The 55,950-nt window shown below is 68.3% G+C and carries 54 protein-coding genes and 1 pseudogene (1 of these 55 cut by a window edge); 22 read left to right on the forward strand and 33 right to left on the reverse strand.

The window, feature by feature from the left end:
• The 3 genes from larA to larC all read left to right on the forward strand — a co-directional run.
• Window positions 1-837, forward strand: partial view of a nickel-dependent lactate racemase gene (gene larA, locus ABGB08_RS02975; RefSeq protein ID WP_347585939.1) — the 3' portion only. Its footprint begins 420 nt before the window's first position; 837 of the gene's 1,257 nt are visible here — the last part of the coding sequence; its start codon lies off the left edge, out of view; it ends in the stop codon at window positions 835-837.
• Window positions 838-900: 63 nt separating this feature from the next.
• Complete coding sequence (larB, locus tag ABGB08_RS02980) at window positions 901-1,566, forward strand: nickel pincer cofactor biosynthesis protein LarB (protein ID WP_347585941.1); 666 nt, start codon at window positions 901-903, stop codon at window positions 1,564-1,566.
• Window positions 1,563-2,681 carry a nickel pincer cofactor biosynthesis protein LarC gene (larC, locus tag ABGB08_RS02985; protein ID WP_347585943.1) on the forward strand — a complete coding sequence of 373 codons (1,119 nt, stop codon included), beginning with the start codon at window positions 1,563-1,565 and terminating at the stop codon, window positions 2,679-2,681. Before larB ends, larC begins: the two co-directional genes overlap by 4 nt.
• An 89-nt stretch (window positions 2,682-2,770) precedes the next feature.
• Here the strand turns inward: larC and ABGB08_RS02990 are convergent, their stop codons facing one another.
• The 7 genes from ABGB08_RS02990 to ABGB08_RS03020 all read right to left on the reverse strand — a co-directional run bounded on the left by ABGB08_RS02990 (window position 2,771) and on the right by ABGB08_RS03020 (window position 14,015).
• Entirely contained in the window at window positions 2,771-3,007 is a 237-nt protein-coding gene (locus ABGB08_RS02990) for an ATP-binding protein (RefSeq protein ID WP_347586427.1), read from the reverse strand.
• Between the two features lie 75 nt (window positions 3,008-3,082).
• Window positions 3,083-3,262, reverse strand: a complete 180-nt coding sequence (locus tag ABGB08_RS02995; protein ID WP_347585945.1) for a hypothetical protein — start codon at window positions 3,260-3,262, stop codon at window positions 3,083-3,085.
• A 383-nt stretch (window positions 3,263-3,645) separates the two neighbouring features.
• Window positions 3,646-6,459, reverse strand: a complete 2,814-nt coding sequence (locus ABGB08_RS03000; protein ID WP_347585947.1) for a cellulose binding domain-containing protein — start codon at window positions 6,457-6,459, stop codon at window positions 3,646-3,648.
• 244 nt (window positions 6,460-6,703) lie between these two features.
• Entirely contained in the window at window positions 6,704-8,665 is a 1,962-nt protein-coding gene (locus ABGB08_RS03005) for a cellulase family glycosylhydrolase (RefSeq protein WP_347585949.1), read from the reverse strand.
• Between the two features lie 126 nt (window positions 8,666-8,791).
• Window positions 8,792-11,182 carry a glycoside hydrolase family 2 protein gene (locus ABGB08_RS03010; RefSeq protein ID WP_347585951.1) on the reverse strand — a complete coding sequence of 797 codons (2,391 nt, stop codon included), beginning with the start codon at window positions 11,180-11,182 and terminating at the stop codon, window positions 8,792-8,794.
• 340 nt (window positions 11,183-11,522) lie between these two features.
• Entirely contained in the window at window positions 11,523-12,545 is a 1,023-nt protein-coding gene (locus tag ABGB08_RS03015; protein ID WP_347585953.1) for a LacI family DNA-binding transcriptional regulator, read from the reverse strand.
• Window positions 12,546-13,238: 693 nt separating this feature from the next.
• Complete coding sequence (locus tag ABGB08_RS03020; RefSeq protein ID WP_347585955.1) at window positions 13,239-14,015, reverse strand: siderophore-interacting protein; 777 nt, start codon at window positions 14,013-14,015, stop codon at window positions 13,239-13,241.
• A gap of 155 nt (window positions 14,016-14,170) precedes the next feature.
• Between ABGB08_RS03020 and ABGB08_RS03025 the strand changes: the two genes are divergently transcribed.
• The 3 genes from ABGB08_RS03025 (at window position 14,171) to ABGB08_RS03035 (ending at window position 18,879) form a co-directional block, all read left to right on the forward strand.
• Window positions 14,171-14,956 (forward strand): helix-turn-helix transcriptional regulator, encoded by a 786-nt coding sequence (locus ABGB08_RS03025; RefSeq protein WP_347585957.1) that lies wholly within the window; start codon window positions 14,171-14,173, stop codon window positions 14,954-14,956.
• A 210-nt stretch (window positions 14,957-15,166) separates the two neighbouring features.
• Window positions 15,167-16,339, forward strand: coding sequence for a 4-hydroxybenzoate 3-monooxygenase (locus tag ABGB08_RS03030; RefSeq protein WP_347585959.1), 1,173 nt, complete (start codon window positions 15,167-15,169; stop codon window positions 16,337-16,339).
• A 545-nt stretch (window positions 16,340-16,884) separates the two neighbouring features.
• Entirely contained in the window at window positions 16,885-18,879 is a 1,995-nt protein-coding gene (locus ABGB08_RS03035; RefSeq protein WP_347585962.1) for an IS4 family transposase, read from the forward strand.
• On the opposite strand, the gene ABGB08_RS03040 is transcribed toward ABGB08_RS03035, so the two are convergent.
• Both ABGB08_RS03040 and ABGB08_RS03045 read right to left on the reverse strand, forming a co-directional pair.
• A complete protein-coding gene (locus ABGB08_RS03040; RefSeq protein WP_347585964.1) occupies window positions 18,856-19,479 on the reverse strand; it encodes a DUF4158 domain-containing protein in 624 nt (207 codons plus the stop codon). The genes ABGB08_RS03035 and ABGB08_RS03040 overlap by 24 nt on opposite strands.
• A 40-nt stretch (window positions 19,480-19,519) precedes the next feature.
• Complete coding sequence (locus ABGB08_RS03045) at window positions 19,520-20,554, reverse strand: LacI family DNA-binding transcriptional regulator (protein ID WP_347585966.1); 1,035 nt, start codon at window positions 20,552-20,554, stop codon at window positions 19,520-19,522.
• A 984-nt stretch (window positions 20,555-21,538) separates the two neighbouring features.
• Between ABGB08_RS03045 and ABGB08_RS03050 the strand changes: the two genes are divergently transcribed.
• Together ABGB08_RS03050 and ABGB08_RS03055 are read left to right on the forward strand one after the other, a co-directional pair.
• Window positions 21,539-21,838 carry a hypothetical protein gene (locus ABGB08_RS03050; RefSeq protein WP_347585968.1) on the forward strand — a complete coding sequence of 100 codons (300 nt, stop codon included), beginning with the start codon at window positions 21,539-21,541 and terminating at the stop codon, window positions 21,836-21,838.
• Between the two features lie 7 nt (window positions 21,839-21,845).
• Window positions 21,846-21,998 (forward strand): hypothetical protein, encoded by a 153-nt coding sequence (locus tag ABGB08_RS03055; RefSeq protein ID WP_347585970.1) that lies wholly within the window; start codon window positions 21,846-21,848, stop codon window positions 21,996-21,998.
• A gap of 255 nt (window positions 21,999-22,253) precedes the next feature.
• Here ABGB08_RS03055 and ABGB08_RS03060 read toward each other — a convergent pair whose 3' ends face one another.
• Window positions 22,254-22,949, reverse strand: a complete 696-nt coding sequence (locus ABGB08_RS03060; RefSeq protein WP_347586429.1) for a right-handed parallel beta-helix repeat-containing protein — start codon at window positions 22,947-22,949, stop codon at window positions 22,254-22,256.
• Here ABGB08_RS03060 and ABGB08_RS03065 point away from each other — a divergent pair.
• Window positions 22,948-23,307 carry a hypothetical protein gene (locus ABGB08_RS03065; protein WP_347586440.1) on the forward strand — a complete coding sequence of 120 codons (360 nt, stop codon included), beginning with the start codon at window positions 22,948-22,950 and terminating at the stop codon, window positions 23,305-23,307. The genes ABGB08_RS03060 and ABGB08_RS03065 overlap by 2 nt on opposite strands.
• Here ABGB08_RS03065 and ABGB08_RS03070 read toward each other — a convergent pair.
• Together ABGB08_RS03070 and ABGB08_RS03075 are read right to left on the reverse strand one after the other, a co-directional pair.
• A pseudogene (locus tag ABGB08_RS03070) lies at window positions 23,259-23,660 on the reverse strand (cellulose binding domain-containing protein); the annotation flags it as partial. The gene ABGB08_RS03065 and the pseudogene ABGB08_RS03070 overlap by 49 nt on opposite strands.
• Before the next feature lie 783 nt (window positions 23,661-24,443).
• Complete coding sequence (locus ABGB08_RS03075) at window positions 24,444-25,652, reverse strand: hypothetical protein (RefSeq protein WP_347585972.1); 1,209 nt, start codon at window positions 25,650-25,652, stop codon at window positions 24,444-24,446.
• Between the two features lie 198 nt (window positions 25,653-25,850).
• On the opposite strand from ABGB08_RS03075, the gene ABGB08_RS03080 reads away from it, so the two are divergent.
• Together ABGB08_RS03080 and ABGB08_RS03085 are read left to right on the forward strand one after the other, a co-directional pair.
• The gene (locus tag ABGB08_RS03080) at window positions 25,851-26,990 is read left to right on the forward strand and encodes an integrase (RefSeq protein ID WP_347585974.1); all 1,140 of its coding nucleotides are present in this window, start codon (window positions 25,851-25,853) and stop codon (window positions 26,988-26,990) included.
• Between the two features lie 286 nt (window positions 26,991-27,276).
• On the forward strand, window positions 27,277-28,401 hold the full coding sequence (locus ABGB08_RS03085) for a hypothetical protein (protein ID WP_347585976.1): 1,125 nt from the start codon (window positions 27,277-27,279) through the stop codon (window positions 28,399-28,401).
• A 135-nt stretch (window positions 28,402-28,536) separates the two neighbouring features.
• Here ABGB08_RS03085 and ABGB08_RS03090 read toward each other — a convergent pair whose 3' ends face one another.
• The 10 genes from ABGB08_RS03090 to ABGB08_RS03135 all read right to left on the reverse strand — a co-directional run bounded on the left by ABGB08_RS03090 (window position 28,537) and on the right by ABGB08_RS03135 (window position 37,626).
• Complete coding sequence (locus tag ABGB08_RS03090; protein ID WP_347585978.1) at window positions 28,537-29,031, reverse strand: PASTA domain-containing protein; 495 nt, start codon at window positions 29,029-29,031, stop codon at window positions 28,537-28,539.
• A gap of 1,168 nt (window positions 29,032-30,199) precedes the next feature.
• Window positions 30,200-30,451 carry a DUF4242 domain-containing protein gene (locus tag ABGB08_RS03095; protein WP_347585980.1) on the reverse strand — a complete coding sequence of 84 codons (252 nt, stop codon included), beginning with the start codon at window positions 30,449-30,451 and terminating at the stop codon, window positions 30,200-30,202.
• Between the two features lie 70 nt (window positions 30,452-30,521).
• A complete protein-coding gene (locus tag ABGB08_RS03100; protein WP_347585982.1) occupies window positions 30,522-31,949 on the reverse strand; it encodes a LuxR C-terminal-related transcriptional regulator in 1,428 nt (475 codons plus the stop codon).
• A gap of 558 nt (window positions 31,950-32,507) precedes the next feature.
• Complete coding sequence (locus ABGB08_RS03105) at window positions 32,508-32,894, reverse strand: VOC family protein (RefSeq protein ID WP_347585984.1); 387 nt, start codon at window positions 32,892-32,894, stop codon at window positions 32,508-32,510.
• Window positions 32,891-33,184, reverse strand: a complete 294-nt coding sequence (locus tag ABGB08_RS03110; RefSeq protein ID WP_347585986.1) for a metalloregulator ArsR/SmtB family transcription factor — start codon at window positions 33,182-33,184, stop codon at window positions 32,891-32,893. The genes ABGB08_RS03105 and ABGB08_RS03110 overlap by 4 nt, the downstream gene beginning before the upstream one ends.
• A gap of 186 nt (window positions 33,185-33,370) precedes the next feature.
• Entirely contained in the window at window positions 33,371-34,846 is a 1,476-nt protein-coding gene (locus ABGB08_RS03115; protein WP_347585988.1) for an MFS transporter, read from the reverse strand.
• 26 nt (window positions 34,847-34,872) lie between these two features.
• Entirely contained in the window at window positions 34,873-35,610 is a 738-nt protein-coding gene (locus tag ABGB08_RS03120; RefSeq protein WP_347585990.1) for an SRPBCC domain-containing protein, read from the reverse strand.
• A 12-nt stretch (window positions 35,611-35,622) separates the two neighbouring features.
• Window positions 35,623-36,225, reverse strand: coding sequence for a helix-turn-helix domain-containing protein (locus tag ABGB08_RS03125; RefSeq protein WP_347585992.1), 603 nt, complete (start codon window positions 36,223-36,225; stop codon window positions 35,623-35,625).
• Between the two features lie 94 nt (window positions 36,226-36,319).
• Window positions 36,320-36,892, reverse strand: a complete 573-nt coding sequence (locus ABGB08_RS03130; RefSeq protein WP_347585994.1) for a PadR family transcriptional regulator — start codon at window positions 36,890-36,892, stop codon at window positions 36,320-36,322.
• A gap of 11 nt (window positions 36,893-36,903) precedes the next feature.
• Entirely contained in the window at window positions 36,904-37,626 is a 723-nt protein-coding gene (locus tag ABGB08_RS03135) for a VOC family protein (RefSeq protein WP_347585996.1), read from the reverse strand.
• Between the two features lie 477 nt (window positions 37,627-38,103).
• Here ABGB08_RS03135 and ABGB08_RS03140 point away from each other — a divergent pair, with 477 nt between their 5' ends.
• Window positions 38,104-39,180 (forward strand): RNA polymerase subunit sigma-70, encoded by a 1,077-nt coding sequence (locus ABGB08_RS03140; RefSeq protein ID WP_347585998.1) that lies wholly within the window; start codon window positions 38,104-38,106, stop codon window positions 39,178-39,180.
• A gap of 278 nt (window positions 39,181-39,458) precedes the next feature.
• Here ABGB08_RS03140 and ABGB08_RS03145 read toward each other — a convergent pair whose 3' ends face one another.
• From ABGB08_RS03145 to ABGB08_RS03170, 6 genes are all read right to left on the reverse strand, one after another.
• Window positions 39,459-40,022: a dihydrofolate reductase family protein gene (locus ABGB08_RS03145; RefSeq protein ID WP_347586000.1), complete on the reverse strand. Its 564-nt coding sequence runs from the start codon at window positions 40,020-40,022 to the stop codon at window positions 39,459-39,461.
• A 351-nt stretch (window positions 40,023-40,373) separates the two neighbouring features.
• Window positions 40,374-40,793, reverse strand: a complete 420-nt coding sequence (locus ABGB08_RS03150) for a DUF4158 domain-containing protein (protein WP_347586002.1) — start codon at window positions 40,791-40,793, stop codon at window positions 40,374-40,376.
• A 46-nt stretch (window positions 40,794-40,839) separates the two neighbouring features.
• Window positions 40,840-41,580 (reverse strand): response regulator transcription factor, encoded by a 741-nt coding sequence (locus ABGB08_RS03155; protein WP_347586004.1) that lies wholly within the window; start codon window positions 41,578-41,580, stop codon window positions 40,840-40,842.
• The gene (locus tag ABGB08_RS03160; RefSeq protein WP_347586006.1) at window positions 41,501-42,754 is read right to left on the reverse strand and encodes a histidine kinase; all 1,254 of its coding nucleotides are present in this window, start codon (window positions 42,752-42,754) and stop codon (window positions 41,501-41,503) included. Before ABGB08_RS03160 ends, ABGB08_RS03155 begins: the two co-directional genes overlap by 80 nt.
• A 101-nt stretch (window positions 42,755-42,855) precedes the next feature.
• Entirely contained in the window at window positions 42,856-43,596 is a 741-nt protein-coding gene (locus ABGB08_RS03165) for an alpha/beta hydrolase (RefSeq protein WP_347586008.1), read from the reverse strand.
• Between the two features lie 282 nt (window positions 43,597-43,878).
• Window positions 43,879-45,060 (reverse strand): FAD-dependent monooxygenase, encoded by a 1,182-nt coding sequence (locus ABGB08_RS03170; RefSeq protein WP_347586010.1) that lies wholly within the window; start codon window positions 45,058-45,060, stop codon window positions 43,879-43,881.
• A 56-nt stretch (window positions 45,061-45,116) separates the two neighbouring features.
• On the opposite strand from ABGB08_RS03170, the gene ABGB08_RS03175 reads away from it, so the two are divergent.
• Complete coding sequence (locus ABGB08_RS03175; RefSeq protein WP_347586012.1) at window positions 45,117-45,698, forward strand: TetR/AcrR family transcriptional regulator; 582 nt, start codon at window positions 45,117-45,119, stop codon at window positions 45,696-45,698.
• Here ABGB08_RS03175 and ABGB08_RS03180 read toward each other — a convergent pair.
• A complete protein-coding gene (locus tag ABGB08_RS03180) occupies window positions 45,672-46,874 on the reverse strand; it encodes a benzoate/H(+) symporter BenE family transporter (protein ID WP_347586014.1) in 1,203 nt (400 codons plus the stop codon). The genes ABGB08_RS03175 and ABGB08_RS03180 overlap by 27 nt on opposite strands.
• An 86-nt stretch (window positions 46,875-46,960) precedes the next feature.
• Here ABGB08_RS03180 and ABGB08_RS03185 point away from each other — a divergent pair, with 86 nt between their 5' ends.
• Entirely contained in the window at window positions 46,961-47,512 is a 552-nt protein-coding gene (locus tag ABGB08_RS03185) for an XRE family transcriptional regulator (RefSeq protein WP_347586016.1), read from the forward strand.
• 52 nt (window positions 47,513-47,564) lie between these two features.
• Window positions 47,565-48,137, forward strand: a complete 573-nt coding sequence (locus ABGB08_RS03190; protein ID WP_347586018.1) for a DUF302 domain-containing protein — start codon at window positions 47,565-47,567, stop codon at window positions 48,135-48,137.
• On the opposite strand, the gene ABGB08_RS03195 is transcribed toward ABGB08_RS03190, so the two are convergent.
• Entirely contained in the window at window positions 48,089-49,315 is a 1,227-nt protein-coding gene (locus tag ABGB08_RS03195) for a hypothetical protein (RefSeq protein WP_347586020.1), read from the reverse strand. The genes ABGB08_RS03190 and ABGB08_RS03195 overlap by 49 nt on opposite strands.
• Complete coding sequence (locus tag ABGB08_RS03200; protein ID WP_347586022.1) at window positions 49,312-49,842, reverse strand: SigE family RNA polymerase sigma factor; 531 nt, start codon at window positions 49,840-49,842, stop codon at window positions 49,312-49,314. The genes ABGB08_RS03195 and ABGB08_RS03200 overlap by 4 nt, the downstream gene beginning before the upstream one ends.
• Window positions 49,843-50,049: 207 nt before the next feature.
• Here ABGB08_RS03200 and ABGB08_RS03205 point away from each other — a divergent pair, with 207 nt between their 5' ends.
• The 3 genes from ABGB08_RS03205 (at window position 50,050) to ABGB08_RS03215 (ending at window position 51,524) form a co-directional block, all read left to right on the forward strand.
• The gene (locus ABGB08_RS03205; RefSeq protein WP_347586024.1) at window positions 50,050-50,571 is read left to right on the forward strand and encodes a DUF5994 family protein; all 522 of its coding nucleotides are present in this window, start codon (window positions 50,050-50,052) and stop codon (window positions 50,569-50,571) included.
• A complete protein-coding gene (locus tag ABGB08_RS03210; RefSeq protein ID WP_155355887.1) occupies window positions 50,568-50,891 on the forward strand; it encodes an STAS domain-containing protein in 324 nt (107 codons plus the stop codon). The genes ABGB08_RS03205 and ABGB08_RS03210 overlap by 4 nt, the downstream gene beginning before the upstream one ends.
• Before the next feature lie 156 nt (window positions 50,892-51,047).
• Complete coding sequence (locus ABGB08_RS03215) at window positions 51,048-51,524, forward strand: hypothetical protein (RefSeq protein ID WP_347586027.1); 477 nt, start codon at window positions 51,048-51,050, stop codon at window positions 51,522-51,524.
• Between the two features lie 104 nt (window positions 51,525-51,628).
• Here the strand turns inward: ABGB08_RS03215 and ABGB08_RS03220 are convergent, their stop codons facing one another.
• Window positions 51,629-53,041 (reverse strand): amidase family protein, encoded by a 1,413-nt coding sequence (locus ABGB08_RS03220; RefSeq protein WP_347586030.1) that lies wholly within the window; start codon window positions 53,039-53,041, stop codon window positions 51,629-51,631.
• Window positions 53,042-53,303: 262 nt separating this feature from the next.
• On the opposite strand from ABGB08_RS03220, the gene ABGB08_RS03225 reads away from it, so the two are divergent.
• Window positions 53,304-54,014 (forward strand): class I SAM-dependent methyltransferase, encoded by a 711-nt coding sequence (locus tag ABGB08_RS03225; RefSeq protein ID WP_347586032.1) that lies wholly within the window; start codon window positions 53,304-53,306, stop codon window positions 54,012-54,014.
• Between the two features lie 32 nt (window positions 54,015-54,046).
• Window positions 54,047-54,613, forward strand: coding sequence for a hypothetical protein (locus tag ABGB08_RS03230; protein ID WP_347586034.1), 567 nt, complete (start codon window positions 54,047-54,049; stop codon window positions 54,611-54,613).
• A 31-nt stretch (window positions 54,614-54,644) separates the two neighbouring features.
• On the opposite strand, the gene ABGB08_RS03235 is transcribed toward ABGB08_RS03230, so the two are convergent.
• Entirely contained in the window at window positions 54,645-55,220 is a 576-nt protein-coding gene (locus tag ABGB08_RS03235; RefSeq protein ID WP_347586036.1) for a PadR family transcriptional regulator, read from the reverse strand.
• A gap of 82 nt (window positions 55,221-55,302) precedes the next feature.
• On the opposite strand from ABGB08_RS03235, the gene ABGB08_RS03240 reads away from it, so the two are divergent.
• Window positions 55,303-55,464, forward strand: a complete 162-nt coding sequence (locus ABGB08_RS03240) for a hypothetical protein (RefSeq protein ID WP_347586038.1) — start codon at window positions 55,303-55,305, stop codon at window positions 55,462-55,464.
• 47 nt (window positions 55,465-55,511) lie between these two features.
• Window positions 55,512-55,637: a hypothetical protein gene (locus tag ABGB08_RS03245; protein WP_347586040.1), complete on the forward strand. Its 126-nt coding sequence runs from the start codon at window positions 55,512-55,514 to the stop codon at window positions 55,635-55,637.
• Window positions 55,638-55,950 lie beyond the last annotated feature (313 nt).

Raw genomic sequence — 55,950 nt, forward strand, 5'->3', positions numbered from 1 at the left:
GGCCACCACGGTGACGGGGTCCCGGTATGGCTCAACCGGGAGTGGGTGCGGGCCGACGTGAAGATCACCACAGGTTTTGTGGAACCCCACTTCTTCGCGGGATTCTCCGGCGGTCCCAAGCTGGTCGCTCCAGGCCTGGCGGCGTTGGAGACCGTGTTGACTCTGCACGACGCCGCGCGCATCGGCAATCCGAAGGCCACCTGGGGAGTCACCGTCGGCAATCCCGTCCACGACGACGTCCGCGCCATCGCCCTCGGCACGGGCGTCACCTTCGCGCTCGACGTGGTGCTCAACCGCGAGCAAAAGATCGTCGAGGCGTTCGGCGGTGACTTGCCGCCCATGCACGCGGCAGCCACCCGCGCCGCCCGCCGCACGGCGATGCGGCCCGTCGAAGCTCCCTTCGACGTCGTGATCACCACGAACGCGGGCTTCCCGCTGGACCAGAACCTCTACCAGTCCGTGAAGGGCATGAGCGCGGCCGCCCAAGTGCTCAAGCCCGGCGGTGTCATCATCTGCGCCGCTGAATGCCGTGACGGCTTTCCCGACCACGGCTCCTACCGCGACGTGCTGACCTCTGCGGGCTCGCCTCAGGCGCTGTTGGAGGAGATCTCCGGGCGTGCCGTGACCGTGCCCGATCAGTGGCAGGTGCAGATCCAGGCCCGTATCCAGATCGCCGCCCGAGTGATCATGCGCACCTCCTTCCTGTCCGGGACTGAACTGGCCACAGCCCATCTGGAGCAGACCGGTGACATCTCCGCCACCGTCGCCTCGCTGCCCGGCCGAGTGTGCGTGCTTCCGGAGGGCCCGATGACCATCCCCTACCTCGCGAAGGACTGACGTGCGCCACCACACGCCCACCCATCGACCACCGCTGCCGGCCCTGCACAGCACCCTCCCGTGATGGACGAGACGCTCGACCTGGGCTTCGCTCGCGTGGACATCGGCAGACAATCCCGCCAAGGTCTGCCAGAGATCGTCTACGGACCTGGCAAGCAGGATGCCGAGATCACCGCCATCGTCACCGCGTTGATCGCCCGCAACAGCGGACCCATTCTGGTCACCCGTGTCGAGGCCACCACGGCAGCCGCGGTCCGCGCCGCGATCCCCGGCGGACATTACAACGCGCCAGCCCGCCTGCTCACCTGGCGGAAGATCGGAGACATCGGACATCACATCGCCGTGGTCACCGCAGGCACCTCCGACGGCCCGGTGGCCGCCGAAGCCTCGGCGGTGGCCACCGCCCTCGGAATGCGGGTCACCGAGATCAGGGACGTGGGCGTGGCCGGGATCCACCGGCTGCTGGCCGAGACCGACCGGCTGCGCGACGCCGACACCGTCATCGTCATCGCCGGCATGGAAGGCGCATTGGCCAGCGTCGTGGGCGGCCTGGTGGAGGTGCCGGTGATCGCCGTTCCCACATCCGTCGGATACGGCGCGGCGCTGGAGGGCGTCACCGCGCTCCTGGCCATGCTGACCTCGTGCGCCGCTGGGCTCACCGTGGTCAACATCGACTCCGGATTCGGCGCCGCTCTCGCGGCATATCGTCTGACCAGGGTGTCCTCATGATTCTCTACCTGAACCCCTTCACCGGTCTGGCCGGAGACATGTTGCTGGCTGCCCTGCTGGACGCGGGATCGCCCATCGAAGCCGTACGACAGGCAGTCACCGCGACCGGCCTGACCGGCTGGAGCCTCCGGGCGGAGAGAGTGCGCAGCGGACCGCTGATGGCCACCCGCGTCCGGATCGATGTCGACGACGACGCTACCGAGCGCCCCGCCTCGGTGCTGCGCGAAATTGCTGCCAGAGCTGGCCTGCCACTCGCGGACGCGGCGCTGGCAGCGATAGCAGAGGCGGAAGGCGCCGTGCACGGCATGCCCGCCGCCGATGTCCACCTTCATGAACTGGGCGGGCACGACACGCTGATCGACATCGTTGGCTGCGCCGCGGCCCTGCACGCCCTAGGCGTCACCGACGTACACTGTGCGCCTCTCCCGCTCGGAAGCGGCACGGTCACCACACGCCACGGGCGGCTGCCCGTGCCGGCCCCCGCGACGCTCGCCCTGCTCCACGGGGCCCGTGTGCGCGGCGATGCCATCGCAGGGGAGACGGTCACCCCCACCGGTGCGGCCCTGCTCAGAGCGGCAGGCGCCTCCTACGAGCCGCCGCCCCCGATGACGATCCGGGGCTCCGGCTACGGCACAGGCACCCGGACTCTGCCAGACCGGCCCAACGTGGTGGTCGCCATGCTCGGCGAGCCGCCAGGAGAGGCAACCCGGCAGGTCGTCCTGTCGACCAATGTCGACGACGTGACCGGCGAAGTCCTGGCCCATGTCATCGAACGAGCCCTGGCCGCGGGCGCCGCCGACGCCTGGTCGACGCCCGCGACGATGAAGAAGGGCCGCCCCGCCCACGTCCTCCACGTGCTCGTGGCCCAGGAATTGGCCGACAGCCTGCAGACCCTGATGCTCCGAGAAACCGGCAGCCTCGGCTTGCGCCGCAGCCACGTCGAGAAGCTCGCGCTGCCGCGCAGAACCACCACGGTGAACATCCGCGGCGGCAAGGTGCGGATCAAACACGGCCCGTGGGGTGCCAAAGCCGAATATGACGACCTGGTCAAGCTCGCCGACGTCACCGGCGAACCCCTGCGGCAGCTCGCACGAGAAGCCATCGACGGCCAATGACGCGGTGGTGATGAGGTCGGTGGTGGATTCTGCGCCGACTGCCGCGACGGGGGAGTAGACGCCAGCCGCCCCAGGTGAAGGCCGGGCCTTCATCGTGGCGCGCGGGTCGCGGGGGTCGTGACAGGCAAGGTCAGGACGGCGGCCAGTCCTCCCCGGTTCGAAACGCTCAGATCGAGGGTGCCGCCGTGCAGTCGCGCCTGTTGCTGGACCAGCGCGAGCCCGAGGCCGGATCCGTTGTTACGGGTTTGCGCGCCACGGGCGAAGCGCTCCTCCACGGTTTCCCGCTGGTGGTCCGGAATGCCCGGCCCGTCGTCGGCGACGACGATTTAGGCGTCGCGGGTGGCCATTGCCACCGGTGTGGTCACCGCCGTGGGCAACGTCATGGTCATGCTGACATGTACCTAGCCGGTGGGGTGGCCGTGCAGGGCAGCATTATCCAGCAGGTTGTCGATCGCCAGGCGGACTCCGGCAGGCCAGCCGTGGATGGCGGGGATCTCCTGCACCGGCAGCGACAGCCGGTAGGTTACGGCGGGGTGGCGTCGTCGCGTGTGCTCGACCGCCTGGGCGAGCAGATCGGCCAAGTCGATATCGTGGGGCGCGGGCGTCGCCGCGGACCAGCGTCTGCAGTCCTTCCAGCAGGATGGGGATCCGCTGATGCCCGGCGGCCATGGCGTCCAGGACCTGCTCCCGCTGGCTGGCGGGCAGACCGGAGCCGCGCCGCAGGATCTCCAGGTTCATGCCGAGGGTGGTCAGCGGGGTGCGGAGTTCGTGGCCCGCGTCGGCGGTGAAGCGGCGGGTGGCGTGCATGCTGGTCAACAGCTGGTCGAGCATGGGGTTGAGAGTCGCCGACAGGTCGGCGACTGCGCGCCGAGCTGGAGCACGATCACAGGGCGCCTCCCAGAAAGGGGAAACGCCCTGAGAAGGTGAAAGCTGAGGGCCGGAGCTCCGGCCCTCAGCTCGCTGATTATCCCTTCGTGCAGATGGCGTTGTTCAGCGTGAAGCTCGACGGGACACCGTTCGTACCCGCGATGGAGTAGGCGCTCATGCCGAAGTTGACGGTGCCGCCGGCCGGGATGACCGCGGTCCACGGCTCGTTGACGGCAGTGACCGCCTTACCGCTCTGGGTGGCCCTGGCATTCCACACGCTGTTGATCGTCTGGTTGCCAGGGAACGTCCACTTCAGTGTCCAGCCGTTGACCGCGGCCACGCCGTTGTTTTTGATGGTCACATCGGCGTTGAAGCTGCTTCCCCAATCCGAGATCTTGTACGTCACCGTGCAGGCGCCTCCGGGAGACGGGGACGGGGAGGGAGACGGACTCGGAGACGGGGAGGGAGACGGGGAAGGGCTCGGGGACGGCGACGGGCTCGGGTCCGGAGTGCCGCCGATCGCCGCGGCAGCGCTCTTCAGCACCGTGGCCGTGGTCGACGGGTAGGTGACCCGGAAGCCGTCATAGTCGGGGTAAAGGGAACCGTCCTCCTGGACGCCGGTCAGGATCCAGAAGTTCCAGCCGTCGCCGCCTCCAGTGCGCACCGCGTCAGTCCACGACTGGTAGACCCCGTCGCGCTGGCCCTGGTCCTGGTAGCCGAACTCCTCCAGGATGACGGGCTTGTTGTAGCCGGCGGCGGCGGTGTTGTGGTCCTTGATCCACTGCGTGCCCCAGTCGGCGCTCTTACCCCAGTGGTTGGGGTAGAGGTGGTAGGTGCCGAAGTCGACCTTGGACAGCGAGGTCAGCGCCTCGTGGTCGACGCCCTCACCGGCGTTATAGGCCCAGTCGCTCTGGTTGTTCCGCTTGAGGAAACCCTCGTCGCCGACCGCGACCATGTGGTTGGGGTCGAGGTTCTTGATGTACGTCGACATCTCGCTTGCCCAGTCAATGATCGTCTGGGTGTTGCAGGAGCTGGAGTATCCCAGGTTGCCGTTGGAGCAGCGGGGCTCATTGGCGAGCTCCCAGGCGAAGATGGTCGGATCGTCCTTGTACTTGGTTCCTGTCACGGTGTTCGTGCGGTTGATCAGGGTCGACGCCCAGTTCTTGTACCAGCCCCTGATGGTGGCGTCGGTGTAGAACTGGTCGTGGTACTGCCCGCCACGCCAGCGCACGTACTGGTCCATGCCGCCGAACTCTTTCCAGTTGTTCGTCAGCGTGAGGATCAACTTGACGCTGTGCTGCTTCGCCGAGGCGAGCATGTAGTCGAGCTGTCGCAGCCCCGTGGCCGAGTCGTTCACGACCGGCTTCCCTGTGGCCGGGTCCCAGTACTGCATGTAGTAGCCGTCCTTGTGCCCCACGCCGTCGACATTGGGCACCGACCCGTCCAGCGAGCCGCGGTCGATCATGGTCCACGCGCGGACGACCTTGAGGTTCGTGTCCCGGGCGTCGGCGAAGACGTCATCGACCATGGCGGGCGGCTTGTAGTGCAGGTAGTAGTTGTTCGTGCCGCCGAACTTGAAAGGCTGGCCGTTCAGGACGAAGGAGCCGTTCGCCGCCTTCACGAACGCGCTCGACGATGTGGGGGTGGGCGACGGGGACGGCGAGGGGGACGGGCTGGGGCTCGCCGACGGCGAGGGGGACGGCGAAGGGGAACCGCTCGGGGCAGGCCCGTTCTTGGCCGCCTGACGGTCGGAGTGGTCGCGGAACGCCGCCAACTCGGGAGCGCCTTCGGAGACGCCGAACTTCCCGTCGATGCTGCGGTTCTGGTACCACCAGAAGCCGGTGCCGTCGCCACCGGCCGCCTCGAACTCCTGGAAGATCGCGTTCCACCAGGTGGTGCGGTCGACGTTGTGCGTACTGAATTCGCCCATGTAGAAGGGCTTTCCGACGATGTTGTGGGAGTCGGAGATCCAGGCGCGGATCAGGGCCTTGGTCTCGTTGAGGTCCAGGTCGGCCCATGACTCGGTCGGGTAGGGATGGGCCGAGGTGAAGTCGATGTAGGGCGACTGGTGGATGTAGATGAAGGGGTTTCCCTCATCACCGCCGAACCCGTATCGAGTCTCGTGCCCTTCGAGGCCGGTGCCGAGCATGTGGTTGGGGTCGATACCCTTGACGAAGGCCCCCATCTCATCGACCCACTTGCGCAGCGTGGCCCCGCTGGTGTTCTCGGCCGCGCTGACGTCCTGGTAGCGGGGCTCATTCATCAGCTCCCACGCGAAGATCGTCGGCTCGTCCTTGTACTTCACTCCGCTGTAGTGGTTCGTGCGGTTGAGGACGTAACTGACGTAGTTCTTGTACGACGTGAAGCAGCCAGCGCACTTGGTCTTGTCGAAGAAGGCCGCGCGCTGCGGGTGACCGCCGGACAGCCCTTCCCATCGCAGCCGGGTGTCAATGCCTCCGTACGCCTCCCAGTAGTTCTCGAAGACGGGCAGCAACTTGACCCCATGGCTCTTGGCCGACTGGATGATGTAGTCGAATAGGGCGAACTGCTGCTCGTTGTAGACGCCTTTCTCTGTTTCGAAGCCATGCCAGCTCTCGTGGCTGAAGAGCCAGAGCCGCAGCACACTGACCTTGTCGGCCTTCAGCCGCGCGAATTGCGCGTCGATCAGGCCCTTGTCCATGTACTGCGTCTCGGTGTCGCCCCAGGCGCCGCCGTACGTGAACACGTCGTAGGTATTGGCGCCGCCAAAGAAATACTTGTTGCCGTCGAGGCAGAAATTGACTCCGCAGCGGTAGGCGAAGCCGGCAGGCGCGGCAGAGGCCGTCTGTGGCCGTAACAGGGTGATTCCGGCGGCTGCGAGGACGACCGCGAGGACGAGTGCCCAGACGGTGATGGGGCGCGGGCGCCTCATCGTGGGGGGATGGCCGTTCATGGTGTGCGTCTCCCTGACGAGTTGGGAAAGCCGGACGCGAGGTCCCGACACTCTCGAGTCAAGGGCTGAACCATTTTAGTTTCAATAGTTTTACGGCGGTTAACTGACGATTTCGAAAATTCTGTGGATCGTTCCATAATTGCTAATTCAAAAATGCTCCGAAGAGGGACTCGGTTGGAACCTCGTGCGGACGCCATTCCTCTGGCGTCCGCGCGAGGGGCTGTTATTCAGCTCGGATGTTGTCGATATAGAACGTGCCCGAGCTGGCCCAGACATAAATGCCGCGGATGTCGGTCAGATCCTGTGTGGTGCACGACAGCCCGGAGAGCAGGTCCGCCTCCACCGTGCCGGCGGTCTCCAGATTCTGGTAACCCCACGTCGACTGGCACCAGGTGAAGTCCGGCCCGGTCTGGAAGGCGACGTTGGTCGAGGTCCCGGTCGTCGTGCTGCGCAGATCGAACTTCACGCTGCCCTTGGCCGACAGGTCCAGCGGTTCGGGCAACGTGACGCCGAACCAGCCACCGCCGGTGGCGTCGATGCGCAAACTACCCAGGCCGTCGGTCGCGTGCTGGTCCGACGCCGCCACCGTCCCCGCGTCGGTCTGCCAGCTCGCGGGCGCCCACCCCTGGACACCGTCCTCGAACGAGGCGATGGCTACGGCGGCGCCGGGGTCGGGCTTCACGACGATCGACAGGGTGGCGGCGTTGGAGAGGCGGAGCAGCGTGTCGCGAACCGTGTAGTTCGTGTCGACCTTCCCACTGAACCCGGCGGCCGGACTGAAAGTGATCTTTCCTGACGCCGCCGCGAAGGTGCCCGACGCGGTGACCCGCGAGATCTGCCGCCCCGGCCGACTCGGATCGAGATCGATGCTGTCATCGCGGATCTTGGCCAGGTAGGCGATGTCGTTCGTTGTGACGCCGATGGTGACCGGCGTGTCGAAGGTGGCGACGCCAGTGTCGTTGTCCGCCACCGGCGGGAAGATCGGCAGCTTGCCGCGCATCATGGCGCCGGCGTTGGTGATGGTCTGGCACACCGGGCTGGGACAGTAGACGGTGAAGCCGTCGAAGTCCGGGTACAGAGTGCCGTCGTCCTGCGTCCCGGCCGTCATCCAGTAGTTGAAGCCGTCGCCGCCGCCGCGGATGAAGGCATCGAGCCAGGCGCGGTACGTCGGGTTGCGCGTGGCCTTGTCGAGGAGGCCGAACTCGCCCAGGACCACCGGCTTGCCCAGCCTGCGCGCATCCGATGTGTGTCGTGTGATCCACTTCGTGCCCCAGGCCATGTCCTTGGTCCAGTGGTCGGGGTACAGGTGGAGCGACATGAAGTCGATGCTGGGAAGCGAGGCGAAGGCGAGAGTGTCCACGCCTTCGGAGCAGTCGTCCGTGAAGTCGGTGCCTGAGGCGCTGCAGTAGAAGCCCTCATCGCCGACGCTCACCAGATGACGCCGATCAATCGATTTCACATGCTTGGACATCTCCGCCACCCATGTGTTGAGCTTGGTTGTGGAGCAGGTGGGCGAGGTGGGATAGTTGCCCGATCCCTTGCAACGCGGCTCGTTGGCGAGCTCCCAGGCCATGACGGTGGGGTCGTCCTTGTACTTGATTCCGGTGATGGTGTTGACCCGGTTCAGCAGGTGGTCGACCCAGTCGGCATACCACTCCTTGATGGTGGGATTGGTGTAGAAGTCGTCGTGGTACGTGCCCCGGGCCCACCGAACGTACTGGTCGATGCCGCCGAACGCGCTCCAGTTGTTGATGAAGGGGATGATCAGTTTGATTCCCGACTGCCGAGCCTTCCACAGGACGTAGTCCAGGTGCTCTAGGCCGTCGACTCCATCGTTGTAGGCGGGCTTGGCGCCGTCCCAATATTGGAAATAGACGCCGTCCTCCTTGTGGTGGATCGAGTCGCTTCCATCCTGGTTGCCGATGTCGAGCGAACCCCAGGTGCGGATCACCGAGAGTTTGGCGGCCTTCGCCTTGGCGAAGACATCGTCGACCATCGCCGGTGAGCGGTACATCAGGTAGTAGTTGTTGGTGCCCGCATAACGGAAAGGTTCACCGTTGAGCGTGAACTGCGATCCGTGGCGGGCGACGAAGTCCGACGGGGATGCGGCGGCCGGGGTGGTCGCCGTCACTGTCGAGCCCATGGCGACGACCATCGCGGCGATGAGCCACCTGGTCCATTTCATGAGGGTACTCCTTGGCGGTGCGGGGGGTGAGCAACCAGCGCTGGGCTGGAGGGGGCCAGGGCCGCGGCTCCCAGGAGGCCGGCGTCGCGGCTCAAAGGTGGTGGGACCGATTCGCAGCCAGCACGTTCATCGAGGGCGCTCGTTCACGACGCGCAGCACAGGCGAGCGGACCAGTGCCGCCAGGTCCAGGTCTCGGTCGGTGGTGACGGTAATATCCGCGATCTCGCCGGGGAGCAGTGTCAGCAGCATGTCGTCTACCGTCGCGTGCGGGTCGAGGCGGTCGGGGAAGATCGCCAGGTCGCGCAGGAGCGTGTGTGCGCTCACGGTGACCCTGTAGCCGCTGGCGACCCGGACCACGTGGGTGTCGTATTGAGCGATCGGCCAGTCGATCCGGATGTCCTCGGCGAAGAAACCGACAACACGGTGCTCCTCGACGGAGGCGATGATCAGTTCTGCCGCCGGATCATCCGGTGCGGAGATCGTTCCGGGAAGGGCGATCCGCTGAACGCCCCTGGCGTCCGCGGAAAGCGGCACGATCTCCTTGGCGAGTGGGTCGCCGTCCAACCCGGAGCGGATCACGGTGATCTCGCCCTGCCACGGGTAGGGACTGTCATTGATCGCGGTCACTACGCCGTCGCGAACGGTCAGCAGGCGGTCGGCGTATATGCGCCGGAGGGCGTACCACAAGGGCTTGCGGTGCCCTCCGCCGTCGATGGCCGCCCACGACGTCACTGGCCAGCAGTCGTTGAGCTGCCACAGGATCGTGCCCATGCAATCGGGCATCTGCGCTCGGAAGTGCTCGACGCCATAGGTGATGGCGCGCGCCTGGTTGAGCTGAGTCAGATAGTGCCAGTCATCGAACGTCTGGGGTTCGGGCAGGTGCGACCGCAGGCCTCGCAGCAACTTGGCGTTGCCGTCCTCGGCCTTCTGGTGGTGAAGGACGAGCGGCGCATCGGCGGTGAGTTCACCGCTGATCGACTGGCGCATGACAGCGTATGAGGGTGGCCCTTGAAAGCCGAACTCGGCGACGAAGCGCGGTCGGAGAGTGCCGTAGTGAAGGTAGTCCTGACGATTCCACACGTCCCAGATGTGGATGGTGCCCGTAGACGGGTCATTGGGCGGCAGATTCGGTGCTCCCGAGTACGGCGTCCCTGGCCAGTACGGACGCGACGGATCAAGCTCGGCGACGAGGCCGGGAAGCAGGTCGAAGTAGAAGCCGCCGCCCCAGGTCCGGCCCGCCAGGGTGTCCTGCCATCCCCAGTCGGCGTGGCCCTCGATGTTTTCGTTGTTGCCGCACCAGAGCACCAGACTGGGGTGCGGGCTGAGACGGGCGATGTTCTGCCGGGCCTCGGCCTCCACCTCGCTCCGGAAGGGCTCCTCCTCTGGGTAGGCGGCGCAGGCGAATGGGAAGTCCTGCCAGACCATCAGGCCCAGTTCGTCGGCCAGATCGTAGAAGTCCTCGCTCTCGTACAGGCCTCCGCCCCAGACGCGCAGCAGGTTGACGTTCGCGTCGATCGCCTGGTCGAACCGATCGGCCAGGAGCTCGCGGGTCACCCGCGTGGGAAAACAGTCGGCCGGGATCCAGTTCACGCCTCGGACGAATACCGGCACCTGATTGACCGTCATGGCGAAGGCGTCGCGGTTCAGTTCGATCGACCGGAAGCCGATCATGCGGGTCCAGACCTGGTCGCCCAGTCGTACGACCAGCTGGTAGCGGGCCGGGGAGCCGTGACCACGAGGCCACCACAGAGCGGGTGAGGGCACGGTGAGCGACAGCACTCCTCCCTGGTCGCCGGCCGCCAGGACCATTTGAGCGGACACGCCACCGACCTCGGCGCTGACGGTCACCGGCTCGCCGGTGGCGCCGTCGATCGTGACGTGGACCTCGACGCGTCCGTCCACGCCGTCCCGGCCCGGCTGCGTGGTGACCAACGGCCGCACCTCCGCAAGGCGCGCACCCGTCCAGCTCTCCAGGGCGATGGGCTTCCAGATCCCCGCGGTGACCAGCGTCGGGCCCCAGTCCCACCCGAAGTTACACGCCATCTTGCGGATGAACTGATAAGGCTCCTCGTAGGCTCCCGGCCGGGCACCCAGCGTCTTCTTGTGACGCTCGGCGTACTCGTAGGCGGAATCGAAGATCACGATGAGGTGGTTGTCTCCCTCCTCGAGGAGGTGACGCACGGGGAACCGATACGAGCGGTGCTGATTGGCGGTCCGTGCGATCTCCACCCCGTTGAGGAGCAGCGTGGCCACCGTGTCGAGGCCGTCGCAGACAAGGTCCGTGTTGGCGTGCTCGTCGGGCGACCAATGGAAGATCGTCTCGTACGCCCAGGTGGTACGGCCGATCCAGTCGAGCCTGACCTCGTTGTCGTCCAGGTACGGGTCAGGGATCAGTCCGGCGGCCAAGAGATCGGTATGAACGCACCCAGGCACGACCGCCGGCACGTCGGCGATGGCGACCTCGTCCGACACCGCTGTGAGCGTCCAGCGAGTGTTCAGCAGGTGGGTGGTGGTCACGAAAACTCCTCAGAGGTAGGTCGCACCGTCCGGGGCACTGAGGTTAACGCCTAGGACAAGTTTGACTGAACCGGTATTGCTATCGATCGTCATGCGTGTCGCGCACAACGCGAGATGTTGTGGACGGGGATCATTCCGTCTGAGCTGGCTATATGAGCGTGGTACGTGCTCTCACCCCAGGCACGTAGGGGGCCTCCGCGAAGCGCATCCGCTCTCGCCCGTTCCCTTCCACACTCCATAGCTTAACCGAGTAAGTACACCGAAAGTACGGCTTGGATCATGGTGGTGTCAATGGTCTGTTCCGACATGTCAGGCGGTCGCCCAGGTGTCGCGAGACGGCTCAGGGAGCCTCGTCCAGCCGGCCCGTACTGTCCCGGACCACCAGCTGCGGCACCGGCACCTCGACGTGTGCGGGCCGTTCACCCGCTATGCCGCGGAGAAGGAGTCGAACCGCGCGCCCCCCGTCGGAAACGGCATCCCGGCTCAGCGCGGTGATGGCCGGCCGGACGAGCGCGCAGAGAACCGAGTCGTCCCAGGCGAGGATCGACAGGTCGGCCGGAACCCGCAGGCCGAGCTCCCTGGCCACGCCGAGCCCGGCGACCGCCATGATGTCGCTGTCGTACACGATGGCCGTCGGCCGCGGGCGTGTGATGAGCAGGCGGCGGGTGGAGCGGCCTCCCTCACGAGCCGCCCGCGCGGCCACGACGATCGATGCCGTGATTCCGTCGCGGTCGCACACCGCGGAGAAGGCCTCGATAGCGTAGAAGGGGTCGGAGCGCGTCTCGGGACCACCGATCCGGGCGATGTGCTGATGCCCGAGCGCAGCGAGATGGGAGATCACCTCCTCGCTCGCCAGCACAGGGTCGGTCCACACGTGAGGGGGCACTTCGTGGTGCTCGGGCTGTCCGAGCACCACGGCCTGCATCTCCATTTCGGCCAGCGCGGTCGGCCTCGGATCACCGATCCGCGGATCGCACACGATCACACCGTCCACACGCCCCTCGGCGCGCCATAGGCGGTAGACCTCCGTCTCCTGCGCACCTTCGTCAACGAACTGGAGCACCAGTCCGAAGCCGTGAACGGCAAGCTCACCCTGGATTCCACTGATCAGCCGTCTTCGAACCGCTTCGATCGTCACCATGGCGCCGCGCCGCCGCAGCGTCATGCCGATCGCGTGCGTGCCGGCTCCGCGCAGGGCTTTCGCCGGGACGCTGGAGTGGAAATCGATCTCAGCTGCGATGCGCAGGATGCGCTCCCGGACCGCCTCGGACACGCCAGGTCGGCCGTTGAGCGCGTATGACACCGTCGCGCGGGAGACGCTGGCGCGACGAGCGATGTCGCTCATCGTCACCTGGTCACTCATCGACCCTCCATGCGAAATCGATCCCAGCGCGGAAGCACAATGCTAGACCGGACGATCGGACCCGGATCGCCACTCCATCGGATGTACCTCGCCTCGCCCCCCGGAGACGGGCGCTAAGCTCCCGCGAATCCGCCGGTCAGCCAGCTCTGGTCGCGCCACCAGGCGCAGGCGGAGCCGAGCGCGTCCAGGCGGTCGTTGACGATGACTGCGGCCGCGTCAACCCACCGGCCCACGAACCAGGCCGCGACGCGGTCAGCTCCGGCCTCGCCTCCTACTCGGCCGGGGCGGCGCGCTCACCGAAATCGGCCGCCAGCGCCCGGATCGCGATCGTGTCGGCGCGTGCGGTGTGGGGTTGGCGATGGTGGCCAGGAACGCTTCGGCGGCCGCGCGGAGGCGGGGCACGTCCTCGCGACGTTGAGCCGGTGCGCCGCCGCCATGAGAGGGTCTCTCGCACTTCTACGCAGATAAGCAGTGGGAGTCCACCAGCGTCGCACAGGAGTGTTCTCCCAGGACGAGATCCATGCACAATGCGCCCCTATCTGCGATAACACTCCATGATCATCACCGTTTGGGACTCCCGGCAGACTTCTTACCGACACGTCCGTCGCTATTTCCACCCCTCACACGCCGCACTCGCCAAGTCACCAGCCTGCTCGCGCCCGGCGACAGCCGCCGCTGACCCCGGCGAACGCGTCAGAGGCTGGCTCTGCCGTGTTTCCAGTATCCACGGAAGGCGATGTCGGATCTGGGGACGTCGCGGTCGTTGATGAGATGCCGGCGAATGCCGGTGACCAACGAGGATTCGCCCGCTGTCCAGGCGTAGTAGGGGCCTGAGGGGAGGTGTGCGTCTCTGACGGCCTGGAGAGCGAGAGTGCCTGGCCTCATGTCGGGGGCGTTGCGGGGCAGCCAGTGGATGTTCGTGTCCGCAGGTGCGGTGATCTCCTGGCGGATGTCTTCGCCGACGGGGACTTCGAGGAAGACCTCAGCGGGCAGCGTGTTGGCGGAGCGTTCCAGGATCGCGAGAATCGCCGGCAGTGCGCTCTCGTCGCCGACGAGGAGCTGCCAGGCGGAGCCTGGGGTGGGCAGGAAACCGTATCCCTCGTCGAGGAAAGAGACTGTGTCGCCGGGCTCGGCCGCCAGCGCCCAAGCGTTTCCGGGAGCAGCTGTGTCGGCGGCCTGCTTCTCGTGGACGCAGATTTCGATGTCGAACGCCGACATCTGCGGCCTGAAGCGCCGGATCGTGTACGTCCTGACGCGTGGACGCCGTCTGCCCGGTTGCAGGCTGTACTGGAGCATCCACTTCTCACTGCTCGGGAATACGACTTCGTGCTGGCCGGGGCCGGCGAAGAAGAGGCGGCCCGCCTGGTCGTATCCGTTCTGCTCCAGATGCTGGACGTCGTCTCCGCTCAGCGTGATGGTCATGAAGTGAGGGCTGACCCGCTCGCGGTGCAGGACGGTCAGGTTCAGCATCTGTCGGTGGCGGGGGCGCTGGTGTCTGGGCGGCATGGCTATCGGCCCGATCCGCAACTCATCGACGGTCCCTGTGGTGCACATCGTGTGGCTCTGCTCATGTCGCCATCCTCTGCCTGCTGTGAGATGCCACACCACCGGTAGTCTGACGGCTGATGCCGGAAACCCGCCAATCCTCGCCGCCGTCTTCGACTCCACCCGAGGCGACACCTCGTCGTGGATCCTGGCTACCGCACGGCTACCACATTGACGCCCACTCTCACGCCGAAGGTCAGCTGGTCTACGCGGCCGCCGGCGCGCTGGCCACCACGACCGAACGCGGGACCTGGGTCGCCCCGGCCAACCGCGCGACATGGACGCCGCCCGGATTCGAGCACTCCCACCGCTTCTACGGCGAGACCGACGTCCGTCTGCTCACCATCCCGACCGACCTGTGCAGCGCGCTCGTGGCGCACCCCAGCGTGTTCGCGGTAAGCCCTCTGCTGCGAGAAGCCCTCCTGGCGCTCACCGAGAGGCCAGAGACCCGCCCCGGCGCCCACGAACGACTGCGCGCGGTGGTGATCGACGAACTCGCCGAGACCCCCGAGCAGTCCCTGCACCTGCCCGAACCTCGCGACGACCGCCTGCGTACCGTCACCGGCCTCCTGCACGCCGATCCCGGCCGTAGCTCGACCCTGACCGATCTGGGGCGCGCCGCAGGAGCCAGCGAACGCACCCTGAGCCGCCTGTTCCACACCGAACTCGGCATGAGCTTCCACCGCTGGCGCACCATCCTGCGCATCCACCACGCCTTGCTCCACCTCACCAACGGCCGGTCCGTCACCGACACCGCGACCGAGTGCGGCTGGTCCAACCCCTCCAGCTTCATCGACGCATTCACCGAGGTCGTCGGCCAGACCCCGGGCCGCTACCAAACGGACCTGCGCGAGAGCACGAAGTAGCCGAGCCCGCCTCCGCAGCCGAAAGACGCTCTCGCCGCGCGAGCATCCCCAGGTTGGCGGCTTTCCAGTATCCGGTGTCCATTCACCGGTTGGCCGCGATGGCTGTGAGGTCCACAGTGGTGGTCACAACACCGCACCACCCGAGGCGGCATCGTCGTCCACGCTCCGGCCTGTTCGACCACCGCATACTTCGAAAAGGCTCCGAAACACATGACAGAAACACCCGAGAGCACTGCCGTCGTGATCGTGGGGGCCGGGGTGGCCGGGCTCGCACTCGGCAACTTCCTGCTCCGCAACGGCATCGGCTGCGTTGTCCTGGAAAAGAACAGTCGCGAATACGTCGAGCAGCGGCAGCGGGCGGGCACCCTCGACACCCGCGGGGTGCGCATGTTCCGCGAGTGGGGGCTCGAAGAGGTAGTGGAGGGCGACCCCATCACCCAGGCCGAGGGCGGCTTCTTCATCGACGGCGAAGAAATGCCGATCGACATCGAGGAGGACAGCGAGAGCCTCTTCTGCCCCCAGCAGGTTCTCGTCCGCAACCTCACCGATGTGTTCCTCCGCGATGGCGGAGACCTCCGCTTCGAGGCCGCCGACGTCGGCCTGGAAGACATCGACAGCGAGCACCCCCTGGTGCGCTACCAGGACACCGCCGGCGCGCCGAGGGCCATCAGCTGCGACTTCATCGCCGGCTGCGACGGCTACCACGGCGTCAGCCGAGCCACTATCCCCGAAGGCGTCCTGACCCGCTACTCCCACGAGTACGGGTACGCCTGGCTGAGCATCCTGGCCGAGGTGGCCACGCGCCACCCCTCAGGCATGGCGATCCACTCCCGCGGCCTTGCCGGGATGATCCCCCGCGGCGCGAACGCCAGCCGCATCTACCTTCAGTGCCCGCTCGACGACACTCTCGAGCAGTGGCCGGACGAGCGCATCTGGAGCGAACTGGAAGCCCGTTTCGGCACCTTCGTGTCGACCGGCCCGATCATCGAAAAGCGGGTCCTTCCCCTGCGGAGCGTGGTGTACAGCCCCATGAGCCACGGCAAGCTCTACCTGCTCGGGGACGCCGCACACATCGTCCCCCCGATGAGCGCGAAGGGAATCAACCTCGCGCTCAACGACGCCGAGGTGCTCGCCCGCGCCGTCATCCGGCAGATCCAGCAGGGCGATTCGAGTCTGCTCGACAGCTACTCCGACACCTGCCTCAGCCACATCTGGAACTACCAGGCGTTCGCGGCATGGATCACCGAGATCATGCACAATGCCGGCGACACCTCCTACGCAGGAGAGTTCCGCAAGCAGATCGCCCGCGCGGAACTGCAACGCCAGTTCACCTCTCCCGCAGCGAACCAACTCTTCGGTGAACTCACCTCCGGGGTGAACTAACGCAACGAAACTCCTCTGCCGGTGACGGTTCCAGGGGCGCCGGCACAGGAGTGCGCGTTCTCCGCGCGGAGACGGATCTGGGGTTCACCCGCACCTAATCCACAAGGACGGTATAACGCTCAACCAGGGCAAATGCTCGCCGTCACCGAATCGTCGTCAAGATCGCGTTCCTACCGCCAAAATCCGTCCGATCCTCCCCAAGGCCGAGGCCACGCAATCGGCGCGGACGACCTCGGAGTACACGCAGATCCAGATGTGGGGGCAATGCCGTTGGGTTGAGGGCGGAGACCCGCTTGTCAAGCGGCTTGATGAGTCTGTGATCTTCCTCTTCTTCGCCGGGGCGGCGGAGCGCACATAAGCCGCCGAAGCCCTTGACCAGCAGGTTCTCCCGTACCGGGCGCTCAAGAGAACAGGGCCGAGGCGCCCTCGTGGCGGGCCAAGCAGGGCCTGTGTTCCCGAGATGAGTACGTGTTTCAGCAGACAGGCGAACGGGACCTGCGGTAGATGGGTTGTTGATCTAGGACAATCCATGACCGGAGGTCCCGTTGCCGGATCAGTGTGCCACGACGACTCTGACCCAGACCATCACCATGGCCGAGGGTGTCTTCGCCCCCGGACATCTGGGCGCGCTCACCCGGTTCGTCCCGTTCGAGTTGGTGGACAGCGTGCTCGATCACCCGAGCCGGCGCGAACGGATCCGCTCAGCTCCCTTACGCGTCGGGGTGTACTTCGTGCTCGCGCTGGCCTTGTTCCCCGAGCGGTCCTACCGGCAGGTCTGGGATAGCCTGACCGGCGCGATCCGGCAGATGGGCGCCACTGTCGCGAGAATGACCGACAGCGGGCTGACCGATCTGCGCCAACGACTGGGACCAGACCCGCTGCGGGAGACTTTCGACGTCGTGGCCGGCCCCCTGGGCCGCCCGACCACCCCCGGGGTCGCCTATCGGGGACTGCGCACTGTCGCCTTCGACGGCTGCCGATCCACCCGAGTTCCCCAGACCCGCGACAACCTCGCCTGGCTGGGCCTGCACAAACTCGCAGCCGGGACGGTCGCCTCCTACCCCTTGCTCATGGTCATGGCCCTGGTCGAAACCGGAACACGGGCCCTGCTCGGCGCGGTGCTCAGCCCGATCCGCGGCGAAGTGGAGGCCGCGCTGGAACTGATCGGTCACCTGTCGGGCGGCATGCTGGTCCTGGCCGACCGCGGGTTTGATGCCAACGCGTTCCTGTGCGCCATCCACCGCACCGGAGCCGGCGTGCTGCTGCGGGTGTGCTCTCCCCGCACGCCACCGGTTCTGCAGGTCCTGCACGACGGCTCCCACCTGTCAGTCATCGCCGGGATCGGGGTCCGCATCATCGACGCGGAGGTGAGCCTCACCTTGGCCGACGGCACCCTCCACCACGCCCGCTACCGGCTGGTGACCACCCTGACCTGCGCCCGGCGCTACCCCGCCGCCGAACTGCTCGCCCTCTACCACCAGCGGTGGGAGATCGAAATCGCGTTCCTCGCGCTGCGCTCCACCATGCTGCACGGCCGGGTCCTGCGCTCCAGCACGCCCCAGGGGCTGCGCCAGGAAATGTGGGCCCTGCTGACGGCCTACCAGCTGCTACGCACCGCGATGCTGGACGCCACCGACGCCATCGGTGGCTGCGACCCCGACCGGGCCGGCTTCACCGCCGCGCTGACCGCCAGCCGCGACACCATCACCCGAGCGTGCGCTGTCCTGCCCACTCCCGGACAGGAACTGACCAGCCCCATCACCGAGGCCGTCGCCGCGTCCCTGCTGCCCGCCCGCCGCCCCCGCATCAGCGCCCGCACCGTCAAGGGCGTGTCGGCACGGTACGGCCACCGCGCCGCCGACGAAGACCGGCCGCCGGTCAGCACCACGGTTACCGCGATCGACATCACCGTTGTCGCACCCGAGCAAACCGCCCGCGTCCCCGCCGCGGCGACCGGCACGGCTCCCGGCGAGCAGCACCCCAGCAACCAGGCCCGGCTCAGCGCCGCCTGCTCGGCCACTCCCGCCCCCGCCCGCCGGCCACTCCACCCCGACCGGCTCCTGCCACCACCCACGCCCTCCCACACCAGCCGACTGGAAGACCTCCAGGCACTGATGAGCACCGACCCGCACCGAACCTGGACCGTGACCGAGCTGGCCACGCTCTTGCGACTGGACTACAAAAGCCTCTCCGCAAGCCTGCACCAGTGGGCCAGGCGCGGGATCTTCGTCAAGGCGAGACGGGGCGCCTTCACGATCCCGCAAGGGCCACCCGTGCCCTCCAAACTCGCGGTTCGCCTTCCCGACGTCCTGGCCATCATGAGCACCGACCCGCAGCGCGAGTGGCGCCCCCGGGACATCGCAGCCGCACTCAACACCGTAAAAGAGAGCACCCTGGCCATGCACATGAGCGCCTGGGCACGGGAGAACCTGCTGGCCAAGACCGCTCCGGCGACCTACGTTCTTCCTTCTGCCCTCGTCGTCTCCATCGCCGTCCCGGCCAAGCAAGACGAGAGATCACAGAATCGCCACGCCGCTTGACAAGCGGGTCTCCGCCCTCAACCCAACGGCATTGGATGTGGGGGAATTCCACCATGGTTCGATCTTCCCCGCCACCTCAGGCGGCCAAGCCCAGATCCAGGTGGGTGTCCAGGTCGATCTGGATGGTGCCGTACAGGTTGGCGTGCGACCAGAAGAGTGGACTGAGCGCGCCGGTCGGCCCAGCGCGGCGGTCGAGTCAGCCGACAGGCACCCGGTCACCCGCTCACAGAACGCCCGCTCGAACCGGGCCCGGCAGCCGCGCTCGATGCGCTCCATCCGGCCGGGCGGCTCGATCTTCAGGTTCCGGCAACGCGACAACATCGCCGGCCGAAGCCCTTCATTGGTCAGCACCATCGGGCAGATGTCACTGGCCAGCCACTCGATCAGCGCGTCCTCATCGGCCCGGGTCGACTCGCGAAACCCCGGCGCCTTGCGGATCTGAGAGCGGTGGTACTCAATCGTGCTGCCCGCCCACTGGTAGTCGGCCAGCAGGCCATGCTCGACCTTCACCTGTCCAGCGACATAGTCCACCGCGGCTTTGGGGACTCCCCGCCATGCCGAGGGAAAGCGGGCCTCCAACTCGGGCGAAATGTTGCTCACTACCGGTAAGTAAGTCCGGCGAGCGGCCGATTTGGAGCTGTTACACAGGTGTCTTGCCGCGCACCCAGCGCGGTGGCGCGGTGCTGCCACGCGGCGTCAGAAGTGCGGGCTCATCGTGCACATCCTTGACCCCGGCTCCCCGCACGGCGGCCAGCAGCAGCCGGGCCGCGTGCACGCCGTACGCGTTGATATCCCGGGTGAGCGCGGTCAGCGGTGGGTCGAGTAAGGGACAGATCGGCGAGTCGTCCCACGCGACGATCGACACGTCGTCGGGGACCGACAGGCCGGCCTCCTGGATGGCCGTCAAGCCGGCGACCGCCATGATGTCGTTGTCGTAGATCAGCGCGGTCGGTGGCGCGGCCAGTTCTATGAGACGGATCGTCGCCCGCGCTCCATCCTCGGCCGAGTAGTCCGTGGATGCGATGACAGCGGCCAGTCCCAAGCGACGGCCGACCGCCAGAAACGCCTCAGTTCGAATGGCGGTGTGCGCGAGCTGAGGTATACCCCCGATGCGGGCGATCCGCCGGTGTCCAAGCGCGGCCAGGTATTCCACTGCCTCGACCATGGAGACTCCGTCGTTGGACCATATACTCGCGAGCGATCCCGCCGCGCTGGGCGGTCCGATTGCGACGGCGGGCAGTCCCACTTCACACAGGGCCTTGATCCGGCGGTCGCGCACCCGGAGGTCGCAGACTAGAACGCCGCCCACCCGACTCTCCCGCCACCAACCTTGGTAGCAGGTGATCTCCTCTGACTCGTCTGCCACCATCTGGAGGAGCAGGCCATACCCATGCAGGGAGAGTTCGGCTTCCAGCCCGCTGATCAGCTCCATGTAGAACGGCTCGATGCCCAACGTGGAGGGCGGGCGTGGCAACGCCATGCCGATGACCTTCGCGCGTGCTCCGGCCAACGCCCTAGCGGCCACGCTGGCCCGATACCCCAGCCGGTCCGCGATCGCGAGTATCCGCTGCCGAGTCTCCTCGGACACGCCCGCCTGCCCGTTCAGCGCATACGAGACGGCGCCCTTGGAGACGCCCGCCTCTGCGGCGATGTCGGAGATCGTGGGTCGCTTCACGCGGCACCTCCGGTTCTGACGTACTTTCTCGGTTCAGTAACGATCTCTACGGAATCCGAGAGGCGGTCACCTTATCGATCTTTCGCCACCACTCACCGTCATGATCTTCATCACTCATCGCGACGAACTAGCACACTTCGCCGTGGAGTGATGCCAAAGATGCAGGTCAATCAGCTATCCACGTTTCGCACTCATTACACCGAGGTGACGCGATTCCCAAGCTAACGCGAACTTACTCGGTTTTGCTAGAGCCAACGTCGTTTGGATCAGCGGATGCGCTTCGGCACGTAAAAGCGGGGCACGCGCACCGTGTTCGGGAGTGGAGACCGGGCGGATTCGGTTAGTTCGGGCACCCGGCCTATGACCGCCGCACAGCGCAGCAGCACGAGGCGTCATCCCTCAGACAACGGCAAGCCAGGCAGATCGGGCAAGGCCGAGGGCCGAGAGTAATCTGGTGGAAGATTGGGATATTCGTCTGGGCCATTCCGCGCCTTGGACGCTGACCGCTACCGGTGAGACCGGAGAAGACTATGGCCGACACGGCCGACCTCAACGCACAGACCATCGCCGAGTTCCGGGCCAACCACGGAAAGGTCGGGTGGGAACTTTGCGGGAGCGCCTCTGCTCCTGTTGCACAGCGTTGGGGCCCGGTCCGGCGCGCCTCGGGTCAATCCGATGATGTACCTGCCCGGGGAGGGGCGCTACCTGGTGTTCGCCTCCAAGGCCGGGTCTGACCGGAACCCCCGACTGGTACCACAACCTGCTCGCCCATCCCGGCGTACGGGTCGAGGTCGGCGACGAGACCATCGAGGCGCGGGCGGTCGAACTGCAGGGGGCCGAGCGCGAAGACCGTTTCGCTGAACAGGCCCGCCGGTATCCCGGCTTCGCCGCGTATCAGCGCAAGACTGAACGGGTCATACCCGTCATCGCGCTGATTCCCACCGGGGGATCCGCCGAACACACGGAAAGCGCTCCGTCATGAGCATGGCGTACCTCGCACAGCCCGATCGGCAGCAAAAGCTCGAATGGCTGGACGGCGGCGTCTTCGCGATCCTCCTCGACTGCGCGGCCACGGACGGGCAGCTGACCGTTGGACGGTTCACCGTCGGCAAGGGAGAGGCGCCGCCGTACCACCTGCACAACCGTGAGGACGAGGTGTTCATGCTGATCAAGGGCAGCGCGCTGGTGCGGTCCGACGACCAGGAGATGGAACGTCCGAAGGCGGAATCGTCTACCTGCCCAGGAAGTCCCCCACGGTTACCGGATCACGTCCGACATCGCTGACCTGCTGATGATCTGCACCCCGGGCGGTATCGAGGGCATGTTCCGCCATGCCGGACGCGACCTGGCCACCCCCCGCCCCGAAGGCTTCCAGATCTCCCCGGAGCGCTTGGCCGAAGCCGCCGATGCCTACGGCCAGATCGTTCTGGGCCCGCCCCGCTGACCCAGAGCCCCTGTTTCACGCCGACTGACCTCGGACACGCAAAGACCCGAGACAACCAACTGCATCCGTTCCTTGCGGGAAGCCCCGGCGCTGGACATGCCCGAACGGCGCCTCCGGGCACAGATCGAAGGATCGAGGCTGCGGAGACCAAACTATGCAGCCGGGCCGGCGGACGATGACCGCCGGCCGGCTCTACGGCACTCAAGGGCTCGGCTCGGGTGGCATAGCGATCTCAGAGACCGGCTTCACGGCCGTTCAGAGGTTGATCTTGCCTGCTCCCGCTCCGGAGCTGACGATGGACTTGACGCCAGACGCTCCATCAAGACTGTAGGAATAGGAGATGGAAGCCACCGAACCGCCTTGCTGTCCGCTGCCGGAACCGGTCAGATAGTTGTTGCGGGCCACCAGGGTGCCGGGACCGGACGCGGCCTCGCCCAGGTGGTACGGGTCGTCGACATTCTCGAAGTAGTTGCCCTCGACCAGCACACCGGCGCCTTCGGTGGAGGCGACGCCGTACCCGCTGACGTTGGAGTAGTAGTTGTTGTAGACGTGCACCGGGTTGCCGAAGCGGACGCGGGGGCCGCGCTGGGTCGTGCCGTCGAGCCAGTTGTGGTGGTAGGTCACACGGAGGTGGCCATTGTCCTCGGAGCCGTTGTCGTCGCTGTGCCCGAGCAGCATGGCCTTGTCGTGGGCGAACAGGTGATTCCATGACACGGTCACGTAGTCGCTGGCGCGCTTGATGTCGATGGCGCCGTCGTAACCGTTGGACAGGGTGTTGTGGTCAATCCAGACCCGGGTCGAGTACTGGACGTTGATCGCGTCGTCGTCCCAGTTCCGGAAGGTGAGGTTCCGGATGATCACGTTGGACGCGTTGGAGACGTTCAGGCCGCAGCCGACGATCGCCGCGCCGGAGTTACCGATGATCGTCTTGTTGGAGCCGATCCTCAGCATGCCCGAGCAAGAGATCGTGCCCGACACCCGGATCACGGCCGCGCCCGTCCCCGAGGCCGCGCTGGTCAGGGCCGATGCGCTCGTCACCGTAGTGGTGGCCGCACTGCCACCGCCGGTCGTGCCGCCACCCTGGGTCGCCCAGCCGACCAGGCCGGTGGTATTGGTCGGCGGAGGTGAGGTGGACGGACTGGGCGAAGGCGTCGGGGTGGGGGTCGGGCTCGGCGATGGCGAGTCGGTGACCGAACCCGTGCACGCGATCCCGTTGAGAGTGAAGGAGGTGGGCACAGGGTTGGATCCGCTCCAACTTCCGTTGAAGCCGATCGTGGCGACGGCACCGGTCGGCAGGTCGCCGTTGTAGGAGGCATTCGCGGCGGTCACCGCGCTCCCGCTCTGGGAGAAGATCGCGTTCCAACCCTGCGTCACGGCCTGTCCGGCCGGAAAAGACCATTTCAGTTGCTAGCTGGTGAGCGGGTCGCCCAGATTGGTGATCGCGATGTTCGCGCCGAACCCGCCGCTCCACTGGGAGCTCACCGAGTAGGCGACCTGGCAGCCCGCCGCGGCGGAGACCGGCGCCGCGAGGAGGCCCGCCGCCAGGCAGAGGGCCCCTGCTGTACCGCCAAGGATCGCCAGGTGTCGTTGTCGTAAGGTCATGTTCTTGTCTCCTCCTTCTTGGCACTGGGCCGGAGCCGAGACCCTGAAACCCCAGGTCATTCACGTGGTTTCGGTGAGCCAAGTTTGCTTAACCGTTTAAGTCAAGGTTGCCTCATCTCAGGCAAGCTTGATCATCCCCCTCGGTGCCGGGATATGCCGCATCCCGGCCAAGGATCCCGATCATGCTCGCGACACCCGTGGGTGGCGTCTCTGCACTGGTAGCGAGGAGAAGCTGCCTCACAGCCGGACATTCGAAGCGCCCGCGAAGGACCTCCGCGGCCCGCCCTCAGGCCCTGTCAGGGGTACGGAAGGCCAAAGAAACTTTCATCGCCCGCCAGTTATGTCACACGAATTAGTGCAGAACGTAGACAAATTTCCGTGGAACGAGACAGCGGCAACGTGTGCGTAATGCACAAGAAGCACCGTTGACACTTCACCGCTTAAGTGCTGCCATGAGAATTCCTGACTCAAAGGCGCAAGCCAGATGAGAGGAATAGGGGCAACCCAGCGCTTCAGCCGGTCGGCGATCGATGGCCGGACGGACGAGTACAGGTATCACGAGGCAGGCATTCTCATGCCGTTGAACAGGCGCAACACCCGTTCGCATACCCCCGCTCCATTAACTGGAGACACCAACGACCTGTTCCTCCTGAATGAGGCCTACATCGACTATAAGGCCGCTTAGGCAGTTAGCGATGAAGCCATTCGCTAATCGATTCGTGACGAATTTCATCGCCAGGCCTGGCTACCCGTGCCCGGAATCGCTAAATCAACTGGACCTCCGGCGCCAAAACCCGTTCGTTGCGCTGGCCTGCGGTTTTCTGTCGTCAAATCTCAGGAAACCTACGGCGCGTCGATGGCATCATCTTCGCCGCCGGGCTGGCCCTCGGACGGCTCGGTCAGGCGGCGGCGCAGGTCGTCCCGTTCCTCCCGCAAGGCGTTCCGCTCATCGGTGACGCTCGCCAGCTTCGCCCGCGCCGCCGCGGCGTCGTCGCGGGCCTGGGCCGCCTCACGGGTGGCGGTGGTGACGTCTTGGCGGGCGGTGGCGAGGTCGGCGCGGAACGACTCGGCCTGCTCGCGCTGCTGTTGGGCGAGGCGCGTCAGCTGGTCGTGCGCCGCCGCAGCCCGGCCTTCGGCGGTGCGGACGTCGGCTCGGGCCTGCTCGGTGGCGGTGTCGGCGCGGTCGGCGCGGTCGCGCTGCTCACTCAGCCGCTCGCCCAGGGCGGCGGCCTGCTGCCGGGCCAGCGCCAGCTCCTGTTCCAGCACGGCGATGCGCGCCTGGGCGTCGGTGACGGCGCCGTGGTACTCGCGCCGGAGGTCCCCCAGGTCGGCCGCGTAGCGGGTGCGGTCGGCGGCCGCGCGTTGGCGCTCGTGGTCCAGGTCTTCCTTCAGCCGTTCGGCGACGGCTTCGGCGGCGATGCGCCGGCGGTCGGCGCCGGCGGCGCGCTCGTCAGCTTGGCCCCGGTCGCGGTCGGCGGCGGCCGCCCGTTCCTCCGCGGTGGCGGTGGCGCGCAGGGCCTCCTCGGCGCGTTCGGTGGCCGCGCTGCCGCGATCTTCCGCGGTGGCGGCGGCGTGCTCGGCGTCTCGGGCGGCGCGCAGCGCGTCCCGGGTCTGCTGTTCCAGGCTGGCGTTGCGGGCCAGCAGCGCGGAGCGCAGTTCCTCCAGCAGTTGCCGCTCGGCGTCGGCGGCCTCGATCACCCGTTCCAGCAGTCCCGCCCGCGGTGCGGCCTCTTCACTGAAGCGCATCAGCCACCGGTCGAGCGGGACCGGGTCGCCGGTGTCGGGGGCGGCCTGGCGGGCCTTGCGGGCTTGGTTCTTGCACGCCTCGCTGCAGTAGCGCGATGGCCTGGTCTTCGGCCGGGGTAGCGGGCGGGGTCGCCCGTCGGAGCTCTCCCACAGTTCGGCGCAGCCGGGGTTGCCGCACCGCCCGTGGGGCGCACCTGGATCTCCCGATTCCCCGGCGTCGTCCGGGAGGGTGCCAGGTCCATGATCGGCCGCCGTCGGGGTCGGTTCCGCCTGCTCTGCGGCGGTGTCGGGACCGGTCGTGGGCACGGGGGTACCGGGGGGCGGAGGCGGGGTGTCCATGTCCGATCTTATCAGATAAGTCATTCTCACATCTCGAATCTAATATGAGATTCGCACATCTCGAATTCAATAGATCGCCTGGCCTCTGATAATCTCGCTTATCAGAGGTCAGAAACCGGCTCGTGGGACGACGGACACCCGCCCGGAAAGGGGGATGAAAGCCGCATGGAGGACCAGACCGGGCCGCTCGCGATACCGGAGCCGTCACGAGCGGGACGGGCGCACCCGCTCGCCGTCCTGGCCGGGCCCGGGAACGCGCTCACGCACACCGCGGCCGACTACGTCCTCAGCGACTCCGCCCGGGCGCTGATCACCGAAGGGGTGCCGGCCAACACCCAGCGCGCCTACACCCGGCAGTGGGCCGCCTTCACCGCCTGGTGCGCGGCCCAGGACCGGCTGCCGCTGCCCGCCACCGGCCACACGCTGGCCGAATACACCGCCGCGCTGTGCGCCACCGATCAGGCGCCGGCCAGCATCGAGCAGGCCATCGCGGCGATCCGCACCATGCACCGGCTGTCCGGGCACCCCGGCCAGCCCGGCACCGACGCCGCCCGGCTGGCCCTACGGGCCCACAAACGCCGTCGCGCCACCAGCGGAAACGGCCGCCGCCAGGCCCCGCCGCTGACCATCCCGGACCTGCGCGCCATGATCGACGCCTGCGACCTGGACAGCGTGATCGGGCTGCGCGACCGGCTGCTGCTGGTGCTCGGCCTGGCCCTGATGGGCCGCCGCAGCGAACTGGTCGCACTGCACCGAGCCGACGTCCGCGAGGTTCCCGACGGCCTGGAAGTGCGGATCGGCACCTCCAAGACCGACAAGGACTCGGCCGGGCAGACCGTTGCCATCCCGCGCGGCAGCCATCCGCTGACCGACCCGGTCGCCGCTTGGCGGGACTGGCTGCAGGCCCTGGACCAGGCCGAACAGCACTCCCGCGACGGCGCTCATCACGACGATCAGGACCCTGGACGGGGGAGCGGGCCCGGTGAACAAGCAGGCGGATCAACCGGACGGGGGCGGCTGCTGCGCCGGGTCGACCGGCACGGCGCCATCGGCCCGTCACTGACGGGTGAATCAGTGAACGTCATCGTCGGCGATCTGGCTGTCCGGGCCGGCGTTCCCAACGCCGAGGCGGTCACCGCGCACAGCCTGCGCGCTGGGGGAGCGACCGTGGCTTACGCCGCCGGTGTGCCGGTCTCGGTCATCGCCGCGCACGGCCGCTGGGCACCGAACTCCCCGGTGGTACTGGGCTACATCCGCGCGGTGGACCGCTGGCGCGACAACGCTATGCGCAACGTGGGCCTCTGACCAGGGAAAACAGGCACGGGCTTGATACGGCGGGTCGGGCTCGAGCACTCTCGCCGCAGCTTCGTGGTGACATCAAATCGGCGTTCGGTGTCATTAATTCGGCGTTTGCGGTGACAGAAAATCGGCGCTCAACACCAAATGAGAATCAGTCATCCTCCGTCATCGTTCGTGGCGCATAGTCATCTGCATAACGAGGATTATGTGGGATCTCTCGGAAAGACCCAGATGGAACAGATCGCTTTTTCTGATTTTCTATTTCTGGAAAATCAGCTAGGGTGATCTTGTGGTGACGACGTGTAAGCACTGTGGGACGGCGATCGAGCAGCGCAATGGGCGGGGGAGGCCGAAGGAGTACTGCCCGGAGGGGGACTGTCAGGCGGCGGCCAAGCGGGAGCGGGAGATGCGGCGGGCCACGCCGGGGCTGGATGGGGCGCTGGCGCGGGCGGAGGAGTTGTACGACCGGATGGAGCGCGGGCTGGCGGCGGCGATCGCGCCGTTGGCGCAGGTGCTGGCCGATGAGCTGAGTCCGGCGGGGGTGGAGGCGAAGCTGAGCGCGGTGCAGGCGGAGGCGCACACCAGGGTCGCGGTCGCCAGGAGCGAACGGGAACAGGCCTTCGAGCAGGTACGGCTCTCGCGCGAGGCCACCGAGGAAGCCCGCAGGGAGACGGCGGAGGCGCGCAGGTTGGCCGAGGAGGCGAACGCGGAGCGGGACAGCGCATTCGCGGATGCGGAGAACGCGCGGGAGCAGGCGCTGGCGGCGCTGCGGGAGGCGGCGGCGACCGAGCGGGTGGCGCGGCAGGCCGCGGAGGAGGCGGGGCGGCGCGCGAGCCGGGCCGAGGCGGACCGCGATCAGGTTCGGGCCGAGGCGGGGGAGCGGGTCGAGCGGGCGGCGGCCGAGGCGCGGGACGCGGAGGCGAAGGCCGTACGGGAGGGGGAGCGGGCGGAACGGGCGGCGGCGAAGGCGGCGCGGGCGGTGGAGGACGCGGCGCGGGCGCGGGCGGAGCTCGTCGTCGCCGAGCAGGGTGTGGTGCGGGCGCTGGCGCGGGCGGAGGCGGCCGAAGGGGAGCGTGATCGTGCCGTGGTGCGGGCGGAGGCGGCCGAGGTGGCGCGGGCTCGGGCGGTGGGGGAGGCGGCGGAGGCCGTACAGGCGAGGAAGCAGGCGGAGCGGGACGGGCGGGAGCGGGTGAAGGCGGCCGGCGATCAGGTGCGGGCGGCGGAGGCGGCACTGGCGCGGGAGGGGGAGCGGGCGGTTGGGGCGGTGGCCGAGCGGGACGCGGCGCGGGCCGAGCTGGCCGTCGAGCGGGCGCGTACAGCTGATCTTCGTATCGCCCTGGAGGAGGCCCGCGCCGAGGCCGCGCTGCTGCGCGAGCGTGCCGTCACCGCTGAACTGGGGGGTCACGGCAAGACCTGAGAGCTGCTCCGGCGGCGCCGCCACGCGCGCTGTTTGGCCTGTCGTTAACGAAGCTGTCAGCGCCGGGACCGGACGGGACAGACCCGTGCCGGACTTTCTCGGTCGGGCACGGGCCTGCGTTTCAGCCGTGAACGGTCAGGGACAGGTGCTTGGCCAGCCGGAAATCGCTGCCAGCTGCACCAGGGTGTTGTGTGGGACGACGGTGCCGGCCCTCGGGCTCTGCTTCATGATGGTGCCGGGGGTTGTGCTGCACGTCATGTCGATCACCTGGCGCACGGAGGCCCGCAGGCTGGCGGCCGTCAGCGTCGATTGAGCCTCGGCCACGGTCATGCCCACGACCGAGGGAACTGGGACGGGCGGCACTCTCGTCGTGGTGAACGTCCACGACCTGGCGCAGTTGGAGACGAATTCGGGTCTGATCAGCAGGCCGACGGTGCCGGTAAAGGTCTGGCCGTCGGCGCTGAGCGTGGCACTGTTGATCGTGACGTCGACGACGACGTGCACGGTCGCGTCGAACTCGAACTGTCCGCTTAGGCTGAAGGTGGATGAGCCGTCGGCGTTCACGCCGGTGCGATGCCCGGTCAGGGGGATCGTAAGCGCGCCGAGCCCCTGGTTGCCGTGGCAGTCCACGCGAGCGCCCGCGGCCAGCTCGACTGTCTCGGTCAGGGCGGACGGCTCGCCGCTGACGTCGAGGGCGACGCCAGTCGTCGTGGCGAAGTCCGAGTTGATCGTGCCTTGATAAAAGCCGGTAGCTCCGCACCGCCGGGGACATCGGCACTGGATGCGAGGGCCACATACACGTCTCCATACGTCGCGCCGGGCGACTTCACGAAGGCGACCGCATCGGCCCTGCCGTCATTGTTGACATCCGCCAGCGCGCAGTCCTCATCCCCGACGCACATCAGGTCCGACCACTTCTGGTTCCCGCCGAAACTCGATCCTGTCGACAACGCCACGTACACGTCGCCGAACAGATCCCCGGTCTGCGTGGATTTAACGAACGCGACCGCGTCGGCCCATGCCGTCCTTATTCACGTCCGCCAGCCCGCACTCCTGGCCGGTGATACACAACAGATCCGACCACCTCGACGGCTGAGCGAATCCGATGGTCGCTGCCGCCGCGCCATTGGCGGCCGGTACGAGCGAGAGGCTGGCCAGGAGTGCAACGACAATTGCCAGGATTTTGCTTCGCCACTGTCCGATTCTGCTGTTCGTTGTTGTCATGGAAATCCAATCATGTGATTGTTGTGTATGAGGAACTGTCATCAGATGCGAATACCCACGGCGCTGTTTCCGGCTGACTCACCCCGCCCTCCATCTGTGTCCCTGCTGATCCTTGTCGCCTTTGCATGGAATCCATCGGCCGCCCTGGTGGACACTCAGAGATCTGCGGCGATGCCGTGCCAACAGGGCCACGCTGCGGTCGACCAGGGCACGCAAGAGGCGTGTTCGGTAGTACATCCATGAACTTCGCCATTGCGAGCACTGCACTTCCGGTTGGAATGCGGCCAAGCCTCCATCCGGGACGGGTGCGAATTCATCGGTCATACGACCTATGGCGCCGCTGCCGGATAGTGATTTCCAGGGGTGCGTGATACCGACTCCCTGCGTGGTCCAGTCACCTGTCCTGGTGGGCAGGGACCAGTTCGTCGTGCTGGCCGACCGCCGGCTCGCCGAGGCCGCGGACAGGGCCGGCATCTGGGCGGGCTACGACGGCGGAGTGGCCGCCAAGAGCCTCACTGGTGAAGCCCATTCCAGCTCGTGCCCGCCCGTCCCGGGTCGGCGTCGATTCACATTGTCAGGAGCCCTCCTGTACCTGGAAGATCTCGTCCGCGACGAGCCCGTGGGCCTCGCGGTGCACGGTCGCGGCCGCCTCCGCCGAGGGCGCCTCGACGAGGCAGAACACCTTGCCGTGCTGTTCGTCGACCCAGTACCTGAGGTAGTTGACATCGTGCTCGCCCTGCTTCTGCAGGTCGGCCTTGTGCGCCTGCGCCACGTCGGTGACAGTGACGCCGCCCGTGATCGTGTGAACATCCATGTAAAGAGGCATGCACCGACCCTAGGACGGGCCCGGGCGCAGGAGATGGGGAGGCGTTCCCCATGTTTCTCCGCTCCGCTCCCTACCTTTCTGCGAACAACCCCAGCCGCCTGGCCTCCGACGCGGCCTTGGCCCGCGTCGGCGCGCCGAGCTTGGCCAGCACGGCCGAGACGTGATGGCTTACGGTCTTGATCGAGATGACCAACGCGGCGGCGATCTCGGCGTCCGTGCGCCCGGCGTGGATCAGCTCAAGGACCTCCCGCTCCCGCCGCGTCAGGCCCAGCGGATGCTCACGCGTGGCCACCCGCGCGCCCACCGGCACCGACCTGATGCCCAGCCGCCGCATCCGCCTGCGGGTCAGCCGCGCCGCGGGCAGCGAGCCCAGGTCGGTGAAAATCTCGAGCGCCGCGCGCAACTCGGCCTCCCCCCTCCCGTCGAAAAGCGCGAGCGCGGCATCGAACGGGCAGTTCAGCTCCCGCCACGCACGGGCGGCCCGCTGCCGGTCGCCGGTCATCATCAGCCGGTACCTCTCGGCGAGGACACCCGTGACCGCGCGATCCGAGCCGGTCCGCCGCAACCACACCGCGACGGCTCCGCGCGCCCACGGATCGAGGCGATCCGCGACGGCCACCAGAGACTCCACCTGGCTGCGGGCGGCCTCGTCCTTGCCTTCCAGCCAGTACGCCTCGACCCGCGCGAGGCCTGCGATGGCGATCCACCCGGGCGCGCCGCACCCGTCCGCCGCCGCCGCGGCCTCATCCAGACACTCCCACACGCCGTCTTGGCCGAGCCGGGCCCGTACGATGCCGAGGCTGGTCAACGGGTTGATCCGGTTGGTCGGGGAGGCGGCTGCGGCAAGCAGCTCGGTGCTCAGCGCCGCCGCCTGCGCCCACCGGCCGGTCCGCTCCAACACCACGGTCCGCTCACCGCGCAGGCAGGTCGCATAGGTCGCCATGTCCTTGTCCAGACAGTACGCGAGCCCTTCGGCGAAGCATTGGCCCGCCTCGGCGAACCGGTATTCGGCGACGTAGCTGCTCTGCAGGTTCGCATACACGCGCCCGGCCTGGGCGGGCAGTTGCGAGGCGAGCGCCGTGGCCAGAGCCGAGCGCAGGTCGGCCGTCCACTCCTGGCCGAGCGCCGCCTTCGCACAGCCGATCGTGTTCAGCGCGTCGGCCAGCGCGCCCGGCACCTCCAGCCGCCCGGCGATCTCCCGGGCCCGCCGGCCGAGACCGACAGCCTCGGTGTTGTCCCGGTCGAGCATCCGCTGGCAGGCCAGGTTCGCATACGCCCAGGCCAGCTCGGCGCTCTCGCCGAGCGGTTCGAGAACGGCGACCGCGTCCTCGGCGGCGGCGCGGCCCTCGTCGTTGCGGGACAACCCCCAGTACTCGCGCGAGAGGCGGCGCAGGATGTCGCCTTCGCGGATCCGGTTGCCGGCCGAGCGCCACAGCGCCAGCGCCCGCTCACCGGCCTGCGTCGCCTCCTCCCCGCGGTCGCAATGGGAGGCCTGCACGCCAGCTCCAGCAGCCGGCCGCCGAACTGGTCGGCGAGGTCGAAAAGGGGGCCGAGCGGGCGGGGCGTGAAGAGCCCGTCGCAGGCGCCCCAGTACCACCGGGCGCCGGGGAGATCCCGCTCGAACTGCTCGACCAACGCCGTCTTGCCCACCCCTGCCTCACCCGAGATCAGCACCAGCCGGCCTTCGCCACGCTCGGCATCGGCCGCGTACTCGGCGAGCGCGGCCAGCGAAGCCTCCCGATCCAGCAGCATCCCATCATTGTCAGCATCGGCCTCGGCCATCGTCCAGGCCGTCGGCGAGCATCACAGCCGCGGACGGCGACCGCCTCCTCGGCTTCGCGCCCGGTCGATGATGCGAAGGCGGCTCTCGCCCCGCATCGGGTCGACGAGCGCAGTCTCGTTCGCCACAATGACGACGCACGCCTGGCCGAGACTCGCCTCGAGGATCCGCTCCACCGCCGACAGGTGATCAGCGGATCACATGAATGAGCGCCTCCCCGCCGATTTCCGCGCCGTTCATGAGATTCGGAAGTTTGCCGGCATCGGCGCGGGGTCCTTACTTGCTGTGCACGATTTGGATCAGGTTGCCGCAGGTGTCGTCCAGGACCGCTGTGGTGACCGGGCCCATCTCCAGCGGCTCCTGGGTGAAGCGGACCCCGAGCGCGCGCAGCCGGTTGAACTCCGCGGTTACGTCCTCCACTGCGAAGGAGGCGGCCGGGATGCCGTCCTCAACCAGCGCCTCCTTGTACGGCTTCGCGGCGGGATGGCCGTCGGGCTCCAGCAGCAGTTCGGTCCCGTCGAGGTCTTCCGGTGAGACCACGGTGAGCCAGCGGTCCTTGCCCAGCGGGACCTCGTGTTTCTTCACGAAGCCGAGCACGTCGGTATAGAAGCGCAGGGCCTTGTCCTGGTCATCGACGAAAACGCTGGTCAGGTGGATCTTCATGAGGTGCCCTCCGGTGTATCGCGCTTGAGCCACCGGGTCACGATGTGCTCAAGGGGTTCGGTGTTCAGATCGTGGAACTTGTAGCGGCCCTGGCGCCGCGAACGGACCAGACCTGCGGATTCCAGTACCGCCAAATGCTGACTTATCCCCTGGCGGGACAGCTCCAGGCCGTACTTGGTCACCAGCCGTGTGCAGATCTCGAACAGGGTCTGGCCGTCCCGTTCCACCAGCTCATCGAGGATGCGCCGGCGGGTGGGGTCGGCCAGGGCCTTGAAGACATCCTCCTCCATAACCCTCACCATACGCAAGTCGCCACTTGCCTATCAAGTCGGGTTCACCGCGCCAGAAGGCCCAGCGAGCCCGCCGAACTCCGACTTTCGCAAGGTGACCCGCGTCCCGTGCCGTGCCAGGGCCTGGCGACCACGCGATGATGCCGCCTCCCCCTAAGGTGGGGAGGCGGCATCATCGAGAACTCGTCAGGCGTCGACGGTGACCGGCGCCGGTTCCGTACGGAGGGTGACCGCCGCGGTGACCGCCAAGCCGAGAAAGATGACCGCCCCGACGGCGCCGACCACGTTGAACCCGCTGGTGAAGGCAGTCCGCGCCGCGTCGAGCAGCCCGGGCACGTCGTCGGCGATCGCGACCGCGGCGGTCAGGCTGCTCTTGGCCGCCGCCGGAGCCCCGTCCGGCAGGTCCAGCACCGAGCGATACACCAGGGTGCCGAGGCTGCCGAGCGTCGCGATGCCCACCGCGATACCGAACTCGCCGCTGGTCTCCGAGATCGACGCGGCCGAACCGGCCTTCTCCGGCGGCGCGGCGGCGAGGATCAGGTTCATGGTGAGCGCCATCGGGAAGGAGATCCCGGCCGAGGCGAGCACCAGCCCCACCACCAGCAGACCGGCGTCGCCGCTCTCGACCTGGGTGACGACGAGCAGGCCGAGGCCGGCGAGGGTGAGCCCGAGGGCGGTGACCGTGGCCGAGGGCAGCTTCCTGGCGAGCGCCGGGGCCACCATCGAGCCGATGACCATCGCCACGTTCTGCGGGATCAGCCGCACGCCGGTCGCGAGCGGCGACAGTCCGGCCACGTCCTGCAGGAACAGGCTGGACAGCAGCGACAGGCCGGCCATCACGACCCCGCCGAGGAGCATGATGCCCAGGGCGGTGCTGAAGACGCGGTTGGCGAACAGCCGCAGGTCCAGCAGCGGCTCGGCCAGGATGCGCTGGCGGCGGACGAACACCGTGCCGAACGCGACGCCGACGGCGACCGCGGCCAGCGCCGGGGCGTGCCAGCCGTCGCGGGCCAGGGCCTTCAGGCCGTAGATGACCGGCAGGATCGCAGCCAGCGACAGGGCCACGCTGGCCAGGTCGATCGGGTGCTCCGGCCTGGCCGGCTTGTATTCGGGCAGCAGGATCGGGCCGGTGACGAGCAGCAGCACCATGAACGGCACGCCGAGCAGGAACGCCGAACCCCACCAGAAGTGCTCGAGCAGCAGGCCGCCGACGAGCGGGCCGAGCGTCATGCCGCCCATGAAGCAGCTGAACCAGATGCCGATGGCGACCCCCATGCGCTTCGGGTCGGGGAACATGTTGCGGATCAGGGCCATCGTGGACGGCATCAGCGTGGCGCCCGCGATGCCGAGCAGGGCGCGCGCGGCGATGAGCAGGGCCGGGCTCGTCGCGTACGCGGCCACGATCGACGCGACGCCGAACGCGGCGGCGCCGATCAGCAGCAGCCGGCGGCGGCCGATGCGGTCGCCGAGGGTGCCCATCGTGACGAGGAAACCGGCGAGCATGAACGAGTAGATGTCCAGGATCCACAGCTGCTCGGTGGCGTCGGCGCGCAGGTCGGCGCTGAGTTGCGGCAGGGCGACGTACAGGACGGAGACGTCGAGGGCGATCAGCAGCGTGGGCAGGGCGAGGACGGCCAGGCCGACCCAGGGATTGGTCTTCACCGGTCTTCTCCGTTGTTAGGTGCCGGCTATGCCAGCGCCGCGGCGAGCCAGTCGCCCCAGGTACGTTCGGCGGCAGCCTGGTCCACGTCGCGGAAGATGTGGTGGCCGGTGAGCACCATCCCGCCGCCGCCGACGAACCGCAGCAGCGCGTCGTCGGTGCGCACGCCCAGGAACGACGGCTCCAGCACGGTGTCGACCACGCCGTCGACCGGTTCGCCGTCGACCGTGAAGTGCACCTCGTCGCCCTCGCGGACGTCCTTGGACAGCCCGGCGGCGCGGGTGACGGCCGCCCAGACGGTGTCCTGGTCGGGCTGCTGCGGGCCGAACGCGGCGACCGGCACGGCCGTACGGCCCGGGAAGTGCTTGACGTACTGGGCGAGGGTCCGCAGGTAGAGGGGGTTGCCCTTCTTCAGCGCGTCGTACTCGGCCTCCCAGTCGCCGGTCAGGATGCCGCTGTGCACGAACCGCAGCGTGGTGGTGCCGTCGTCGCGGCCCTCGATGAGGTACTCCATGGCCATGAACGAACCGTCCTCCGCGGCCTTGCCGCGATAGGCGAAGCGGCGGCCGGGTTCCCAGGCGGTGACCGTGGACTCGCCCGTGAAGCCGGGCATCGTCATGGTGGCGACGCCGCCCTCGCGGGGTTCGACCTCGTTGCGGCCCATGAACCAGGAGTCGATGCCCGGTCCGGTGGCGATGGCGGCCCACACCTGCTCGGGGGTGGCTTCGAGGTCGATGTCGTGGGTCAGCTGGAATTCGTGCGACATGTCGGGACTCCTTTATTTTTCGTTGGTCTTCTCGAGGCCCGCCGGGCTCTCGACGCTCGGGTGGATGGCCACGATGACCCTGTGGTCACGGCCGTTCTCGCAGTGGTAGCGGCTCACCAGGGCGGTGATCTCGGTGGTGAGCTCCTGGACGAAGGCGGCGCGGTCGGCGGCGGAGGCGAACCGCACCGTGCCGTCGAGCGCGAACGTGGCGACCGGCTTTCCGGCGCGCGAGGCGCCGGTGATGAGCTGGCCGACCTCCTTGACCAGCCGTGCGGCGACGGCCAGCAGCCAGCGCGCGGAGAGCCGGTCGGGTGAGCGGGCCGGGTCGGGCTGTACGCTCGCGAGCGCCGACGGCGAGATCACGAACGAGGCGGCGGTCGCCCGCAACACCCGCTCGGTGACGTTGCCCTTGCGCCGCTCCTCGACCAGCTCGACCAGCCCGTGCGATTCGAGGGTCTTGAGGTGGTAGTTCACCTTCTGCCGGGGCAGGCCGAGGATGGCCGCCAGGCCGGTCGCCGAGCACGGCTCGGCCAGCAGGGCCAGCAGCCGCGCCCGGATCGGGGCGAGCGCCACCTCCGCCGCTCCGGCTTCCTCAATGACTCCCACGTCGAACATGCCTTCACGCTAACCACCGACAACTAGAACTGTCAAGGACGAAAAAAATTGTCGGTCCTAGGCGGCGCCTGGCGCGGCACAGGGGTTCAAAAGATCACGCCGGAGGTAGGTCGTCGGCCATGTGGTAGGCGCCCTCTTCGAGGCGTGCGATGAGCCGGTGCGTCCAGGCGGTACGGCTGTCGGCGGTGTGCAGCCAGAGTTCGATGACGGCGCCGACCGGCCCCCAGGTCTCCAGGTCGGTGCCGGGCGGGAGCTCGCTGGTGATGCTGTCGCGCCACTGGTCCATCACGAGGGCGCGCCGCCGGAGCAGATCGATCGCCTCGGCGCGGGGGAGGTCGTCGATGAGGCCGACAGCCGCGGCGAGCAGGTCCAGCCGGGGGTCGCGGCTGGAGAGCGCCTCGCGGAGCAGGGTGAAGTAGGCCTGCTCGCCGTCCCCGGTCAGCTCGTATTCCATGCGCGGGGGGCCGCCCGCCTCGCTGGGGGTGGTCTCGTGGGCGAGGAGCAGGCCTTGGCCGGTCATGGATTTCAGGGCGTGGTAGATCGAGCCGGAGGTGGCGCTGGACCATTCGTGCGCGCCCCAGGACTCCAGGTCGGCGCGTACCAGATAGCCGTGGGAGCGGCCGCGCCGCCGGACCGCGCCGAGCACCAGCAGCCGAACCACGGACATGTTGGTCCCTTTCAGGCCTCAGGCAGCGTAGCCGCCAGGTCGTCAAGGCCGGCGAGCGTGTCGGCGAGCGTTTCCCTGTTGGCGTCGGACAGGGGGACCTCGCCGGCTCGGGCGAGGAGGTCGCGGGCGCGTGCCGGGTCCTCGGCTCGCAGCGCGAGTTCGGCCCGGTAGGCCAGGGCTTCCAGCAGGTCGGCCGGTGACGCGGTGTCCTGCTCCCTTCGGAGCGCGGTGTCCAGAATCCTGGCGGCCTGGAGGTGGTCGCCCTTGGAGTCGCCCAGGACCACGGCGTTGCGCAGCGTGGTGGCGAGCTTGCCCAGGGCCGGTTCTGGCTCGGACGGCCCGGCGGAGGCGGCGAAGATCCTGATCCAGTTGCCGCCCGGGTCGACGATCGTGAACCCGGCCATGTCGCCGGAGTTCTTCCGCTTGCGCGGCCGGGTCATTCGCGGAATTCCGGACACCAGGAGCTTGCCGTAGGCCGCGCGCATCCCCTCGGCGAACGCCGCGTACAGCGCGCCGGTGTCGGGCACCAGCACCAGGCACGATCCGTAGGAGTCCTCGGGCTTGAAGTCCGCCATGCCGAAGAAGTCCAGCTGGAGGTCCTCGCGCTTCAACGACACGTACGGATTGGGGCGGACCTGGTAGTAGGTCTTGACGAAGCCCAGCGCGCCGTAGAACTCCGCGATCTCGTCGACGGATCGGCAGGGCAGCAGCGGCACGGTCTTCTCGTGAGCCATTCATCCCCCAGCGCGCAAGTAGCCAAATTTGGCTACTGCGATTCCACAGTACCAGGGGTCCCCGTAGTTCTCAGGAAATTTCGGGCTGATATGCCTGACCTGCGGTGATTCTGATCAGTGCGTGGCCATGCGGGCGGCGAGTTCCTCCGCGCTGGGCGTTTAGGTACCGCGTTGAGCGTCGATCTCGTCCAGCCGTCGGTGGGTGCCCTCCTTGGACGGCTTGAGGTACCGCTGTAGTCTTCGTGACCGGAGAGGTTCATCAGGTCGGCCTCGGTGGCGCCGTCCTCTCCGGCGTGGGTGAGCCGGGAGTGGCGTAGATCGTGCAGGTCCCAGCCACTGGTAGCGGAGCACGTCCCCTGGATCGACCCGACCCACCCGGCCTGACGAATGGCCTGGTCAGCGGCTTCGCCGATCAGAAATCCTCCGCCACGTCGTCAGTTCTGGTAGCCCCTCGCACCGGTGGAAGGATTGATGACCATGACCGACGCTAGACTGCCGGGCGCCGACGAGGCCACGTTCATCGCGGCGGTCCGCTCAGACGACACGGCGAGGTTCGCACTCCTCACGGAGCGCCACCGGCGTGAGCTGCAGGTGCACTGCTACCGGATGCTCGCGAACTACGAGGACGCCCAGGACATGACGCAGGAGACGTTCCTGCGAGCGTGGAACAAGCGGGAGTCGTTCAAGGGCCATGCTGCGCTGCGGACCTGGCTGTACCGGATCGCGACGAACGCCTGCCTCGACTTCCTGGAGAAGCGCAACGACCGCACACCCGTACCATCCGAGCTGCCGGACCCCGGCTCCGAGGTGCTGTACCTGCAGCCCTACCCCGACCGGATGCTCCCCGAGGACCCGCAGGAATCGGTGGTGGCGCGGGAGACGATCGAGCTGGCGTTCATCGTCGCCGTCCAGCACCTGCCGCCGCGGCAGCGGGCGGTGTTCATCCTGCGCGACGTCCTCGGCTGGCCGGCGTCGAAGGCCGCCGACGCCCTCGAGCTGACCGTCGCATCGGTGACCAGCGCACTGCAGCGGGCGCGCGTGACGATGCGCGAGCAGCTACCCGACCGCCGCCTCGACTGGCGGAGCCCCGCCACCCACGAGCTGTCGAATGACGAGCGCGGCGTGGTGAAGTCGTATATCGACGCCCATGAGCGCAACGACCTCGACGGGCTGATGTCCCTACTGCGCGACGACCTGCGCTTCGCGATGCTGCCCGAGCCGGGAACCTCGGTCATCACGGCCAAGGACGCGGTGGACGGCTGGGTCTCCGGTGGGCTCTTCCAGCGCGGCCACGACGACTGGCGCTGTATCACCACGACGGTCAACCGCATGCCTGCCGCCGCGCTGTACCTCCGCACCCCCGACGACCCGGAGTACCGGCTGTTTACCATCGCGGTCCTGCACATCGTCGACGGGAAGATCGCCGAGCTCACCGGATTCGACGCCACCGACAAACCATGGCTGGGCCTACCCCCGACACTGTCATCAGACGGAGGCCCCATCGTCGACGAGTCCAGCGCACGGGCCGCCGTCACCGAAGTCACCGCGGAATGAGCACCCCGACCAGCTGAACACCAACGCGACAACTCGAACACCACCGCCCCGCCGGCGTTGCCGGCGGGGCATCTTCATGCCCGAAGAACATCGTCACGATCAACGACGCCGTCGCCCTCATCTCCAGCACGTCGGTCAACAGCGCACTCGGAACGCAAGCAAGGGCCCGGGGAAGGTTCTCTCATAGCCGAGGGTCACGGTGAGCACGCCAGGAAGGATTTCGACCCGGCCTCACGAGCCCAGGACCTGGCCTCACGAGCCGAGCATCTGGCCCGTGCTCATCGCCTCGTCTCGTATTGGGTCAGCACCACGCCGCCGGGAAACGTCCGCGTCTCCACCAGGTTCAGGTTCACCCAGCTGTCCAGCGCCGTGAAGAACGGCGTGCCGCCGCCCACCAGGACCGGGTGGGTGACCAGCACGTACTCGTCGATCAGCCCGGCCCGCATGGCCGCTGCGGCAAGTGTGGCGCCGACGATGTCCATGGGGCCGCCGTCTTCGGCCTTGAGCCGGGTGATCTCGGCGACCGCGTCGCCGGTGACCAGGCGGGTGTTCCAGTCGACCGTGCTGGTCGTCGAGGAGAACACCACCTTCGGCATGTCCCGCCAGCGGCGGGCGAACTCGATCTCAGCCGGGGTAGCGCCAGGCTGCTGGTCAGCGGTCGGCCAGTGGGAGCTCATCGTCTCCCACAGTTTGCGCCCGTACAGCGCCAGGCCGGTCGCCCCCACCCGGTCGGACCACCACTGGAACAGCTCGTCGTTCGGTACGCTCCAGCCGAGGTCGTCGCCGGGCGCGGCGATGTAGCCGTCCAGGCTCAGGTTCATGCCGAAGATCAGTTTCCGCATCGTGTCAGCCTCTCGTGAGTCGATCTCACACGTACAGACGGGCGCGGCGCGGAAACCTAATCGGTGCGCGATCTGCGTCCGCAGATAGTCCCCCGGGCTCCGGACTCCGGACGGCGTACCCGGCGGGCTCGAGCACCACCCACCGGATCTCGATTTCACCCTCGCACGGGCAGCGGCGCACCCATGGCCAACTCTCCCCGGCCGCTGCCGCCGTCGGACGGGAAGGCCTTCCCCGGCCACCTGCAACAGCGGCTGTCTGCTTTCGCAGAGGCGTTGCGGTAGCGCTCGACGCGCTCGCGTGCGCGAGCAGGAGTGTGCGCGATCTGGGTCCCCGAACGCCTGGTCCCACAGCTACAGCGCCAGGCCCTCTCGCCGCGCTGGAGATCGCCAAGCAGCTCCCGACGCTGGGCATCTCGCTCGGCGACCAGCGGCGCGCCGAACGTCGGTGAACTCGTGCGCCAGCCGGGCGAACGTCTCCCGCTGCGCTTGCTCGCGGGCGTGCGCGACCCGCTTGACCACGATCACCGGTCCAGGCCGGATCACCCGCGCGGAGATCAGGTACTCACACGCCAGCCGGAACAGCAGCGTCGGCGAGTCGTGCTCCATCGCTCGCGCGAGCAGGAACTCGTCGAACTCCTTGAGCTCCAGCGTCGACGGCGGGCGCCACCCCAGGTACTGCGCGACCAGACGCAGGTGCTCGGTGCGGGTCTTCGCCCGCCGGCCGTAGGACCGCAGCTCTACGGGGTCGACCGCGAACACCTGCGCCGCCACCCGCGCCTCCAGCCAGCACCCCGAGATCCCCAGCTCAGAAGCCTACTCAGCCATATCCGCCCGAAATTTCCTGAGAACTACGGGAACCCCTACCAGGGGGGTCGCTAAGCACCCAGAACTCGCCTGGGCGGGCGAGGCCGACCTCGTAGGCGAAGACGACGACCTGCACCCGGTCGCGCAGGCCCAGCTTGGCCAGGATCCGCCCGACATGGGTCTTCACCGTCGCCTCCGACACGGTCAGCGACCCGGCGATCTCGCCGTTGGAGCGGCCTCGGGCCACCTCGGCCAGCACCTCCCGTTCGCGCTCCGTGAGCTGGTCCAGCCGCTCCTCGACAGGTGATCGGCCGGTGGAAGGGTCGGGCAGGTGAGCGGCGAAGGCGTCGATCAGCCGGCGGGTCACGCTGGGCGCGACCACGGCGTCGCCCGCGGCCACCGCGCGGATGCCGGTGAGCAGGTCGGGCGGCGGCACTTCCTTGAGCAGGAATCCGCTCGCCCCGGCGCGTAACCCGGAGAAGACGTACTCATCGAGGTTGAACGTGGTCAGCAGGAGGATGCGCGCCGCCGAACCGGAGTCCACGATCTGCTGGGTGGCCTCGATGCCGTCCATCACCGGCATCCGCACGTCCATCAGCACCACGTCGGGCTTCAGGGCACGTGTCATCGCGACTCCCTGGGCGCCGTCGCCGGCCTCGCCGACCACCTCCAGGTCAGGCTGGGTCCCGAACACCATGCGGAACCCGAGACGAAGCATCGGCTGGTCGTCGACCAGCAGCAGTCGAATCGTCATGGGCCTCACCGTCGTCGAATCGTAGGCTCGCGCGAACGCGCCAGCCTCCGCCAGGCCGGGGACCGGCCTCGATGTGGCCGCCGTAGGAGGCGACCCGCTCACTCATGCCGGCCAGCCCGTGACCAGCGGGTGGTCGCCCGATCGCCGAAGGGACCGGGCGGCGCGTACTGCCGTCGGTGACCTCCAGGTCGGCGCCGGTGGCCGTGTAGCTCAGCCGTACCTGCGCGGTCGCGTGTGGACCGGCGTGCTTGATCGTGTTGGTCAGTGCCTCCTGCACGATCCGGTAGACGGTGAGGCCCGCGCCCGGGCCCCACTCGCCTGGCACGCCCTCGCGGATCTGGGTGAGCTCGACGCCCGCGGCTCGCACCTGGTCCAGCAGCCGGTCGATGTCGTCGAGGCCGGGCTGTGGGGCCAGTGCGCAGGCAGCGCCGGAGGCGGGCTGAGGGTCCCCGTCGCGGAGCAGGCCGAGCAGGCGTCGCATCTCCGCCAGCGCCTCTCGCCCGGTCGCCGCGACCTTCTCCATCGTGTCCGCGGCCTTCTCCGGGGCCAGCGTCGCGGTGAACGCCGCGCCGTCGGACAGAGCGACCATGACGGCCAGGTTGTGGGTGACGATGTCGTGCACCTCCCGGGCGATGCGGGCCCGCTCGGCCACGACGGCGAGGTGAGCTTGCTGGTCACGTTCGCGCTCCAGACGCTCGGCGCGCTCTTCCAGCCCGGCGAGGTAGGCCCGCCGGGTCCTGAGCGTCACCGCGAGCAGCACGGTCGCGGCCAGGACGGACGTGAGCGTCGCGAAGTCGGGCCAACGCGATTCGCCTTGGAGCAGATCGCCGAGAAGGGCGGCCTCGATCAACACGACCGGCGGCAACAGGTATCGCCATGGACGGTGGCGGGCGAGCGCGTAGACCGCCACCAGAACCGCGACGACCGAGTAGGCCCCTTGGACCCCGGCCCAGAAGGAGAGCACCAGAAGAGCGGCAACCACGGAGAAGACCAGCAGGGGAGCGCGCCGCCGCCACACCAGCGGGAGACAGACGGCGCACAGCCACACCCATCCGGTCGCACCGGCGCCGGCCTCCACGAGCGAAGGGACGCTCGCCACCGCGACCAGCGCGGCAAGGCCGGCGTCGAGTGCTCGCGGGTGGCGCTCCGCGACGGCCCGGATCCGGTCGATCACGAGATGGACGCTACCCTCGCGTCCCTGCCCCGGCACCCACCTTGAGGCGGACATCGCCACCCGCCCCGTGCGACTCAAGTCGTACGGGCACCGGAAGCGACTCATGCGAGAACCTCGATCAGCTTCTTGGCGAATGCCCGCGGATGGGTCATGTAGCCCGTGTGGTGACTGGGAAATTCCGCGGTCTTCCTATCCAGGAGACCGGCCAGGAGGACGCTCATGCGGCGGGCCGTCCTTCCGCCATGACGTCCGAGGCCGAGCACGATCCGGGCCGGACTCGCTTTCAAGGCGGCGATGTCGGGCTCATAACTCATGAAGGCGCGCACCTCGTGCGCCACGAAGAACTCTTCGTTGCCTGCCAGCCGCTTCACCATGGCGGGACTCGGCTCGAACGCGTCCGGCTCGGAAGCGCCAGGGTCCCCGTCGGGGTCGTCGATACCCTCGGTGAACACCCGCATGGCCGCCTCGACGCCGGAACGGCGATACGTCTCGTGAACCTCCTCGGCGACGGCTCGATAACGCGAACGATCGGGCAGCACGTCGTAGACGGGCGGCTCGTGTGCCACCACGGTGCCGAGGCGCCGCGGATGGCGAGCGGCCAGGTCGAGCGCGATGATCGCCCCGCCACTGCTCCCGAACACATGCGAAGGGCCGGGGCCGAAGTGCTCCAACAGGCGGCGCGCGTCATCGGCCTGGTCCGCGATCTGGACCTCGTCGACCGGTGTGTCCAGCGTGCTCCGGGAGCTGCCGCGCCGGTCGTAGGTGATGACCCGGTATCGCTCGGCGAGGAAGGGCGCGATCGGCGCGAAGACTCCGGCCTCACCGGTCCCGCCATGGATCATCAGGAGAGCAGGTCCTGAGCCTCGCACCTCGTAATAGAGATTCGCTCCGGGCACTTTCAAGAACCCGGTCCGCACTGGCATGCCGGCCTGTCCGGATGCCGTCGTACATGCTCCAAGCAAGACGGCGCCGGCGGTCGCGATCGATCCGGACAGCAACGTCCGCCTGTTGATTCCGGCGCCTTCGCGCATGTTTCGCAGCTCGATCATGGGATCAACGCTAGGAAGCCGGCGTCCGTGGGGCGACGCTCCGCAGACTGATCTCCAAACGCCGGGCTGTACGACTCAGGTCTGACGTCGGTCCACCCGCGGGGCGTACCCGGGCAGGGCTGGGGGCTTGGCCTGCGCCAGGCGTTCCAGCGTGCTCATCACCCGCATCAGCGGCAGCCGGGCGACGGTGTCACGCAGCCACCTGCCGCCCGAGGTCCTGGGCACCATGAGGCGGACGTTCGTACCGATCCGCTGCTTCTTGTCGACCAGGGCGCGATGGCCGGCATGGTAGGCGGGGAAGGCGATCCGGTGATCGCCGCCGGCCGCCGCGAGCTCTCCGGCGAGCCGGTAGGCGCCGGCCAGAGCCAGTTCGGCACCCGCGCCCGAGGCGGGGGAGGCGCACCAGGCGGCGTCGCCCACCAGCGCGACCCGGCCGGTGGACCAGGAGTCCATCCGCACCTGGCTGAGCGCGTCGAAGTAGAACTCCGGGTCGGCCAGCGCGGCGCCGAGCAGTTCCTGGACATGCCAGGAGGTGTCGCTCGCGAACGCCTGGCTCACCAGGCGCTTGTGCCCGCCGACGTCGCGGAAGTCGTAGCTCAGGGGCGCGGAGCGGAAGATGAAGTACGCCTTGGCCTGGGCGTGGTTGCCGGAACGGTAGATCCCGGCCATCTTGCCCGGCGTGTTGTACATCGTCACCCACTGGTCCTCACCCAGCGCGGCGTCGGCGTCGGCGAAGGCGAAGTAGTGGTCCTTGAACCGGACGAACCATTCCTCGGGGCCGAAGGCCAGCCGCCGGACGTTGGAGTGCATGCCGTCGGCGCCGACGACCAGGGCGAAGCGGCGGGCGGCAGCCTGGTCGAAGGTGACGGTCACGCCGTCGCCGTCCTGCGCCAATGCCCGGATGGAGTCGCCGAAGAGGTATTCGATGTCGGTCTGCCGGTGCAGGAGCGCCACCAGGTCGCCACGCATGAGCTCGACGCCGCCGGGGTCCTGGGTGCCGATCCGGGCGACCGCCCGGTCGCGGGCGTCGACGAACTTCATGCCCCGCACGTCGGTGGCGGCGGCACGGATCTCCGGCAGGATCCCCATGCGCTCGACGACGCCGATGGCCTGGTCCCGTACGTCGACGCCGTTGCCGCCCGGGCGCGGCCCGCGCCCGGATTCGACCACTGTGGGCTGGAAGCCGTGCCTGGCCAGCCAGTGCGCCAGGGTCAGCCCCGCGATGCTCGCTCCCGAGATCAGGATCCGCTCGTTCATTCGGTGCCCCCATGAAGTAGAATGCCTATTCCACTTATATGGAAGGCGCATTCCAGATGTCAATGCCGGGCCGCCGGGCCGATGCCGTACGCAACCGACAGCTCGCCCTGGAGGCGGCCACCGCGTTGCTGGCCGAACCCGACGCCGCGCTCACCGTCGAAGCCATCGCCAGGAAGGCCGGCCTGGGAGTGGGAACCGTCGTGCGCGCCTTCGGCGGCAAGGACGCGTTGCTGGACACCGCCGTCGCTCACCTGCTCGAACCGGTGGTACGGCGGGGCCGCGATCTGCTCCAGCAGTACGGCCCCGAACAGGCGTTGCGCGCCTTCCTCACCGAACTGATCGCCTTCCAGGCCGCCCACCACCCCATCAGCGACCAGCTGCGCGGCCTGGCCACACCCGCCACGGCCGCGCTGCGTGCCGAGCTCGTCCAGGTCGTGGCGGAGATGCTCACCGGAGCCCGGCAGGTCGGCGCGATCCGCGCCGACATCGACCTCGCGACCACCACCGCCCTGATCAGCCAGCTGACCTTCGCGATCGCCCGCGCGCAACCCGGGAACCCGCAACTCACCGACGCCTTCATCACCGTCGTCATGGACGGACTCCGACCACAGCTACTGGGCGACGCCGACGGGTCGTGAACGGTTGGCGTCCGGAGTCTCCTTACCAGCCGGTGGCGTGCGGCGGTGCAGCAGTAGCGCGGTCAGGCCGCCCGCGACCAGGCCCCAGAACGCCGCGCCGATGCTCAGGATCGTCATGCCGGACGCGGTCACGACGAAGGTCACCACCGCGGCCTCGCGGCCGTCCGGTTTGGTCACCGCGCTGGCGAGGGATGAGCCGAGGGCCGGTAGCAGCGCCAGGCCGGCGACGGCGATGACCAGGACCGGCGGGGACAGCAGGACCAGGGCCATCGCCAGGCCCGCGCCGAGGCCGAGGGTCAGCTGGCCGGCGCCCAGGGCGACCGTCGCGATCCAGCGGCGGCGCGGGTCCGGGTGGGTGTCCGGGCCCGCCGTGAGCGCGGCGGTGATCGCCGCCAGGTTGAGGGCGTGCCCGCCGAACGGAGCCGCCGCCGCGCTGGCCAGGCCGGTCGTGACGAGGACGGGGAGCAGGGGCGGGGTGTACCCGTAGGTCGCCATGACCGCCATGCCGGGGACGTTCTGCGCGGCCATCGTGACCAGGAACAGCGGAATGGCGATGCTCACCACCACCGAGAGGTTCAGCGCGGGGGCGGTCAGCTCGATCGAGGGGCGCAGCGCCACGCCGGAGAGGCCAGGGCCGTGCGCCACGATCCCGATCACCGCGGCGACGAGCGCACCCGGGACGGCCCACTGCCGTCGGTAGCGCTGGAGGATCGCCCAGGTGAGGACGACAGGGATCGCCAGGAGGGGGACGTCGACGACGGCGCGGACCGGTGCGGTGCAGAGGTTGAGGATGACGCCCGCCAGCATCGCCCCGGCGATCGGGCGCGGGATCACGGCGATCGCGCGGGCCAGCCACGGCGACAGTCCGGCGAGCACGATGAGGGCGGCGCACACGAGGAACGCGCCGACGGCGGCGGGGAAGCCGCCGGGCACGGGGCCGGTCGCGGCGAGCAAGGCGGCACCCGGGGTGGACCAGGCGATGCTGATCGGCATGCGGTAGCGCAGCCCCAGGAAGATCGCCACCGCGGCGATGCCGACGCATAGGGCGAGCAGCCCGGACGCGGCCTGGCCGGGTGTGGCCCCGACGGCGCGCAGGCCGGCGAGGACGACGGTGAACGAGCTGGCGTACCCGACGACCGCGCTGACCAGCCCGGCCACGATGGCTTGCATCCGCATGCGCACTCCCTCCGCCGGGCGTTCCGTTTACGGAACGATAGGGTACGCGGAGGTGCCGGACAAGCCCGCCATGTCACGATGGCCCGGTGGACGAGCGTGAGGCGGGTGTCGGGAGCCGGCTGCGGCGGTTGCGGGAGGCGCGCGGGATCTCGCTGTCGGCGCTGGCCCGCAGTGCCGGGATCGGTAAGGCCACGCTGTCCGGCCTGGAGCTCGGCTCCCGCAATCCCACGTTGGAGACGCTCTACGCGGTGGCGGGGGCGCTGGGCGTACCGCTGACGGCGCTTGTCCTGGAGCCCGGCGCACCGCCCGGGGAAGCCGCCGACGTGCGCGGCGCCGCCGTGACGGCCACCCTGCTTGAGGTCTTCGAGGAGCAGGGCGTGACGTTCGAGCTGCTGCGCGTGCGGGTACGCCCCGGCGTCCTCCAGCAGTCGCCGCCGCACGCGCCAGGCGTCACCGAGCACGTGACGGTCTACGAGGGCGTGCTGCGCGCCGGGCCGGCCGACGCGCCGCTGCTGGCCGCGCCGGGCGAGCACATCTCCTGGCGGGCCGACGTGCCGCATGTGTACTGCACGGTCGGCCCCGACGAGGTGGTGGCGACCCTGCTGATCCGCTCGCCCAGAGGTACGCTCGAAGAATAGCTTTCATTGTGAAAGCCAGTCCCCCCGCGTACGAACCGAAGGGGGAGATCCGATGGCAAGCCCCGTCGCCGACGTGGCATACGAGGCCCACCGGCTGATCGTCGACACCGGCGCGCCGTTCGAGGAGTTCCGGGAGAGATACGAACGCGCGGTCCCCGCCCTGGACACGCCGCTGTTCGAGCAGTTCATGGAAGAGGACGCGGACTGGTCCACCGTGCAGCGCGCCACCGACCAGAACGCGCCGCACGGCTTCCTCATCTACTGGAGTTTCGACAACACCGCGCTCCTGCGCCTGGCCGGTGATCGGTGGCGCAGCGTGCAGTACCTCATGGGCAACCACACCATCGCGCAGCGGATGTTCCACCACGACCCCGCCGTCATGCTGTACGCCCCGCTACGGACGGAGATCTACCAGGACGCGGAGGGTGTGACGCGTTTCGCCATCGACCGGCCGAGCGCCCAGTTCGGCGGGTTCGGCGACCCCGCGATCACCGCCGTCGGGATCGAGCTGGACCACGAGGTCGCCGCCCTGCTGGAGTTCCTCGGCGCCCCGGTGCCCGAGCAGCTCACCGACGGTCACAGCGCTCCCGGCGCGCCGGGGAGCACCAGGCCGAACAGCTCCTGAACGCGGTAGGTGGCGGGGAGCTTGCGGGCCTGACCGGTCTGGACGTTCAGCGCGTACGAGGTGACCGTCTCGTACGGCGGGTCAGGACGAGGATTGGGCCCGTCGGGGACGGAGGGTTTGCCGGTGCGACAGAACTGGTTGGGCTCCGCCAAAGCGGTCACCTCGGTCGGGCTCAGCCAGGTGCGCAGCGAGATGTTGTGCGTGTCCATGGGCAGGCCGCGCACCTCGACCTTCCGCAGGATCCGGCCGGTCTTGGCGTCCATCTGAACAAGCGGGGTGGGCACACAGGAGTCGGACTGCGTCACCCGGTTCTCCATCGCGGCGATCATCGTGCCGCCGGGCGCCAGCGGGCTGAAACGGTAGTTCTTCGGCAGGCTGACCGTGCTGCTGTTGCCCGCGGTGGCGGTCTTCCAGAGCCGGGTCATCGTCTGCAGCCGGGCTTTGGGGGAGTAGTCCACCATGGTCATGGTGTCGCCGTCCGCGGTCAGGCCGACCGGGGTCCAGCCGTTGGGCAGCGGGCGGACCATTCCCTCGCGCATGTCGAGGAGCATGGCCGGGTCGTCCAGCGCGGGATTCTTGGTGAAGGCCAGGAAGCGGCCGTCGGCCGACAGCAGCAGGCTCATGATGCTGCCCAGCCAGGCCCGGGGGATCTTGACCGGAGCCGTCGTGAGCTGACCGGAAGCCAGGTCGCGGACCTGGAAAGTGCCCACCTTCGGGGCGTAGTAGGCGATCTTTCCCCCGTCGGCGCTGATCGCCACCTTGCTGTCTCCGATGCCCGAGACACCGTCGTGGTAGTTGATCGCGGGCAGCGCCTGGTCGAGGTGGTAGGTCTGCCCGGCCGTCGTGACCACCCGCCAGGCGCCCACCCGGCAGTCGCCGGGAGCCTTGCCGGTGATCGGATTGCAGAAGGTCCGGTACGCGTGACTCAACGGCCCCACCCCCTTCGCGGGCAGGTTCTCGACCCTGCCCGGCGTGGACACCTGGTCCTTCTCGCTCCCGCCCGGCAGCAGGCGCACCGTGGCCGTCGCGCCCAGCACGATGACGGCGACCGTGGCCGCCGCGATCAGCGCGGCGCCGGTCCGCCGCCTGCGCTCGTAGATTCTGATCGCCTCGTCGGCGAGGTCCACGTGAGGGGAGTCGTCGGCGATGTCGGCGAGCACACCCCGCAGCCAGGTCATCGGCGTGCCTCCTGAATCGCGAGTCGGTCCAGTTCCTCGAATTTGGGCGCCAGCTCGGGGGCGAGCTCGCGCAGGCGGGCCAGCGCGTGGTGGGCCTGGCTCTTGACGGTCCCGAGCGAGCAGCCCAGCGGGTCGGCGGTCTCGCGCTCGGTGCGATCCTCGTAGAAGCGCAAGATGATCACGGCGCGCTGCCGGGGGGCCAGCCGCATCAGCGCCTGGCGCATCACGATCCGGACGACGGCGCGGTCCTCCGTCCAGTACGCGTGCTCGGGTGGGGCCGCGCTCGGTAATTCGCTCGCCGTACGGCGCCGGCGCCAGGAGATGTGCTGGTTGAGCAACGCCTTACGCGCGTAGGCCTCCGGGTGCTCCAGGCGCGCCACCTTCGGCCACCGCCCTACCAGTTTGGCCAGGACGCTCTGCAGCAGGTCCTCGGCCAGGTGGGCGTCCCCGGTGAGCAGGTAGGCCGTACGAATCAGCGACCGCTGGTGCGTGGCGACGAACTCACGAAAGCTGTCATTGCGATTCACCCTGTCTCCTCTCGCCCGTTACAACGCCACCCACGACGCAAAAGGTTGGCTCAGCCCGGTGGTCGTCACCAGGCGCAAGGAGCTGCACGAATGGACGAGGTATACTAGGGACACCGAGGACATCTCGTGCGTTGGCACTCAAGTCGGCGTCGCCCGCGGCGATAGACGGCATCGGGCCCTATTCGGGCACGGACGGGTCAGACGACCATGACGCCCACGATTCTCTCGCATCTTAAGCCGCTGAGTTCCGTCACATCCGCGGTCCCGGCCGTCGATTCCGCGATCCGGCTCAGCCTGAACGCCGTACCAGACCGGCGAGCGGCCGTGGACGGGGCCTGGTGGCCCTACTCCCGTGACGCCGCCGCCGAACTGCCCGGCCTCATCACCGCCGTCGATCAGCGGATCGGCCGGACCACGCTGCGTCTCAGCGTGTACGCGGACGCCTGGGACCACATCCCACGGCGCATCCCGGCCCGGGGACGTCAGGTCAGGATCGGCTCCTTCCAGAGCGGCGATCCGCATGTGATCACCTTGATTCTCGCGGGTGCCGAACCCATCAGGCTGCTGGTCATCCCGGCGGGCACCGCCGGCCGCCCCGCCGAGGCAGCGCTCAAACTCACCGGCTTCGCCCCGGCCGACCCTCCCACGATCGCGCACCTGCCCGCCGTCGTGACCGCCGAGGACGAGCCGCACCTAGCCTCTCTTTCTCCGATCGGAGAACCGATATGACCGTTATCGACATCGCCCCGCTCGCCAGAGCCGGCCCGTCGGCGCCCACGACCATTCGCCTGCACGGCGACATCGACATCTTCACCACCAAGGCCCTACGCCTGCGACTATTGAGCGCCCTGCGCTACAGCACCAGCATGCTGATCCTGGACATGTCGGACGTGTCGTTCTGCGATGCCTCCGGCCTGGGCGTGCTGGTCGGCATCCGGAACCGCGCCCGAGCCCAGGGCGTCACCCTCGCCCTGACCGGGATCCGCCCGTCCCTCACCAGGATTCTGCGCATCACCGGCCTGGACCGCAGCCTGCCGATCATGATGTGACCGGACTCTTAGGAAATATCCCTGCGTTCGTTGGGCGCGCTGTGACGTCAGTGGGAGTTCCACCGGCCGCTCCCGAAATGGAACGGGATGTCCTGCGGTGGGAACGGCGCGGAACGCTTAAGGAGGTAAAACGACTCATCCTTCTTAGGGGAACTCATGAATAAGAACATCTCGCGGCTCGGGCGCGGCGTCGCGCTGGGTGCCGTCATGGCCTTCGCCGGACTCGGGCTCGCCGTCACTCCGGCGAACGCCGCGGCCAACACGGCGGTCATCGCCATCACCAAGCAGCCAGGAGATTACTTCAAGGTCAACATCGATGTCGTGATCAGCATGACCCCATACCAGGCCCAGCAGTTGAAGAACACCGGCCACCCGATCGTCCTCAGGGTCTGGGGCGAGGACAAGATCAACGATGTCCGCTACGGGCCCGACTCCTTCAAGAACTACGACGTCACCTTCCGGGGCATGGAACTCCACACGTACTACTACTTCAAGCGCGGCACGACGCTCAACGAGGACTCGCGCTGGTACGAAGGCGACGTCGACGACATCTTCGTCGAGGCCCGCCTGCTCAACCTGTCGGGGAGCACCCTCCGGTCCGTGAACAGCAACACGGTGCACGGCGAGTTCTGACCCGGTGCGGGTGCTTCCCGGGCCCTCGCTCCCATGAACAGGAGCGGGGCCCGGCTCATATGTGATGGGAGGATCACCCTCGATGAGGTGACCCGCCCGGGAGGCTAGTGGTTCCTGATGGAGAAGCCGGGGACGCGATGGTCCCAGGGCATGGCGTGTTCCAGTTGGGTGGCGGTTTGGAAGAGGAGGTCCTCGCGGCCGTACGGGGCGATTAGCTGGACGCCGATCGGCAGGCCGGTGGCGCTGTGGCCCAGGGGCAGGCTGATCGCCGGGTGGCCGGAGACGTTGAAGACCATCGTGAACGGGCTGTAGTCGAACATCGAGTCCAGCCACGTGGTGAAGGTGTGGCTGGGGTCGTTGTAGCGCAGGGTGCCGTGGAGTGCGGGGAGCCGCCCCAGGGTCGGGGTGATGAGCAGGTCGTATCGGGTGAAGAACGTGGCCACCGATCTGGTCACCCGGTTCTGGGCGTCGAAGGCGCTCATCATGTCCAGCGCCGTGTACTCGCTCGCCAGGCTGAGCAGTTGCCGGGAGACCGCTTCGAGCTGGGCCGGGTCGGGTTGCCTGGGCGCCCGGAGCAGCATCGAGGCGATGGCGACCCCTTCGGCCACGCAGCTCGCCAGGACGTCGTCCCAGCTGAGTTCCGGCCGGTCCGCCATGACGGAATGGCCCAGCCGTTCCATCATGCGACCGGTCTGGATCACCGCCTGGGCCACCTCGCCGTCGACGCTCGTGCCGGACCAGGGTTCGGTGGTCACGGCGACTCGCAGCGGGCCGGGCTCGCGTTCGCCGGCGTACCGGCCGCGTGGGGGAGGAGCGGTGTACTTGTCTCCGATGCCGGGCCCCTGGACCGCGTCCAGCAGGTGGGCGGCATCGCGGACGGTGCGCGTCAGCGCGAATTCGTACGCCATGCCCAGCATCGGTTCGCCCAGGTCAGGCCCGCACGGCACGCGCCCTCGGCTGGGTTTCAGCCCGACCAGACCGCAGCAGGAGGCGGGCACCCGGATGGAACCGGCGCCGTCGCTGGCGTGGGCGAGCGGGACGGCGCCGGCGGCGATCATGGCGGCGGCGCCACCGCTCGACCCGCCCACCCCGCGGTCCCGATCCCACGGGTTGTGGGTCGGCCCGTACCGGAGCGACTCGGTGGCGAAGCTGAGCACCAGTTCAGGTACGGCGGTCAGGCCGAGCGTGACCAGGCCCGCGGCCCGGAAGCGGGCCATGAGATCCGTGTCGCGCTGGGCGAGGATCCCCGGGATGGCCCGGCTGCCGAGGAAGAACGGCACGCCCTCCGCCACCGGCCCGTGGTCCTTGATCAGGAATGGCACCCCGGCCAGCGGGCCGTCCGCGGCGTGGTGCAGCGCCGGGCTGAACGGCGGTAACGCCAGCCCGTTCAGCTCGGCGTTCGCGATCGCGATGGCTTCCCGCGCGACGGCCTCGACCTCATCGGCGGTGACCTCGCCCGCTCTGATCAGGTCGCGGAGGCCGACAGCGTCGTAACGCGCATATTCGTGAAGTTGCATGAAATGAGTCCCTTGTAAACACATCAGATCGATTGGACGCGGCCTGAACAGGGGTGATGGTCGGTGACCATCCCCTGCGGGATCGATGTGTTACTACGCTCGGGACATCGGGCTCATCGTGCCAGTGGCGACTCCCGGCTGTCGAACGAAATATCCGCCGTCCGGGGCTCAGCAGGCCGTCCGGATCGGTGAACACGGCCATCCGCTTATTCCGGGCACGGCGTGGGGTGCTCGCCCGGCATCCGAGAAGTACCCTTTACTGGTGTTCTCGCCTCAAGGCCCCTCGCTGCGTGAACTGACGGTCCAGGCGCTGTCCTCGGTCGAGCGGGGCTACGACCTGCTCGCCCCGAAGTTCGACCACACGCCCTTTCGCACCTCCGATAGCGTTCTTGACGCAACCGCCGACGCGCTGCGCCCGCTCGGGCCCTTCGGGCAGGGACTGGACGTGTGCTGCGGCACCGGCGCGGGCATGCGGATCCTCAAACCCCTGTGCCAAGGACGGACCACGGGCGTCGACTTCAGCACCGGCATGCTCGCGCAGGCGCGCCGAGCACACCCGGACGCCGAGTGGGTACAGGCCGACGTTCGAGCCCTGCCCTTCGCCGAGACCTTCGACCTCGCGGTCAGCTTCGGAGCGCTCGGACACTTCCTGCCCGCCGAACGGCCCTCGCTCTTCGCCGGGGTGTACCGCGCGTTACGGCCTGACGGGCTCTTCGCCTTCCCGATCGGCGCGCCCCTGCCCATCACATCGCGCTGGTACTGGGCGCTGCTCGGATTCGACCTGGCCATGCAGGTGCGAAATGCCGTGTGGCGTCCCCCGTTCGTCATGTACTACGGCACCTGCCGGCTGCAGGCGGTTCGCAACGACCTGACAGCGGCCGGATTCACCGTGACGACGGTCCCCTTGACGGCCCTGGGCCGACGGGAGGACGGCAGCCCGCGGTGCCGGCTTGTCCTCGCCCGCAGAACTTAGGTGTACGCGCGGACGAGGGCATACTCGAAGCCATGCGTGTGGGGATAGCCCATCATCTCGGCTGGGCCGTGGCCGTCACGGCGTCGGCCGAGTACCAGGTGGTGGACCGCCGGCGGATCGAACTGATCGAGCCCGGCATGGCGGCGGCGCCCATCCACCACGAAGGCAAACCTCTCGACGATGCCGCGATTTCGGAGCTGGTAACCCAGGTGCGGGCGTCGGCGGCCCGGGCGACGTCAGCTTCGCTGGACGAACTCGCATCCGCGCTGCGAGAACCGATCGTCTCGGTTTCGCTCCGAGCCTGGCCTCTCGATTTCCCCGAAGACATCGCCGTCCAGCGACGCGCACCGTACGAGTCCCACGCCGACTCCATCATGTACCGCCAGATCCTGGCCGAACTCGCACACGCACGCGGCTGGATCGTCCACGCCTATGACGCCAAGAACGTGGAGAACCTAGCGGCCAGATTCCTGGCTGAGCGGACCGACGAGATCCTGTACGGCCCGCGGGCAACACTTGGGCCGCCCTGGGCGAAGGACCATCGAATGGCTCTCGCGGCGACAATCGTGGCCGGTCCGATGGTCCGACCCCGCCACTGACGCGCCCTCAACCTCATCGATGGGTGCCCGATCAGGGCCGTTCCCGTCCGGTACGGGCGGCGCGTTCGCTCAGCGTGCCAGCGGTGTACAGGCACCAGTCGCGTATCTCCCGCTCCAGACGGCATCCTCCCAGGCAGGACAGGTACGGCCCGATGCGGTCCCCCTCACGCAGGAACGAGTCCTCGTCCAGGTCACCACGAAGGCGGCTGAGCATCTTCTCGAACAACGCGAGCTTGGCCGCGGCCTCCTCCGCCCGCTCGTGGAGCTGGGCGATCACGGGCGCGGGGTCGAGCAGGTCGACGGCGTGCACTCTGACGGCCAGGTCGTCACGGATGAGCAGCGGTTTCGGCGGCGCCGCGGCGAAGGCGGCCAGCTCGCCGACACCGGCCTCGGTGACCGTGAACACCCGCTTGTTGGGGCGGCCTTGCTGGGCCACCTCCCGGCCCGCGACCAGGCCGTCTGCTTCCAGCTTGGCCAGCTCGGCGTACAGCTGCTGCGGAGCGGCATACCAGAAGTTGGCGACCCCCACATCGAAGATCTTGGTCAGCTGGTAGCCGCTGTATTCACCGTCGAGCAGTGCCACGAGCACCGCGTGCCGCAAGGCCATCCGCTAGTCATGTCCATGAGTAGTCATAGACATGACCGTAGTAGAGAACACCGTCCGGCACAAGCGGCAGTGTTGACCCCAGGTGTCGGCGCTCGTCCACCTGAAGAACGAGCTGGAGCAGACCCCCGGGACCGGCACGACCGTGCAGATGGTGCTCGGCGGCGTGCTCATCGCGGTGCTGTTCGAGCGGGTCAGCCCGGAGCTGCGGGGCCCGACGGCCGAGATCGTGGCAGCGGCCCGCTGAACACCACCGCCGCGAGCAGCACCAGCCCGCCGAGTACGGCCGCGACGGTGAGGCGTTCCCCGAGGAAAGCGACCGCGAGGGCCGTGGCCACCAGCGGTTCCACCAGCGCGACCACCGAGGCGGTGGTCGAGGGGACCACCCTCAGCCTCGGCGAAGAACAGCCCGTACGCTAGCGCGCTGGGAACCACGCCCAAGTAGGCCGGCAGCATCACGACGGTCACCGTGAAGCGGCCCTCGGGACCGAGTCCCGAACCCAGCGCGAACGGGAGCAGGCACAGCGATCCCACGGCGAAGCCGATCAGCGCGCTGCCGGCCGAGTCGCCGGTGCCGATGGCCCGGCCGAGCAGGATGGTTCCCGCGTAACCGACCGCTGACAGCAACGCCAGCCCGATGCCCAGGACCGGAACCGTGGCGCCCACGACCTGATCTCCGCCGGATGCGGGCGCGGTGGAGTCGACGGCTGGATCTCCGCCGGACACCAGCAGT

The sequence above is a fragment of the Acrocarpospora sp. B8E8 genome, from assembly GCF_039871605.1.
In the GTDB taxonomy this organism is placed as follows: Bacteria; Actinomycetota; Actinomycetes; order Streptosporangiales; family Streptosporangiaceae; genus Acrocarpospora; species Acrocarpospora macrocephala.

Excerpts from the sequence above, each read along its gene's own strand:
- ABGB08_RS03195 (WP_347586020.1), bottom strand. The coding sequence starts at position 49,315 with ATGACCTGGCTGCGGGGTGTGCTCGCCGACATCGCCGACGACTCCCCT.
- ABGB08_RS03180 (WP_347586014.1), bottom strand. The coding sequence starts at position 46,874 with ATGCGGATGCAAGCCATCGTGGCCGGGCTGGTCAGCGCGGTCGTCGGG.
- ABGB08_RS03220 (WP_347586030.1), bottom strand. The coding sequence starts at position 53,041 with ATGCAACTTCACGAATATGCGCGTTACGACGCTGTCGGCCTCCGCGAC.
- ABGB08_RS03190 (WP_347586018.1), top strand. The coding sequence starts at position 47,565 with ATGGCAAGCCCCGTCGCCGACGTGGCATACGAGGCCCACCGGCTGATC.
- ABGB08_RS03065 (WP_347586440.1), top strand. The coding sequence starts at position 22,948 with ATGCCCGAGCAAGAGATCGTGCCCGACACCCGGATCACGGCCGCGCCC.
- ABGB08_RS03025 (WP_347585957.1), top strand. The coding sequence starts at position 14,171 with ATGCCGGAAACCCGCCAATCCTCGCCGCCGTCTTCGACTCCACCCGAG.
- ABGB08_RS03215 (WP_347586027.1), top strand. The coding sequence starts at position 51,048 with ATGAATAAGAACATCTCGCGGCTCGGGCGCGGCGTCGCGCTGGGTGCC.
- ABGB08_RS03210 (WP_155355887.1), top strand. The coding sequence starts at position 50,568 with ATGACCGTTATCGACATCGCCCCGCTCGCCAGAGCCGGCCCGTCGGCG.
- ABGB08_RS03135 (WP_347585996.1), bottom strand. The coding sequence starts at position 37,626 with ATGGCTCACGAGAAGACCGTGCCGCTGCTGCCCTGCCGATCCGTCGAC.
- ABGB08_RS03110 (WP_347585986.1), bottom strand. The coding sequence starts at position 33,184 with ATGGAGGAGGATGTCTTCAAGGCCCTGGCCGACCCCACCCGCCGGCGC.
- ABGB08_RS03050 (WP_347585968.1), top strand. The coding sequence starts at position 21,539 with ATGGCGTACCTCGCACAGCCCGATCGGCAGCAAAAGCTCGAATGGCTG.
- ABGB08_RS03145 (WP_347586000.1), bottom strand. The coding sequence starts at position 40,022 with ATGCGGAAACTGATCTTCGGCATGAACCTGAGCCTGGACGGCTACATC.
- ABGB08_RS03015 (WP_347585953.1), bottom strand. The coding sequence starts at position 12,545 with ATGAGTGACCAGGTGACGATGAGCGACATCGCTCGTCGCGCCAGCGTC.
- ABGB08_RS03060 (WP_347586429.1), bottom strand. The coding sequence starts at position 22,949 with ATGCTGAGGATCGGCTCCAACAAGACGATCATCGGTAACTCCGGCGCG.
- ABGB08_RS03170 (WP_347586010.1), bottom strand. The coding sequence starts at position 45,060 with ATGAACGAGCGGATCCTGATCTCGGGAGCGAGCATCGCGGGGCTGACC.
- larB (WP_347585941.1), top strand. The coding sequence starts at position 901 with ATGGACGAGACGCTCGACCTGGGCTTCGCTCGCGTGGACATCGGCAGA.
- ABGB08_RS03130 (WP_347585994.1), bottom strand. The coding sequence starts at position 36,892 with ATGTCCGTGGTTCGGCTGCTGGTGCTCGGCGCGGTCCGGCGGCGCGGC.
- larC (WP_347585943.1), top strand. The coding sequence starts at position 1,563 with ATGATTCTCTACCTGAACCCCTTCACCGGTCTGGCCGGAGACATGTTG.
- ABGB08_RS03125 (WP_347585992.1), bottom strand. The coding sequence starts at position 36,225 with ATGTTCGACGTGGGAGTCATTGAGGAAGCCGGAGCGGCGGAGGTGGCG.
- ABGB08_RS03105 (WP_347585984.1), bottom strand. The coding sequence starts at position 32,894 with ATGAAGATCCACCTGACCAGCGTTTTCGTCGATGACCAGGACAAGGCC.
- ABGB08_RS03005 (WP_347585949.1), bottom strand. The coding sequence starts at position 8,665 with ATGAAATGGACCAGGTGGCTCATCGCCGCGATGGTCGTCGCCATGGGC.
- ABGB08_RS03000 (WP_347585947.1), bottom strand. The coding sequence starts at position 6,459 with ATGAGGCGCCCGCGCCCCATCACCGTCTGGGCACTCGTCCTCGCGGTC.
- ABGB08_RS03120 (WP_347585990.1), bottom strand. The coding sequence starts at position 35,610 with ATGTCGCACGAATTCCAGCTGACCCACGACATCGACCTCGAAGCCACC.
- ABGB08_RS03055 (WP_347585970.1), top strand. The coding sequence starts at position 21,846 with ATGATCTGCACCCCGGGCGGTATCGAGGGCATGTTCCGCCATGCCGGA.
- ABGB08_RS03205 (WP_347586024.1), top strand. The coding sequence starts at position 50,050 with ATGACGCCCACGATTCTCTCGCATCTTAAGCCGCTGAGTTCCGTCACA.
- ABGB08_RS03140 (WP_347585998.1), top strand. The coding sequence starts at position 38,104 with ATGACCGACGCTAGACTGCCGGGCGCCGACGAGGCCACGTTCATCGCG.
- ABGB08_RS03230 (WP_347586034.1), top strand. The coding sequence starts at position 54,047 with ATGCGTGTGGGGATAGCCCATCATCTCGGCTGGGCCGTGGCCGTCACG.
- ABGB08_RS03165 (WP_347586008.1), bottom strand. The coding sequence starts at position 43,596 with ATGATCCATGGCGGGACCGGTGAGGCCGGAGTCTTCGCGCCGATCGCG.
- ABGB08_RS03155 (WP_347586004.1), bottom strand. The coding sequence starts at position 41,580 with ATGACGATTCGACTGCTGCTGGTCGACGACCAGCCGATGCTTCGTCTC.
- ABGB08_RS03235 (WP_347586036.1), bottom strand. The coding sequence starts at position 55,220 with ATGGCCTTGCGGCACGCGGTGCTCGTGGCACTGCTCGACGGTGAATAC.
- ABGB08_RS03095 (WP_347585980.1), bottom strand. The coding sequence starts at position 30,451 with ATGCCTCTTTACATGGATGTTCACACGATCACGGGCGGCGTCACTGTC.
- ABGB08_RS03175 (WP_347586012.1), top strand. The coding sequence starts at position 45,117 with ATGTCAATGCCGGGCCGCCGGGCCGATGCCGTACGCAACCGACAGCTC.
- ABGB08_RS03020 (WP_347585955.1), bottom strand. The coding sequence starts at position 14,015 with ATGCTGAACCTGACCGTCCTGCACCGCGAGCGGGTCAGCCCTCACTTC.
- ABGB08_RS03030 (WP_347585959.1), top strand. The coding sequence starts at position 15,167 with ATGACAGAAACACCCGAGAGCACTGCCGTCGTGATCGTGGGGGCCGGG.
- ABGB08_RS03080 (WP_347585974.1), top strand. The coding sequence starts at position 25,851 with ATGGAGGACCAGACCGGGCCGCTCGCGATACCGGAGCCGTCACGAGCG.